The organism is Streptomyces sp. NA02950 (assembly GCF_013364155.1).
Lineage (GTDB): Bacteria > Actinomycetota > Actinomycetes > Streptomycetales > Streptomycetaceae > Streptomyces.
The window spans coordinates 1,425,001-1,482,671 of the sequence record NZ_CP054916.1 but is presented as its reverse complement, the minus strand read 5'-3'; the positions used below and the strand labels follow the sequence as shown (position 1 = coordinate 1,482,671).

38 protein-coding genes (2 of these 38 only partly in view) are annotated in these 57,671 nt (G+C 72.8%); 17 read left to right on the top strand and 21 right to left on the bottom strand.

Annotated features, from left to right (window positions below; translation table 11 throughout):
• The 3 genes in view from HUT19_RS05945 to HUT19_RS05935 are tightly spaced (each overlapping or abutting the next) and all read right to left on the bottom strand, a layout consistent with a single transcriptional unit that may run on beyond the window.
• A protein-coding gene (locus HUT19_RS05945; RefSeq protein WP_176179436.1) for a biotin-dependent carboxyltransferase family protein crosses the window boundary here: on the bottom strand, positions 1–800 show its 5' portion. The gene continues 94 nt to the left of window position 1, outside the view; the window shows 800 of its 894 coding nt (coding positions 1–800); its start codon is at positions 798–800; the stop codon falls past the left edge of the window.
• Positions 797–1,483 carry an allophanate hydrolase subunit 1 gene (locus HUT19_RS05940; RefSeq protein ID WP_176179435.1) on the bottom strand — a complete coding sequence of 229 codons (687 nt, stop codon included), beginning with the start codon at positions 1,481–1,483 and terminating at the stop codon, positions 797–799. Before HUT19_RS05940 ends, HUT19_RS05945 begins: the two co-directional genes overlap by 4 nt.
• Positions 1,480–2,259: a LamB/YcsF family protein gene (locus tag HUT19_RS05935; RefSeq protein WP_176179434.1), complete on the bottom strand. Its 780-nt coding sequence runs from the start codon at positions 2,257–2,259 to the stop codon at positions 1,480–1,482. The genes HUT19_RS05940 and HUT19_RS05935 overlap by 4 nt, the downstream gene beginning before the upstream one ends.
• A 258-nt stretch (positions 2,260–2,517) precedes the next feature.
• Here HUT19_RS05935 and HUT19_RS05930 point away from each other — a divergent pair, with 258 nt between their 5' ends.
• The 8 genes from HUT19_RS05930 (at position 2,518) to HUT19_RS05895 (ending at position 15,437) form a co-directional block, all read left to right on the top strand.
• Positions 2,518–3,195 carry a GntR family transcriptional regulator gene (locus HUT19_RS05930; protein ID WP_254886125.1) on the top strand — a complete coding sequence of 226 codons (678 nt, stop codon included), beginning with the start codon at positions 2,518–2,520 and terminating at the stop codon, positions 3,193–3,195.
• 157 nt (positions 3,196–3,352) lie between these two features.
• Positions 3,353–4,075, top strand: coding sequence for a DUF969 domain-containing protein (locus HUT19_RS05925; RefSeq protein ID WP_176179432.1), 723 nt, complete (start codon positions 3,353–3,355; stop codon positions 4,073–4,075).
• Complete coding sequence (locus tag HUT19_RS05920) at positions 4,072–5,040, top strand: DUF979 domain-containing protein (RefSeq protein ID WP_176179431.1); 969 nt, start codon at positions 4,072–4,074, stop codon at positions 5,038–5,040. Before HUT19_RS05925 ends, HUT19_RS05920 begins: the two co-directional genes overlap by 4 nt.
• A gap of 93 nt (positions 5,041–5,133) precedes the next feature.
• Positions 5,134–5,778 carry a pyroglutamyl-peptidase I gene (pcp, locus tag HUT19_RS05915; RefSeq protein WP_176179430.1) on the top strand — a complete coding sequence of 215 codons (645 nt, stop codon included), beginning with the start codon at positions 5,134–5,136 and terminating at the stop codon, positions 5,776–5,778.
• Between the two features lie 29 nt (positions 5,779–5,807).
• Positions 5,808–6,884, top strand: a complete 1,077-nt coding sequence (locus tag HUT19_RS05910) for a DUF2891 domain-containing protein (RefSeq protein WP_176186528.1) — start codon at positions 5,808–5,810, stop codon at positions 6,882–6,884.
• A 157-nt stretch (positions 6,885–7,041) separates the two neighbouring features.
• Entirely contained in the window at positions 7,042–8,583 is a 1,542-nt protein-coding gene (locus HUT19_RS05905; protein WP_176179429.1) for a hypothetical protein, read from the top strand.
• Between the two features lie 82 nt (positions 8,584–8,665).
• On the top strand, positions 8,666–9,559 hold the full coding sequence (locus tag HUT19_RS05900) for a hypothetical protein (protein ID WP_176179428.1): 894 nt from the start codon (positions 8,666–8,668) through the stop codon (positions 9,557–9,559).
• A gap of 46 nt (positions 9,560–9,605) precedes the next feature.
• The gene (locus HUT19_RS05895; RefSeq protein ID WP_176179427.1) at positions 9,606–15,437 is read left to right on the top strand and encodes a hypothetical protein; all 5,832 of its coding nucleotides are present in this window, start codon (positions 9,606–9,608) and stop codon (positions 15,435–15,437) included.
• Between the two features lie 44 nt (positions 15,438–15,481).
• On the opposite strand, the gene HUT19_RS43915 is transcribed toward HUT19_RS05895, so the two are convergent.
• The 8 genes from HUT19_RS43915 to HUT19_RS05855 form a co-directional block, all read right to left on the bottom strand.
• Positions 15,482–25,123, bottom strand: coding sequence for an Ig-like domain repeat protein (locus tag HUT19_RS43915; RefSeq protein WP_176179426.1), 9,642 nt, complete (start codon positions 25,121–25,123; stop codon positions 15,482–15,484).
• Between the two features lie 341 nt (positions 25,124–25,464).
• Positions 25,465–27,012 carry a GMC family oxidoreductase gene (locus HUT19_RS05885; RefSeq protein WP_176179425.1) on the bottom strand — a complete coding sequence of 516 codons (1,548 nt, stop codon included), beginning with the start codon at positions 27,010–27,012 and terminating at the stop codon, positions 25,465–25,467.
• A gap of 23 nt (positions 27,013–27,035) precedes the next feature.
• Positions 27,036–28,580: an APC family permease gene (locus HUT19_RS05880; protein ID WP_176179424.1), complete on the bottom strand. Its 1,545-nt coding sequence runs from the start codon at positions 28,578–28,580 to the stop codon at positions 27,036–27,038.
• A gap of 15 nt (positions 28,581–28,595) precedes the next feature.
• On the bottom strand, positions 28,596–30,062 hold the full coding sequence (locus tag HUT19_RS05875; protein ID WP_176179423.1) for an aldehyde dehydrogenase family protein: 1,467 nt from the start codon (positions 30,060–30,062) through the stop codon (positions 28,596–28,598).
• Entirely contained in the window at positions 30,059–31,216 is a 1,158-nt protein-coding gene (locus tag HUT19_RS05870; RefSeq protein ID WP_176179422.1) for an aromatic ring-hydroxylating dioxygenase subunit alpha, read from the bottom strand. Before HUT19_RS05870 ends, HUT19_RS05875 begins: the two co-directional genes overlap by 4 nt.
• A gap of 83 nt (positions 31,217–31,299) precedes the next feature.
• Entirely contained in the window at positions 31,300–33,759 is a 2,460-nt protein-coding gene (locus HUT19_RS05865; RefSeq protein ID WP_176179421.1) for an FAD-dependent oxidoreductase, read from the bottom strand.
• On the bottom strand, positions 33,756–34,841 hold the full coding sequence (locus HUT19_RS05860; RefSeq protein ID WP_176179420.1) for an S-(hydroxymethyl)mycothiol dehydrogenase: 1,086 nt from the start codon (positions 34,839–34,841) through the stop codon (positions 33,756–33,758). Before HUT19_RS05860 ends, HUT19_RS05865 begins: the two co-directional genes overlap by 4 nt.
• Before the next feature lie 323 nt (positions 34,842–35,164).
• On the bottom strand, positions 35,165–35,962 hold the full coding sequence (locus tag HUT19_RS05855; protein WP_176179419.1) for an IclR family transcriptional regulator: 798 nt from the start codon (positions 35,960–35,962) through the stop codon (positions 35,165–35,167).
• Between the two features lie 149 nt (positions 35,963–36,111).
• Here HUT19_RS05855 and HUT19_RS05850 point away from each other — a divergent pair, with 149 nt between their 5' ends.
• Positions 36,112–36,474, top strand: coding sequence for a bifunctional 3-phenylpropionate/cinnamic acid dioxygenase ferredoxin subunit (locus HUT19_RS05850; RefSeq protein WP_176179418.1), 363 nt, complete (start codon positions 36,112–36,114; stop codon positions 36,472–36,474).
• The gene (locus tag HUT19_RS05845) at positions 36,471–37,667 is read left to right on the top strand and encodes an NAD(P)/FAD-dependent oxidoreductase (RefSeq protein ID WP_176179417.1); all 1,197 of its coding nucleotides are present in this window, start codon (positions 36,471–36,473) and stop codon (positions 37,665–37,667) included. Before HUT19_RS05850 ends, HUT19_RS05845 begins: the two co-directional genes overlap by 4 nt.
• On the opposite strand, the gene HUT19_RS05840 is transcribed toward HUT19_RS05845, so the two are convergent.
• Positions 37,615–38,046, bottom strand: coding sequence for a hypothetical protein (locus HUT19_RS05840; RefSeq protein WP_254885457.1), 432 nt, complete (start codon positions 38,044–38,046; stop codon positions 37,615–37,617). The genes HUT19_RS05845 and HUT19_RS05840 overlap by 53 nt on opposite strands.
• Before the next feature lie 376 nt (positions 38,047–38,422).
• Between HUT19_RS05840 and HUT19_RS05835 the strand changes: the two genes are divergently transcribed.
• The 4 genes from HUT19_RS05835 to HUT19_RS05820 are packed head-to-tail and all read left to right on the top strand — an operon-like array spanning position 38,423 to position 42,604.
• Complete coding sequence (locus tag HUT19_RS05835; protein ID WP_176179416.1) at positions 38,423–41,194, top strand: nitrate- and nitrite sensing domain-containing protein; 2,772 nt, start codon at positions 38,423–38,425, stop codon at positions 41,192–41,194.
• On the top strand, positions 41,191–41,619 hold the full coding sequence (locus HUT19_RS05830) for a roadblock/LC7 domain-containing protein (RefSeq protein ID WP_176179415.1): 429 nt from the start codon (positions 41,191–41,193) through the stop codon (positions 41,617–41,619). Before HUT19_RS05835 ends, HUT19_RS05830 begins: the two co-directional genes overlap by 4 nt.
• A 15-nt stretch (positions 41,620–41,634) precedes the next feature.
• The gene (locus tag HUT19_RS05825) at positions 41,635–42,030 is read left to right on the top strand and encodes a DUF742 domain-containing protein (RefSeq protein WP_176179414.1); all 396 of its coding nucleotides are present in this window, start codon (positions 41,635–41,637) and stop codon (positions 42,028–42,030) included.
• Positions 42,011–42,604 carry an ATP/GTP-binding protein gene (locus HUT19_RS05820; protein WP_176179413.1) on the top strand — a complete coding sequence of 198 codons (594 nt, stop codon included), beginning with the start codon at positions 42,011–42,013 and terminating at the stop codon, positions 42,602–42,604. Before HUT19_RS05825 ends, HUT19_RS05820 begins: the two co-directional genes overlap by 20 nt.
• A 90-nt stretch (positions 42,605–42,694) precedes the next feature.
• On the opposite strand, the gene glpK is transcribed toward HUT19_RS05820, so the two are convergent.
• The 7 genes from glpK to HUT19_RS05785 all read right to left on the bottom strand — a co-directional run bounded on the left by glpK (position 42,695) and on the right by HUT19_RS05785 (position 50,916).
• Entirely contained in the window at positions 42,695–44,257 is a 1,563-nt protein-coding gene (glpK, locus tag HUT19_RS05815) for a glycerol kinase GlpK (RefSeq protein WP_176179412.1), read from the bottom strand.
• Between the two features lie 14 nt (positions 44,258–44,271).
• Positions 44,272–45,036 carry an MIP/aquaporin family protein gene (locus tag HUT19_RS05810; RefSeq protein ID WP_176179411.1) on the bottom strand — a complete coding sequence of 255 codons (765 nt, stop codon included), beginning with the start codon at positions 45,034–45,036 and terminating at the stop codon, positions 44,272–44,274.
• A 235-nt stretch (positions 45,037–45,271) separates the two neighbouring features.
• Positions 45,272–46,462: a lipid-transfer protein gene (locus HUT19_RS05805; protein ID WP_176179410.1), complete on the bottom strand. Its 1,191-nt coding sequence runs from the start codon at positions 46,460–46,462 to the stop codon at positions 45,272–45,274.
• Complete coding sequence (locus HUT19_RS05800; protein ID WP_176179409.1) at positions 46,459–46,911, bottom strand: Zn-ribbon domain-containing OB-fold protein; 453 nt, start codon at positions 46,909–46,911, stop codon at positions 46,459–46,461. The genes HUT19_RS05805 and HUT19_RS05800 overlap by 4 nt, the downstream gene beginning before the upstream one ends.
• A 134-nt stretch (positions 46,912–47,045) precedes the next feature.
• Positions 47,046–47,849: a M15 family metallopeptidase gene (locus tag HUT19_RS05795; RefSeq protein ID WP_176179408.1), complete on the bottom strand. Its 804-nt coding sequence runs from the start codon at positions 47,847–47,849 to the stop codon at positions 47,046–47,048.
• A 298-nt stretch (positions 47,850–48,147) separates the two neighbouring features.
• The gene (locus HUT19_RS05790; protein WP_176179407.1) at positions 48,148–50,592 is read right to left on the bottom strand and encodes a glycoside hydrolase family 31 protein; all 2,445 of its coding nucleotides are present in this window, start codon (positions 50,590–50,592) and stop codon (positions 48,148–48,150) included.
• A 120-nt stretch (positions 50,593–50,712) separates the two neighbouring features.
• Entirely contained in the window at positions 50,713–50,916 is a 204-nt protein-coding gene (locus HUT19_RS05785) for a hypothetical protein (RefSeq protein ID WP_176179406.1), read from the bottom strand.
• On the opposite strand from HUT19_RS05785, the gene HUT19_RS05780 reads away from it, so the two are divergent.
• Positions 50,915–52,933 (top strand): acetoacetate--CoA ligase, encoded by a 2,019-nt coding sequence (locus HUT19_RS05780; protein ID WP_176179404.1) that lies wholly within the window; start codon positions 50,915–50,917, stop codon positions 52,931–52,933. The two genes, HUT19_RS05785 and HUT19_RS05780, sit on opposite strands and share 2 nt — an antisense overlap.
• Before the next feature lie 62 nt (positions 52,934–52,995).
• On the opposite strand, the gene HUT19_RS05775 is transcribed toward HUT19_RS05780, so the two are convergent.
• Positions 52,996–54,315 (bottom strand): aminotransferase class I/II-fold pyridoxal phosphate-dependent enzyme, encoded by a 1,320-nt coding sequence (locus HUT19_RS05775; protein ID WP_217712242.1) that lies wholly within the window; start codon positions 54,313–54,315, stop codon positions 52,996–52,998.
• Positions 54,316–54,389: 74 nt separating this feature from the next.
• Here HUT19_RS05775 and HUT19_RS05770 point away from each other — a divergent pair, with 74 nt between their 5' ends.
• Together HUT19_RS05770 and HUT19_RS05765 are read left to right on the top strand one after the other, a co-directional pair.
• A complete protein-coding gene (locus tag HUT19_RS05770) occupies positions 54,390–55,751 on the top strand; it encodes an MFS transporter (RefSeq protein WP_303331589.1) in 1,362 nt (453 codons plus the stop codon).
• Positions 55,752–55,774: 23 nt separating this feature from the next.
• Complete coding sequence (locus HUT19_RS05765) at positions 55,775–56,758, top strand: hypothetical protein (RefSeq protein WP_254885456.1); 984 nt, start codon at positions 55,775–55,777, stop codon at positions 56,756–56,758.
• Positions 56,759–56,853: 95 nt separating this feature from the next.
• On the opposite strand, the gene ptsP is transcribed toward HUT19_RS05765, so the two are convergent.
• Positions 56,854–57,671 carry the final stretch of a phosphoenolpyruvate--protein phosphotransferase gene (gene ptsP / locus HUT19_RS05760; RefSeq protein ID WP_176179401.1) on the bottom strand. It continues 853 nt past the right edge of the window, so 818 of the gene's 1,671 nt are visible here — the last part of the coding sequence; its start codon lies beyond the right edge, outside the window; the stop codon is at positions 56,854–56,856.

Here is a 57,671-nt window from a genome sequence, read left to right as displayed (position 1 = left end):
CGCTCCGGGACGACACCCACGACCGGGTAGCCGCCGGTCGTCGGATGGTCGGCGAGGAAGAGCACCGGACGCCCGTCGGGCGGCACCTGGAGGGCGCCGAGCGCCATTCCCTCACTGGGCAGTTCACCGTCCCGCGCCCGCTCCAGGGCGGGGCCCTCGGTCCGCAGCCCGATCCGGTTGCTGGCGCCCGAGACCCGGAAGCCGCCGGTGGTCAGGGTGTGCAGTCCCGCGCGGGTGAACCAGTCGTCGCGCGGACCGAACACCACCGGGAGCACCAGTTCCCGCGGCACGCCCCGTTGGGGCACCGAGTCCACCCCGGGCGGCGCGGCTCCGGCGGGCCCGAGTCCGAACACCGCACCGTCCGCCAGCGGAGCCGGGCCGAGCCCGGAGAGCACATCGGTGGCCCGGCTGCCGAGCACCGGCTCGGCCCGGACCCCGCCGTCGAAGGCCAGATAGCTGCGTACGCCGTAGGTGGCGGCCCCGAGCTCCAGCAGCGCACCGGCCGGTACCCGCACGGGCGCGCCCCATGCGGCGGGGCGGCTGTCGACCGTGACCGGGCAGGGCGCGCCGGTGACGGCCACGGTCGCCGCGCGGCGCAGCCGCACCGCACAGCCGGTCAGGGTGGTCTCCAGGGTGGCGGCCTCGTCGGCGTTCCCCACCAGGCGGTTGGCGAGCCGGTGGGCGGGCTGGTCGAGGGCGCCGGAGCGGGGCACACCGAGATGGGCGTGGCCGATCCGGCCCAGGTCCTGGACGGTGGTCAGGGCGCCCGCCCGCTCGACCGCGAAGGCGCTGTCGGTCATGCGCCGTCCCCTCCCGGTGCCACGTCCGACGCCACCGGCTTCTCTGATGTTTCCGGCACTTCCGGATTTTCCGGAACGAAGCGGACGCGGGTGCCGGGGGTCAGCAGCGCCGCCGGTTCACGTCCGGCGTCCCACAGCACGGTGTCCGTGGTGCCGATGAGCTGCCAGCCGCCGGGGGAGGAGCGCGGATAGACACCGGTGTACGGGCCCGCGAGCGCGACCGAGCCCACCGGGACCTTGGTCCGCGGGCTGGCGCGGCGCGGCACCGCGAACCGCTCGGGCAGCCCGGTGAGATAGCCGAAGCCCGGTGCGAATCCGCAGAAGGCGACGCGGAACTCGGTGCCGCTGTGGACACGCACGGCCTCCTGCGGGGTGACGCCCCAGAGATCGGCCACCTCGGCGAGGTCGGGTCCGTCGTAGCGCACCGGGAGTTCGACGGTGGCGCCGTCGCCGCGGGTGAGGGGCGGTATGTCCCAGCCGGGCAGCTCGGCGGCCAGTCGGCCGGGGTTCTTCAGGCCGTCGAGGAACACGGTGCGGGCGGCGGGCACGATCTCGCGCACCGCGGGCAGCCGTCCGTCGGCCACCCGGCGCAGCAGCTCGGCGTGGAGCGCCTCGGCCGCGTCGCCGCTGCCGAGTTCGACGAGCAGTCCGTGGTCGCCGACGGGCAGGCTCCGGAGGGTCACGTGAACGCCGCCACGCGCACGCCCGCGGCCGTCAGCTCGCTCCGCACCCGGCGGGCGAGGTCGGCGGCGCCGGGGGTGTCGCCGTGCAGGCACAAGGAGCGCACCTCCACCTCGATCCGCTGTCCGTCGCGGGAGGTGACCGCGTTGTCGCGGGCGAAGCCCAGGGCGCGCTTGACCACCGTGTCGGGGTCGGAGACCACGGCGCCGGGTTCGGTCCGCGGCACCAGGGTGCCCGCCGCGGTGTAGGCGCGGTCGGCGAAGGCCTCGGGGACCACCGGCACTCCGGCCGCGCGGGCCGCCGCGTGCAGCCGTGAGCCGGGCAGGCCCAGTACGGGCAGCGGGCCGCCCGCCGCGAGCCGTACGCCCTCGACGACGGCGGCGGCCTGCGCCTCGTCGTGCACGCAGCGGTTGTACAGCGCGCCGTGCGGTTTGACGTAGGACACCCGCGATCCGGCGGCGCGGGCGAAGATCTCCAACGCGCCGATCTGGTAGGCGATCTCATCCGCCAGTTCGCGCGGCGGGACGTCCATGGCGCGCCGTCCGAAGCCCGCCAGGTCCCGGTAGGAGACCTGGGCGCCGACGCGGACACCGCGCTCGGCGGCCAGCTCACACACCCGGCGCATGGTGGACGGATCGCCCGCGTGGAAGCCGCAGGCGACATTGGCGCTGGTGACGATGGACAGCAGGGCGTCGTCGTCGGTGAGCTGCCAGCGGCCGAAGCCCTCGCCGAGGTCGGCGTTGAGATCGATCGACGGGTTCGCCAAGGGTGCGGTCATAACCGTCCGTTCGGGCGTGCGGGGTACGGGACGTACGCGGGCGATGTGACTGAGCGCCAAGGTAGGCGATCGTTGAACGATCCGACAAGAGTGTTGTTGTCCCGTTCTCATTTCTGGGCTTGACTTCTCGCGATACGGAATGCGCTGACGCCGTGAATGGGAGCGAAAGTGTCAAATGGGGACAACGGGTCCAACGGGACAAAGAGCGTGGAGCGTCGGCTCGCGCAGGCGTCGGAGGTCTCGGAGGGTTCCGACGTCCTGGGGTTGGAGGCCGACCGGGCGCTGCTGGGCCGCACCAGCACCGCGGAGCGGGTCGCGGACATCCTCCGCGACCGTATCGCCGAGGGCTTCTTCCCGCCCGGCACCCGGCTGTCCGAGGACAGCGTCAAGGGCGCCCTGGGTGTCTCCCGCAACACCCTGCGCGAGGCGTTCCGCCTGCTCACCCATGAACGGCTGCTGGTCCACGAGCTGAACCGCGGGGTGTTCGTGCGGGTGGTGACCGTGGACGACCTCAACGACCTCTACCGCCTGCGCAGGCTGGTCGAATGCGCCACGCTGCGCGGCCTGGGGGAGCCGCCGTACCCGCTGGAGGCGGTCGAGGCGGCGGTGGCGGCCGGCGAGCGTGCCGTGCACGACCGCTCCTGGCAGGACCTGTCCACCGCCAACATCCGCTTCCACCAGGCGATCGTCGGTCTCGCGGGGAGCCCGCGCACCGACGAGCTGATGCGCGCCGTCCTGGCCGAGCTGCGGCTGGTGTTCCACGTGATGGCCGACCCCCGCCGCTTCCACGCCCCGTACCTGGTCCGCAACCGGCAGATCCTGGAGGTGCTCCAGGCCGGGGACGCGGCGGAGGCCGAGCGGCTGCTCGCCTCCTATCTGGACGACTCCCAGCGGCAGTTGGTCGAGGCGTACGCGCAGAAGGTGGCCCGCGCATAGCGGTTTCGCCGGAGTAAACGATCAGACGGAACGAGAACAAGTCGGTTTCATGCTCTTGTCGGATCGTTGAACGAACATCTAGCCTCCGGTGCGTTCTCCTCATGCCGTCGTGCTCCCCCGCGGCGCCGTGAGGTCCTGCGCGCGGAAGGCGGGACGCATGATCGTTCTCCTTGGCGTTCTTGTGGTGGTCCTCGGATTCGCCACACGACGCAATCCCCTGCTGGTGGTCGGGGTCGCCGGTATCGCCACCGGGCTGCTGGGCAAGCTGTCCCCCCAGGAGGTCCTCGCGGCCTTCGGCAACGGCTTCGCCTCCAGCCGCTCGGTGACGATCTTCGTCATCACCCTCCCGGTCATCGGCCTCCTGGAGCGCCACGGGCTCCAGGAGCAGGCCCGAACCCTCATCGGCAAGCTCGGCAAGCTCACCACCGGCCGGTTCCTCGCGCTCTACCTGGCGCTGCGCCAGCTGACCGCGGCCTTCGGCCTCACCAGCATCGGCGGCCCGGCCCAGAGCGTGCGCCCCATGGTCGCGCCGATGGCCGAAGGGGCCGCCGAGCGGCGCCACGGCCCGCTGCCGGAGAAAGTGCGCGAACGGATCCGCTCCTACTCCGCCAGCTCCGACACCGTCGGGCTGTTCTTCGGTGAGGACTGCTTCCTGGCCATCGGCTCCATCCTGCTCATCACCGGCTTCGTCAACTCCACCTACCACACCCATCTGGAACCGTTGCAGCTCGCGCTGTGGGCCATCCCCACCGCCGTCTGCGCCTTCCTCATCCACGGCTTCCGGCTGCTGCGCCTGGACCGCTCGCTGGAGAGCCAGATCGCCGCCTCGGGCGGACCGTCCGCTGCCGTGGGCAGCCGCACCGCGGAGGAAGCCAAGTGATCAAGGCCGAGTGGTTCTTCTGGCTCGTCGGCGCCGTCTTCCTCGCGATGGCCGCCCAGATGGCCTTCGACCGCAGCAACCCCAGGCGCCACGGCTCCGCCGCCTTCTGGGGACTGCTGGGCGCCTGCTTCTTCTACAGCTCCTGGGTGGTCGAGAAGAAGGCCCCCGCCGAGCCGCTGGGCGTCGCCGTCCTCGTCATGGTCTGCCTGGGCGGCTTCGACCTCACCGGACGCGGGGTCCCGCGGACCACCACGACCGAGCAGCGTGTCGCCTTCGCCGCCCGGCTCGGCAACCGGCTGTTCATCCCCGCGCTCACCATCCCGCTGGTCGCCGTCCTCTGTGCCTCGGCCGTCAAGCACTGGCACATCGGCGGCACCCCGGTGCTCGAGACCGGCAGCGAGACCATCCTCGGCCTCGGCTTCGGCGCGATCGCCGGACTGCTGGTCGCCATGGTCGTGGTCCGCGAGCGCAGTGCGACGGTGCCGCTGCACGCCGGACGGTCGCTGCTGGAGTCCATGGGCTGGGCGCTGCTGCTGCCCCAACTGCTCGCCGTACTCGGCTCCATCTTCCAGGTGGCCGGGGTCGGCACCCAGGTCGGGAAGATCACCGAACAGCTGCTGCCGGACGGCCAGAAGTACGTCGCCGTGGCCGTCTACTGCATCGGTATGGCCCTGTTCACCATCATCATGGGCAACGCCTTCGCCGCCTTCCCGGTGATGACAGCCGCCATCGGGTGGCCCGTGCTCATTCAGCAGATGCACGGGGACGCGCCCGTGGTGCTCGCCGTCGGCATGCTCGCGGGGTTCTGCGGAACGCTGGTGACCCCCATGGCCGCCAACTTCAACCTGGTGCCCGCCGCGCTGCTGGAACTCAAGGACCAATACGGACCCATCAAGGCGCAGATCCCCACCGCGGGGGCGCTGCTGGTCTGCAACATCGCCATCATCTCCCTCTTCGCCTTCTGATCCGTTCACCTTTTGACCAGCTCTAACCAGCTCTAACCAGCTCTGACCAGCTCTGGTCGGTTCTGGTCGGTTCTGGTCAGGGAGGGAGTTCTCATGACCCGGGTGCTGCTGACCGGTTTTGAACCCTTCGGGGGCGAGGAGACCAATCCGTCCTGGGCGGCCGTCTCCCTCGTGGCGGCCGCCCCGCCGCCCGGCCTCGACCTCACCTCCGTCCGGCTGAGCTGTGTCTTCGGCACCGCTCTGGAGGAGTTGGCCGCCGCGGTGGAGGCGGCCGACCCCGATCTGGTGCTGTGTGTCGGACAGGCGGGCGGCCGCCCGCAGATCACCGTCGAACGGGTCGCGGTCAACGTCGACGACGCCCGCATACCCGACAACGCCGGACGGCAGCCGATCGACGAACCGGTCGTGGCGGGCGGCCCCGCCGCCTACTTCGCGCCGCTGCCGGTCAAGGCGTGTGTCGCCGCCGTCCGGGCGGCCGGGATCCCGGCCGCCGTGTCGCAGACCGCGGGCACCTTCGTGTGCAATCACGTCTTCTACGGACTCGCGCATCTGATCGCGACCCGGCGGCCGACGATGCGCGGCGGCTTCGTCCACCTCCCGTACGCGCCCGAACAGGTCGTGGACCGGGGCGAGCCGTCGCTGCCCGTCGCCATGGCCGCCGAGGCGCTGCGCGCCATCCTCGCCACGGCGATGCGGACCCGGACGGATCTGCGCATTGCCGAAGGAGCCACCCATTGAGCACGGAACGCCCGCACCGCGAGGATCCAATATCGGGTGAATTCCGGCAATACGCCGACCGGTTCGCCGCCGTCGCGATGGCCAACGTCACCCGGGCCTATCCCAACGCACCCGCACACCTTCTGCGCGGCCCCGAGGACCTGGTGCCGCCGCACACCCATCACCCCGCCTTCTACGGCTCCTACGACTGGCACTCCGCCGTCCATATGCACTGGCTGCTGGTCCGGCTGCTGCTCCGCTGCCCCGACCGCGTCCCCGCCGCCGCGATCACCGAGGTGCTGGACCGCCATCTCACACCCGGCGCGCTCATCGCCGAGGCCGACTATCTGCGCGCCAACCCGTCCTTCGAACGCCCCTACGGCTGGACCTGGCTGCTCGCGCTGACGGCCGAATGCCGCGCCCTCGGCGGCGTGGCGGGCGAACGCTGGGCGGCCGCCCTGGAACCGGCGGCCGACGCGGTCGAACAGCTGCTGCGCGGCTGGCTGCCGCGGGCCACCTACCCGGTACGCCACGGCACCCACGCCAACAGCGCCTTCGCCCTCGGCCTCGTCCTCGACAGCGCGCCCGCCGCGGGCCGCGGCGCGCTGGCCGAAGCCGCCGCCAAGGCCGTTCTCGGCTGGTTCGCCGACGACCACGACGCCCCCGTCCACTGGGAACCCTCCGGCCAGGACTTCCTGTCCCCGGCGCTCAGCGAGGCGGAGGCGGTCTGCCGGGTGCTTCCGCGGGCGGAGTTCGGCCACTGGCTGACGGGTTTCCTCCCCGGCCTCGAGCCTTCGGACCCCGGTCCCGCATCCGGTACCGAATCCGGTCCCGGGCGCCGCGCGTCCGCCGCCCTCCTCACCCCACCCGTGGTCTCCGACCCCGCCGACCCGCAGATCGGTCATCTCATCGGGCTCTCCCTCAGCAGGGCCGCCGCGCTGCGCAGGCTGTCCGCCGCCCTGCCGCCCGGTGACCCACGGGTGCCGGTGCTGACGGCCGCCGCCCGTGACCACCTCGCCGCCGGACTTCCGCACACCGCCTCCGGCGACTTCACCGGCGACCACTGGCTCGCCACCTTCGCGGCGCTCGCCTTGGACGGACCACCCGGCCACGGAGCCGTAGACTGACGCGCCGGTGAGTCACGGGAGACGGCCCGGTGTACGCGCGCGGACGCGCGCACCAGCGCGCGTGTCCACGGACCCACCTGCGGGGGATCTGGGGCGTCATAGCGGGATCTCCGTGCCGTTTCGTCCGTTGTCGGTGCGACGGCCTACTCTGTGCGACGTGACATCTCCACCCCCCGGGGCCACTGCGCCCCAGCTCAACGGCCATGCCGGGCCCGCCCGCCCGGCACCGGGCCCGGCCGCCGACGAGGGCCTGGCCCGGCGGCTGCGCGCGCTCGCGTGCACCGCGCCGCTGCACGACCTCGACGCGCGCAAGGCCAACCTGGCGGGGGAGTACGGGGTGTACGCGATGGCCGAGGTCGCCCTCGCCGCCATCGATCTCGTCACGCTCCACATGGACTTCGACACCGGAGCCGACCACGACCAGATAGTGGCCAGACTGCTGCCCCGGGTCGCCGCCCAGGCCCCCGCGCGCCCCGCCGCCGAGCACGAGCGCGTCGCCCGCTGGGTGCTGGAGAACCTGGTCAACGTCGGCAGTGTGGACCGCGGCTTCCGCGCGGTCTACGGCACTTTCGGTGCCGACGGCGCATATGTCCGGCGTGACTACGACTTCAAGCTGATCGAGGAGGTGCCCGGCCCCGGCGGCACCGTCTATCTGCGCACCACCGACGAAGCGGTCAACGTCCTGGTCGGCGCCCTCGACACGGACGTCACCAGCGCCCAGATCGCCGCCGAGGTCAAGCTCGAGGTGCTGATCAGCCGCGGCCGTCTCGCCGACGCCCAACTCGCCGCCGAGCAGGCCCGCTACCGCACCGTCCAGTACTCGGAGAGCCTGCGCCGCACCCTCGACGCCACCCGGCGGAACGTCCGCGCGGTCGACTGGCTGACCACCGTCCCCGAGATGATCAACGAGGCGCTCGACCACGTCGCCGACCGCTACCGCCACGAGAACGCGATCCTCACCAACATCCGCAAGGCGCGCGACGAGGCTGCTTCTGGACGGGACTCCGAGCACAAGCGGCGCGCCGCCGAGCTGGTCGACATCGTCAAGGACTGCATCCGCCGTCACACCCAGCTCCAGTCCCGGCTGCTGGAGGCCGGGCCGCTGTTCCGTGCCGAGCAGGACCGCCAGGCGTTCGCCGCGCCCGCCGCCCGCGCCGGACTCGACCTCTACGGACAGCTGCTGGCCCCGCTGCTCCCGCTCCCCGTCGAGCGCGCGGGCCGGGTCACCGACGCCTTCTTCGCCCGCGGTACGGGGCCGCGCACCCCGACCTCGGTCCGGCTGGGCGATCTGGTGGAGATGCTGCTCACCCCGCCCGTGGAGCGGGAGCACCTCGGCGCGGAGATGCCCGAGCCCGATCTGATCGCCACCCCCGACGACAGCCGCTTCAGCGAGGAGCAGCTCGCGATGGCCATGGAACTGCTCGACCTCCCGGCCGACGCCCCCCGCCGTCTCTCGGGCCTGCTGACCGACGCCCGCCGCCGCGACGCCGACCTCCCGTACCTCATCGCCCTCCTGGCCGTGCACGCCGCGAGCCCCCCGGTCGGCACCGCCTACCGCCAGGGCGAACAGCGCCTGCTCTTCGCCGTCGACGACGGCACCGAACTCGACGACCCGGAGTTCGGCGGCGCCGACCTCATCGTCGGCACGGCCCTGCTGGACGCCGCCGGAATGGCCGCGGACCGAGCGGAGGTGGCGTGATGCCGCACGCCCCGCGGACCGCCGTCCCCTTCGTCAGCCGTGAGTACGCCCCGCAGTACGCCCCTCCCAAGGAGCTTCACCCGTGACCGAGTACGACGCCCTCGACGAGGCGGCCCACCCGGAGCCCGCGGCGGCGTCCGGTGCTGCGCCGGGCGGGGTCACCCCGGCCGACGCGGCCGACGCCGCGCGGCTGGTGGCCTTCGGACTCCAGCCCAAGCTGCTGCCCGCGCGTGACGTCGAGTACGCCGAGCTGCTCCGCCGCCACCGCGACGAACCGGCCTTCGCCCGGCTCACCGACGCCGTCGCCGCCGGGCTCGGCCTGATCGTGCTGGAGGTGTCCACCCGCGCCGGGATGGCCGTCACGGCCGCCGAGGACTCCGTCTTCGCCGTCCGCATGGGCGACTACGCCCGCCGTGCCAACACCGACTCCGCCGACCGCTTTCTGCACGGCCTCGCCCATCTCGCCGTCGCCGCCCTTGCCTTCCCCCGCCCCGAGGACCTCGCCGACGACGGCTATATCGGCCGGGTCACCGTCAACGGGATCGACGCCTTCGTCCGCCAGGCGTGCCGCCGTCTCGAGGAACGGGCCGAGGAGCAGGGGGACAACACCGACCCGGCCACCGACGCCCCCGGGCTCGAGGCCGCCTGGCGGGTGTACGCGCGGCGCAGCGCCACCGGCGCCACCAAGGACGCGCGCAGGCTCGCCGGTTCGACCACCGGCATCGTCGGCAAGGCCGTCGCCTTCCTCGTCGACTCCGGCTTCCTCCAGCGCACCGGGGACGACGCCGGGGGCGCGTACCGCACCACCGCCCGCTACCAGCTCCAGGTGCGCGACATGGCGGCCGGGGCCGCCATGACCGAGCTGCTGGAGCTGGGCGTCGTGCCCGTCGGCGACGGCAGCGCCACCCTGCTGCCGCCCGACGAAACCGACGACCTCGACCTCGTCGCCGACGCCGGTCTGCCGTTCCACTCCTGACGACCGGATCCATCCGCCCCCTGCCGACAACGAGAGTTCTGCCGCCATGTACGAGCTGTCCCGGGTCCGCCTCTACTCCATCGGGCCGGCCGGTGCGCGCTACGCCGACACCGTGCTGGACCTGCGCGGAGTCGGCGAGCCGGTGCCCAGCCCCGCGCCCACCCAGGCGGAGTTCTTCGAGGCGGAGCCGGTCGGCCCGCCCCGGCGCCCGGCCCCCGCGGGCGTGCTCTTCCTGGAGAACGGCGGCGGCAAGTCCGTCCTCCTCAAGCTGATCTTCTCCGTGATGCTGCCGGGCCACCGCAACACCCTCGGCGGCGCCAGCTCCGGTGTGCTGCGCAAGTTCCTGCTGGCCGACGACTGCGGACATGTCGCCCTGGAGTGGCAGCACACCGTGACCGGCGAGACCGTCGTCGTCGGCAAGGTCAGCGAGTGGCGCGGCCGTCAGATCTCCAATGACCCGCGCAAGTTCGCCGAGGCGTGGTACTCCTTCCGCCCCGGCCCCGGGCTCAGCCTGGACTCACTGCCGGTCGCCGAGTCCGTGGCGGTGCGGCCGATCGCCGAGGGCGCGTCCATCGCCCGTGGCCGCCGCCGCACCATGAAGGGGTTCCGCGACGCGCTCACCGAGGCGGGCAAGGCGTATCCGCATCTGGACGTCGTCTGGGTGGAGATCCACGAGCGCTGGAACGAACACCTCGGCGACCTCGGCCTGGACCCCGAACTCTTCCGCTACCAGCGGGAGATGAACGCCGACGAGGGCGAGGCGGCCGGGCTCTTCGCCGTCAAGAACGACTCCGACTTCACCGATCTGCTGCTGCGCGCCGTCACGGACACCCGGGACACCGACGGGCTCGCCGACCTCGTCCACGGCTTCGCGCACAAGCTGGGCCGCCGCGCCGAGCTGACGGCCGAACGGGACTTCACCGCCGGTTCGCTGGATCTGCTCTCGCGGATCGCCGAGGCGGCCGACCGTCGCGAGCAGGCGCGCGGGGTGCACGCGGGCGCCGAGCGCCGCACCCGTACGCTCGCCCGGCGCCTCGGTGCGCGGGGCGCGGAGGAGCGCGGCCGCGCCGCCGAACTGGCCCAGCAGGTGGCCTCGGCCGCGCACGCCGTCACCGAGGCGGAGACGGCGCGCGGCCGCAGCGACCTCGTCGCCGCCGAACTCGCCTACCGCCACGCCTCGTTGGCGCTCGCCGCCGCCGAGAAGGGCGCCGCCGCGCAGCGCCGGGAGCTGAACGACGCCCGCACCCTGCACTCCGCCTGGCAGGCCGCCGAGACCGTGCTGCGCCACCGCGCCGCCGCCGACCGCTCCGCGCGCGTCGCCGCCGCCATCCGCGAGGCCGAGCGGGACGCCGCCCCCGCCCTCGCCGCCCGCGCCAAGGCCGCCGGCGACCTCGTACGCGCCCTGCACGCGGCGGCCGAGGACGGCGAACGGGTCGCGAACGAGGAGGAGGAGCGCTCCGCCGCCCTCCAGGAGACCGGCGAGTGCGCCCACCGCGACGCCACCGCCGCCGCCACCGCGGCCCAGCGCGCCCGCAGCGACGCCGAGCATCTGCGGCAGCGGCTCACCGAGGTCGAGCAGGAGACCGCCGAGGCCGTACGCGCCGGATGGCTCGACGACTCGGCCCCGGACGCCGACCCGGCCCGTGCGGCGCTCGCCGCGAGCGACGCGGAGAAGACCGCGACCGCGGCCTGGGACGCCGCCCGCGAGACGGCCCGCCGCACCGCCGACCACGCGAAGACGGCCGCCGCCGAACAGGCCCGCACCGAACTGGCCGCCGCGCGCGCGGCGGACGCGGCGCGGGCCGCGGAGTCCGCGTACGAGGGGGAGCGGCGTACGGCGGAGGCGCTCGGCGCCGAACAGCGCCTGCTCGAACTGCTCGGCCTGCCCCAGCCGTCGGCCCCCGTCCCCGCCCCCCGCGGCACCGACCGCCCGTCGGCGGCGCGGTCGGGCGGGGCGGCGGCCGTGACCGTGCGCATCCCGGCCGCCGGGGCCACCCCGCCGAAGGGGGGCGGCCGACCGCTGCCCGCCGAATCCGGCCGGGCCGGGTGGATCACGGTCCCGGTCGACGACACCGATGACGCGGACGACATGCTGGGCCTGGCCCAACTCCCCGCCGCCTTCCGCGCGGAGAACCGCGACGGCCCATTCGCGCCCGAGCCCGGCCCGTACGCCGAGGACGACGCCGAGGACGACGACGAGGACGAGGCCGATGACGGTGCGCCGGTCCTGGCCGGGCCGACCGCCCGCGGGGCGGCCCAGAACGGCGGGGACACCCGCGGGACGTTCACTGACGCGGCGGAGCACGGGTCCGCGGCGGACGGCAGCCTGCCGACGGCGGAACCCCGCGCCCGGACGGCCACCCACGCCGAGGACGGCCCCGAAGCCCACGGCGATGCGTACCAGGCCAGGACACCTGCCGCGGCCGACGCGGCCGGTGCCGCCCGCACAGCGGAGTCGGGTGAGCGTGGCAACGTCCCGTTGAGCGGCCGTGCGTGGGCCCCCGAGCCTGGGCCCGACATGGACGGCAGGGACGGGAACCCGGCCGTCGACGGCGGGTCGCACCAGGCGGCCGGGGCGCCTGCGCCGGGGGCCGGTGCGGTGGTCCGGGAGGGCGGCGTGGAAGGGGAGGCATGCGCGCCGGATTCCGCGGCCGACGCGGATGGTGCCGCCGGCACACGGTCGGTGGACGGCCGTCCGGCGGCCGCCCAGTCCATGCCCGGGACGGACGGCGGGGGCGGGGCCCCGGCCGTCGACGCGGGCGGTGCCGCCCGCACCGTGGCGGCGGACGCCGTTCCGCCGGGGCGGGTGACCGTCCGGGTCGAGGACGGGGACGTGGGCGAGGAGCGCCGCCGTCGCCGTGCGGTGGCCGCCGAGTCGCGGCCGGCCGGGCGCGTTTCGGCCGATGTCGAGGGCTCGGACGCGCCGGAGGCGTCCGGCTCCGCGCCCCACGCGGACACGGGGAACGCCCCCGCGGACGCGGCCCGTACCCGGCCCGGCGCCCAGCACGACGGCGCGACCGGCGAGTCCATCGACGACCCCGGCTGCTGGGATCCCGAGCTGGGGGAGGACACCGCACAGGCTCCGCGTCCGCCGCGGGACCGGCCCGCCCCCGCACCCCTGCGGCCCGAAGGGCCGTTGACCGCCCAGGAGCTGGACCGGAACGCCGAGGCATTGCGCGAACTGCTCGACGAGAGCGTCGCCTCCGCCGAGCGGCAGCTCTTCGAGCTGCGGACCGCCGCCGCCGATGACTCGCGGATCCTCGCCGCGCTCGGCGACGGCGGGCTGCTGCCGCCCAGCCCGGATGTGCTGGCCGCCGTCGAGTTCCTCGGTGAGCACGGCATTCCGGCGCTCCCCGGGTGGCGTTATCTCGCCCAGGCCGTCGACCCCGCCGACCACGCCGCCGTGCTCGCGGCCCGCCCCGAGCTGGTGGACGGGGTCGTGATCACCGACCCCGACACCCACGCCCGCGCCCGCGGGGTGCTGGCGCAGGCGTCGCTGCTGCCGCGGTCCGCCGTGGCCGTCGGCACCGCAGCCGCGCTGCTCGCGCCGACGCCCGCGCCGGGGGAGCGGGACAGCGGGGTGTTCCTGGTGCCGCCGAACCCGGCGATGCACGACGAGCGCGCCGCCGACGACGAGCGGCGTGAGCTGCGCGCCCGCGCCACCGCCCGCGATGAGGAGATCAGGGCGCTCGCCGCCCGGCTGGAGGCAGACCGGGCGCTGGCCGCGCGGCTCGCGTCCTGGCGCACCGGCTGCCCGCAGGGGCGGCTCACCGAGCTGAGGGCCGCGGCCGAGGAGGCCCGTCAGACGGCGGACGCCGCACAGCGGGAGCTGGTGGAGGTGCGGACGGCCCGCGCCGAGGCCGATGAGGCCGCCACCGAGGCGGCCCGGGTCCGCGACGAGCGGCAGGAGACGGCGCAGCGCGCCCGCCGCGTGGCGGACGCGCTGGCCGGTCTGGCGTACCGGCTGCGCCGGCGCACCGCCTGGCAGGCCCGGCTGCGCGAACTGGCCGACGAGGCCGCGGAGTCGGAGGAGCGGGCCGACGCCTGTGTGGACCGGGCGCGCGCGGCCGACGAGGACCGGCGCGCGGCCCAGCGCGCCGCCGACGACGCGCGCCGTACCGCCCGCGCCCTGCGCGCCGAGCGGGCCGAGATCGCGGGCGCGCCCGACGACCTGGGTGAGGAGACCGAGCCGCCCACCGCCTCGCTGCCCGCGCTCCGCGAGGCGTACCGCGCCGCCTCCCAGGTGTACGAGAAGGTCGGCGTGGGCGCCGACCTCCGTGCCGAACAGGCCCGCGCCGAAAGCGACGAGAGTGCGGCCCTCGCCGCCCTCGACCGGCTCACCAACAAGGTCCGCACCCGCGCCGCCCAGCTCCTCGAGGGCACCGACGGCGCCGACGGCCCCTCCCGCCAGGCAGCGGCGGCCCGCGCCGAATCGCTGGTGCAGATGCTGGAGACGCGGGCGTCGGCGGCGAGCGAACAGCTGGGACGGCTGCGCGGCGAGGCCGAGCGGCTCGCCCCCGCCGGCGACGGCGACGCGCACACCGAGCTGCCCGAGGAGCTGGTCCCGGCCGACGCCGAGCGGGCCAAGGAGCTGCTGCGCACCGCCACCACCGAACTGGCCGCCCGCACCGACGCGCTGGACACCGCCCGCACCGTCCACGCCGAGCTGCTGCGCTCGCACCGCGCCGCCGAGGACGCGGCGGGCGGCTTCGACGAGACCGCCGCGCTGCTGCGGGATCTGCTGCGCGACGGACCGGGTGCCGCGGACGACGAGGGTGAGCGCCCCGAGCCGTACACCGGGGACCTCGCCGAGGCCCGCCAGGCCGCGGCCGAGACCCGCCGTTCGCTGCGCGGCTGCGCCGCCGATCTCTCGGGGGCCGAGTCGGCCGTCCGGGAGGCGAGCGATGTGCTGGTACGGCACGCCAATTCCACCCGCTACGAGCAGGTGCGCACCCCGGCCCGCCAGCAGATCCGCGAACTGCCCGCGGCAGCCCTGCCCGAGCACGCGGCGGCCTGGGCCGAGGCGTTCGCACCCCGGCTGCGCGTACTGACCGACGAACTGGAGCAGTTGGAGCGCAATCGCGACAGCATCGTCGACCGGCTGCGCGGCCTTGTCGAATCCTGCCTGGCCACGCTGCGTTCGGCCCAGCGGCTGTCCCGGCTGCCGGAGGGTCTCGGCGAGTGGTCGGGCCAGGAGTTCCTGCGGATCCGCTTCGACGACCCGGACCAGGCGACGCTGACGGAGCGACTGGGCGAGGTCATCGACGAGGCCACCCGCTCCGCCGTGAAGAAGAACTCCGATCTGCGCCGGGACGGGATGTCCCTGCTGCTGCGCGGAGTTCAGGCCGCGCTCCAGCCGCGCGGCGTGGCGGTCGAGATCCTCAAGCCGGACGCGGTGCTGCGGGCCGAGCGGGTGCCGGTCGGGCAGATGGGCGACGTGTTCTCCGGCGGTCAGCTGCTGACCGCAGCCATCGCCCTGTACTGCACCATGGCCGCGCTGCGCAGCAACGACCGCGGCCGTGACAAGCACCGGCACGCGGGCACGCTCTTCCTCGACAACCCCATCGGCCGGGCCAACGCCACCTATCTGCTGGAGCTCCAGCGGGCGGTCGCCGACGCCCTGGGCGTGCAGCTGCTGTACACCACGGGGCTGTTCGACACCACGGCGCTGGCCGAGTTCCCACTGGTGATCCGGTTGCGCAATGACGCGGACCTGCGGGCGGGGCTGAAGTACATCAGCGTCGAGGAGCATCTGCGGCCGGGTCTGCCCGAGCGTGACCCGGAGGGTGAGCAGGTGCACGGCCAGATCACGGCCACCCGGATGTACAAGCGGCCGGAGACCGCCGAGCCCGCGGACACCGCCCATCCGGAGGAATGAGCCGAAGCGGCGGGCCGGGCCACGGGCCGGTCCCCGGACAGGGCCTAGTTGGTCACCTGCTGCGTGGTGCTCCCCGCGGAGGGTGCGAAGTTGACCGAGCCGTTGTAGTTGGCGGTCACGGTGTGGGTCCCCTTCTGGAGCGGGTTGAACGTCCCGGAGGCCACACCGTTGACCAGGGTCACGGTCTGCGGGGTACGCCCGGGAATGGCGAGTGTGACGGTTCCGGTCGGGGTGCCCGTCGCCGGGGCGACCGCGGAAACGGTCGCGGTGACGGTCACCGGGTCACCCGTCGTCGAGGGGTTCGGCGAGGAGACCACGGCGGTCGTGGTGGTCGCCCGGTTGACCGTCTGGGTGTCGGTGCCACTGGAGGTGTTGTAGCTGTCGCTGCCGTTGTACGTGGCGGTGATGGTGAACGGACTTCCGGTCGTCGTCGTGTAGGTGCGGGTCACGGTGGCGATGCCGACGACGAGCGGAGCGGTGACGGCGGCGCTCCCGTCGCCGAAGGAGAAGGTGACCGTCCCGGTGGGAGCGCCGGTCGCGGCGGCGACCGTCGCCCGGACGGTCACCGACTGACCCACCACCGACGGGTCGGGGTTCGTGGTCACCGTGGTGGTGGTCGCGGTTTTGCCGACTGTCTGGGTGTCGGTGCCGCTGGAGGTGGTGAAGTTGGTGTCGCCGTTGTAGGTGGCGGTGACGGGGAACGGGCTTCCGGTCCTGGTGGCGTAGGTGTGGGTGACGGTGGCGAGGCCGCCGGAGAGCGTGGCCGTGGCGTTGCCGGTGCCGTCGCCGAAGCTGAAGGTGACGGCACCGGTGGGGGTTCCGGCGCCGGGCGGGACGGATGCCACGGTAGCGGTGAGGGTCACCGACTGCCCGGCCGTCGAGGGATCCGGTGTGGACACCACGCTCGTGGTGGTCGATGCCCTGTTGACGGTCTGGGTGTCGGTGCCGTTGGAGGTGTTGTAGCTGTCGCTGCCGTTGTAGGTGGCCGTGACGGCGTACGGACTGCCGAAGGTTCCGCTGAAGGGATGGGTGACCGTCGCGACCCCGCCGGAGAGCGTCGCCGTGGTGCTGCCCGTACCGTCGCCGAAGGTGAAGGTGACCGTGCCGGTCGGGGTGCCGTTCCCGGGCGTCTGCGGCGCCACCGTCGCGGTGAACGTCACCGACTGGCCCGCCACCGAGGGATCCGGCGCGGAGAACACCGTGGTGGTGGTGTTCGCCTTGTTGACGGTCTGGGTGTCGGTGCCGCTGGACGCCGTGAAGTCGGCGTCCGCGTTGTACGTGGCCGTGATGGAGAAGGGGCTTCCGGTCCTGGTGGCGTAGGTGTGGCTGACGGTCGCCACGCCGCCGGAGAGCGTGGCGGTGGCGTTGCCGGTGCCGTCGCCGAAGGTGAAGGTGACGGTGCCGGTGGGGGTTCCGGTGCCGGGGGCGACGGAGGCGACGGTGGCGGTGATGGTGGTGGCTTGTCCGGTGACGGTGGGGTCGGGGGTGGAGACCACGGTCGTGGTGGTGGCGGCCCGGTTGACGGTTTGGGTGTCGGTGCCGCTGGAGGTGGTGAAGTTGGTGTCGCCGTTGTAGGTGGCGGAGAGGGTGTACGGACTGCCGGACGTCCCCGCGTAGGTGTGGGTGAGGGTCGCCACGCCGCCGGAGAGCGTGGCGGTGGCGTTGCCGGTGCCGTCGCCGAAGGTGAAGGTGACGGTGCCGGTGGGGGTTCCGGTGCCGGGGGCGACGGAGGCGACGGTGGCGGTGATGGTGGTGGCTTGTCCGGTGACGGTGGGGTCGGGGGTGGAGACCACGGTCGTGGTGGTGGCGGCCCGGTTGACGGTTTGGGTGTCGGTGCCGCTGGAGGTGGTGAAGTTGGTGTCGCCGTTGTAGGTGGCGGAGAGGGTGTACGGACTGCCGGACGTCCCCGCGTAGGTGTGGGCGACCACCGCCAGGCCATTGCTCACCGGTGCGGTGACGGTGGGCGTGCCGTCGCCGAAGGTGAAGGTGACGGTGCCGGTGGGGGTTCCGGTGCCGGGCGCGGCGGAGGCGACGGTGGCGGTGATGGTGGTGGCTTGTCCGGCCACGGTCGGGTCGGGGGAGGAGACCACCGCGGTGGTCGTGGAGGCCCGGCCGACCGTCTGGGTGTCGGTGCCGCTGGAAGCGGTGAAGCCGGCGTCGCCGTTGTAGTCGGCGGTGACCGTGAAGGGGCCGCCCGCGGCGGTGTACGTATGGGTGATCCGGGCCACGCCACCGGAGACGGGCGCCATCGCGGTGGGGCTGCCGTCGCCGAAGTCGAAGGTGACGATCCCGGTGGGCACACCCGCACCCGGCGCGACCGGCGCCACGGCCGCGGTGAGGGTCACCGGCTGGCCGGTCACCGACGGATCCGGTGCGGAGGTGACCGTGGTGGTCGTCGACGCCGGGCCCACCGTGTGGGTGTCCGAGCCCGCGGAGGAGCTGAAGTCGCCGTCGCCGCTGTAGCTGGCGGTGACCGTGTAAAGGCTGCCCGTCGCTGTATAGGAGTGGGCGACCGTCGCCACCCCGCCGATGGCCGGTGCCGTGATGATCGCCGTGCCGTCGCCGAAGTCGAAGGAGACCGTACCGGTGGGCACTCCGCCGCCGGGCGGGGTCGGGGCCACGGTGGCGGTGAAGATGACCGGCTGCCCGGTCACCGAGGGGTCGGGGGAGGAGACCACCGTCGTCGAGGTGGTGGCGGCTCCGGCCGACACCGTGTGGAGGTCGGTGGTGGTGGCCGGGGCGAAGTCGGCGTCCCCGCTGTAGTTCGCGGTGACCGTGTAGGGGCTCCCGTCGGAGTCCGCGTAGGAGTGGCTGATGGTCGCCGCCCCGGCGGAGACCGTGGCCGTGACCGGTGTGCTGCCGTCGCCGAAGTCGAAGGTGACGGTGCCGGTGGGGGCGCCCGCGCCCGGGGCGGCGGCCGCCACCCTGGCGGTGAAGGTGACCTCCTGCCCGGCCACGGACGGGTCGGGGGAGGACACCAGCGTCATATCGGTGGCGGCCTGGTCGACCGACTGGCTGTCGGTGCCGGTCGAGGCGTTGAAGTCGGCGTCCCCGTGGTAGTCGGCGGTGACGGTGTACGGACTCCCCGCGGTGCCCGCCCAGGTGTGGGCGACGGTCGCCTGCCCCGCGGCGAGCGGCGCGGCAACGGAAGGCGTGCCGTCGCCGAAGGTGAAGGTGACGGTACCGGTGGGGGTTCCGGCCCCCGGCGCCACCGCCGAGACCGTGGCGGTGACGGTCACCGGCTGGCCCGCCACCGAGGGGTCGGGCGAGGTGGTCACGGCGGTGGTGGTCGCGGCCGGGGTCACGGTCTGGGTGTCGCTGCCGGTGGAGCCGGTGAACCCGGTGTCACCGCTGTAGGCGGCCGTGATGGCGTACGGACTCCCGGAGGTGGTGGTCCAGGTATGGGTGATGGTGGCGGTGCCCCCGGTCACCGCCGTGATGACCGCGGGGCTGCCGTCGCCCAGGTCGAAGGTGACGGTGCCGGTGGGGGTTCCGGCCCCCGGCGTCACCGCCGAGACCGTGGCGGTGACGGTCACCGGCTCGCCCGCCGCCGACGGATCGGGGGCGGAGCTGACCACCGTCGTGGACAGCGCCTGGGACACGGTGTGCGTGAGGGTGCTCACCGAGCCGGTGAAGCGGGCGTCGCCGTCGTAGGTCACGGTGGCGGTGTAGGGGCTGCCCGTCGGGTTGGTGTAGACGTGCTCGGTGGTCGCCTCACCGCCCGTGGCGGGGACGGCGTCCGGTGCGCTGCCGTCGCCGAAGTCGAAGGTCACCGTCCCGGTCGGGGTTCCCTCGCCCGGGGCGTCCGGTGCCACCCGCGCGATGAACGTCACCGGCTGGCCCGTCACCGAAGGATTCGGCAGGGTGATCACGGAGGTGCTGGTCGTGGCCGGTGCGACGGTCTGGGTGTCGGTGCCGCTGGAGGTGGTGAAGTCGGCGTCGCCGTTGTAGGTGGCGGTGACGGTGTACGGGCTGCCGACCGTGTCCACCCAGGCGTGGCTGACGGTGGCGCTGCCGTCCGCCACCACCGCGGTGACCTCCGGGGTGCCGTCGCCGAAGTCGAAGGTGACGGTGCCGGTGGGGGTCCCGGCCCCGGGTGCCACCACCCCGACCGTCGCGGTGACGGCCACCGGCTCACCCGACACCGAGGGGTCGGGCGAGGTGTCCACGGCGGTGGTGGTCGTCGCCGGGGCCACGCTCTGGACGGCGGAGCCGGTGGAGGGCGCGACGTCGGCGTCCCCGCTGTAGTCGGCCGTGACGGCGTAGGGACTTCCGGAGGAACTGGTCCAGGTGTGGGTGACCGCCGCCAGTCCGGCGGTGAGCGGTGCGGTGACGGGTGCGCTGCCGTCGCCGAAGTCGAAGGTGACGGTGCCGGTCGGTGTTCCGGCCCCCGGCGCGGCCACCGACACGTCCGCGGTCACGGTCACTTGTTGCCCGGCCACCGACGGCACGGGAGACAGGGCCACCGCCGTGGTGGACATGGCCTGGCCGACGGTCTGGGTGAAGGTGTCGCTGGAGCCCGTGTAGTCGATGTCGCCGCTGTAGGTGACGGCCACGGTGTACGGGCTGCCGGAGGTGGCGGTGAAGATGTGGTCGGCGGTGGCCACCCCGGCGACGACGGGGACGGCGGCCGTTGTGCCGTCGCCGAAGTCGAAGGTGACCGTCCCCGTCGGCGAGCCGCCGCCCGGCCCCACCGGGGCCACCGTCGCGGTGTAGCCGACCGGTTGGCCCACCACGGAGGGATGGGGCGCGGCGGTCACCGAGGTGGTGGTGGCGTCCTGGGTCACCGTATGGGTGGCCGTTGCCACCGAGGCGCCGAAGTCGGCGGTGCCGTTGTAGGTGGCGGTGATGGTGTACGGGCTGCCGAGGGCGGTGGTGTAGGCGTGGGTGAGGGTGACGGCCCCGCCGACCAGGGGAGCCGTGACGGGTGCCGTGGCGTCACCGAAGTTGATGGTGACCGTGCCGGTCGGGGTCCCGGCGCCCGGCGGCACGGTGGCGACCGTCGCGGTGACGGTCACCGGCTCGCCCACCACCGTGGGGCCCTGACCGACGGTCACCGTGGTGGCGGTCGAGGCCGGGTGCACGGTGTGGGTGTCGGTGGTGGTGGAGGCTGCGAAGCCGGTGTCGCCGTTGTAGGTGGCGGTGATGGTGTACGGGCTGCCGGAGGCGGTGGCGTACGGGTGGGTGACCGTCGCCAGACCGCCCACGGTGTTGACGGTGACGGTCGCCGTCCCGTCGCCGAGGTCGAAGGTGACCGTGCCGGACGGGGTCCCCGCCCCCGGGGCCACCGGCATGACGGCCGCGGTGACCGTCACCGGCTCGCCGACCACGGTCGGGTCGGGCGAGGAGAAGAGGGCGGTGGAGGTGGCCGCCTGGTTCACCGTCTGGGTCTCGGTGTCCGTGGAGGCGCTGAAGCTCGCGTCGCCGTTGTAGGTGGCGGTGATGGTGTACGGGCTGCCGGACGGACCGGCGTACGGATGGACGGCGGTCGCGGTCCCGTCGGCCACCGGCGCCAGGATGGGGTCCGAACCGTCGCCGAAGTCGAAGGTGACGGTCCCGGTCGGAGTCCCGGCGCCCACCGTCACCGGTGCCACGGCCGCGGTGAAGGTGACCGGTTCGCCGGTCACCGACGGATCCGGGGCGGAGGTCAGCGTTGTGGTGGTGGCCGCCAGGTTCACCGTCTGGGAGTCGACCCCGGCCGACCCGGCGAAGTCGGCGTCACCGCCGTACACGGCGGTGACCGTGTAGGGGCTTCCCACGGCCGCGGTGTAGACATGGGTGGCCGTCGCGGTGCCGGCGCCGCTGACCGGGCTGGTCACCGGTGCGGTGCCGTCGCCGAACTCGAAGGTCACCGTGCCGGTCGCGGTGCCCGAGGCGGGCGGCAGGACCGCCACGGTCGCGGTGAAGGTGACCGTCTGGCCGACGACGGACGGGTCCGGGGAGGAGGTCACCGTTGTCGAGGTGCTGGACACGTCCGCTTCCACCCGCTGGGCGGCGGTCCCGGTGGACGTGTCGAAGTCCTCGTCCCCGCTGTAGGACGCGGTGACGGTGTAGGGGCTGCCGGCGGTGCTGCCGTAGGAGTGCGTCGTCGTGGCGATACCGCCCGAGACCGGCACGGTGACGGGGGACGAGCCGTCGCCGAAGTCGAAGACCACCGTCCCGGTGGGCGCACCGGCGCCCGGCGGCACCGGAGTCACCCGCGCGATCAGCGTCACGGTCTGGCCCACCGCCGCGGGGTCCGCCGACGAGGTCACCGTGGTGGTGGTGTCTGCCGGGTCGACGATATGGGAGATGGTGTCCTCGGACGGGGCGAAGTCTTCGTCCCCGGCGTAGGCACCCGTGACGGTGTACGGGCTGCCGCTCGCGCTGGTGTAGGCGTGGTGGACCGTCACCGTGCCGTTCACGAGCTCGGCCGTGAGGATCGGGGTGCCGTCGCCGAAGTCGAGGGTGACCTGGCCCGTGGGGATCCCGGCCCCGGGCCCGTCGGGGGTCACCGTGACGGTGACCGCCTCACCGGTCACGGAGGGGTCGGGGGCGGCGGTGACCGTGGTGGTGGTCGCGGCCGGATCGACGCTGTGGAGCGCGGTGCCGGTGGACGGCACGAAGTTGACGTCACCGTCGTAGGTGACGGTGACCTGGTACGGGGTCTGCGAGGCGTTGGCGTAGGCGTGGCTCACCTCGGCGCCGCCGCCCGACAGCGGCACGGTGACGGTCGCCGTCCCGTCGCCGTAGTCGAAGGTGACGGTGCCGGTCGGGGTGCCCGAGGCGGGCGGGCCGGCTGCCACGGTCGCGCTGAGGGTGACCACCTGGCCGGTCACCGAGGGGTTGGGCGCGGTGGTCACCACCGTCTTCGACACCCCTTGGGTCACCACATGGGTGTCCGAGCCCGCGGAGGGGTTGAAGTTGTTGTCGCCGCCGTAGGTGACGTCGGCCGTGTACGGGCTGTCCGTCACGTCCGGGTTGGGGCGGGTGACCGTGGCGACGCCGCCGGTGACGGGCACGGTGACCGGCGCGGCGCCGTCGCTGAACTCGAAGGTCACCTCTCCCGTGGGTGAACCGGCCGCCGGGGCCACGGGGGTGATCTCTGCCACGAACGTCGTCGCCTCCCCCACCGCGGAGGGATCGGGGGTCGAGGTGACGGCGGTGGTGGTGTCGGCGGTCTGGACCGTCTGGAGGTCGGTGCCCGCGGAGGTGGCGAAGTCGGCGTCTCCGTTGTAGGTGGCCGTGACGGTGTAGGGGGTCCCGGCGGCGGCGGAGAAGGAGTGCGTGGCCTCGGCGACACCCCCCACGACAACGGTGACGATCGGGGTGCCGTCGCCGAAGTCGAAGGTGACGGTGCCGGTGGGGATGCCCGCCCCGGGCGGCAGGGCCGCGACGGTCGCGGTGAAGTCCACCGGTTCACCCACGGCGGAGGGGTCGGGGGTGGAGGTCAGGGTGGTGACGGTGCCGGAGAGCTGCACGGTGTGGGAGTCGTTGCCGAGGGACCCGGTGAAGTCGGTGTCGCCGTTGTACGTGGCCGTGAGGGAGAACGGACTGCCACTGGTGCCGGAATAGGTGTGGGTGGTCTCCGCGCTGCCGCCCGACAGCGGTACGGTGACGGGCGCCGTCCCGTCGTCGAAGTCGAAGGTGACGGTGCCGGTGGGGACACCCGCCCCGGGCGGGACGGCGGCGATCGTCGCGGTGATGGTCACCGGCTCGCCCGCCACCGACGGATCGGGGCCGGAGCTCACGGTTGTTGTCGTGGAGGACGGTCCCACCGTCGCGGCGGACGTCCCCGCGGCGGCGGAGAAGTCGGGGTCACCGCTGTAGCTGGCGGTGATGGTGTACGGGCTGCCAGCGGTGCCGGTGAAGGTGTGGGTGGTCTCGGCGGTGCCGCCGGTCAGGGTGACGACGGCGGGCGGTGAGCCGTCGCCGAAGTCGAAGGTGACGCTGCCGGTCGGGGTTCCCGCCCCGGGTGCCACGGCGGTGACGGTGGCGGTCACGGTCACCGGCTGTCCGGCCACCGAAGGGAGGGGCGAGATGCCGACCGCGACACTGGTGGACGCCTGCCCGACGGTCTGGGTGTCGGAGCCCGCCGAGGGGTTGAAGTTGGCGTCGCCGCTGTAGTCGGCGGTGACCGTGTACGGGCTGCCGCCGGTGTCGGCGTAGGCGTGGTCCACCGTCGCGGCGCCGCCCGACAGCGGCAGGGTGGCGGTCGGGGCGCCGTCGCCGAAGTCGAGGGTCACCGTGCCGGTCGGGGTTCCGGCGCCCGGTGCCACCGGAGCCACCCGCGCGACGAAGGTGACCGGCTGTCCGGTCTGGGACGGGTCGGGGGCACCGGTCAGTGCGGTGGTGGTCGAGGCCGCCGTCACCACCTGGGTGTCCGTGCCGGTGGACGGGAAGAACAGCACCTCGCCGTTGTAGGTGGCGGTGATGGCGTAGGGGGCCTGGGACGGTGCGGTGTAGGCGTGGCCGACCGTGGCCGTGCCGTCGGTCAGCGCCACCGTGACGGGATCCGTGCCGTCGCCGAAGGCCAAGGTGACGGTGCCGGTCGGGGTGCCCGTGGTGGGCGGGACACCCGTGACCGTCGCGGTGAACGTCACCGGTTCGCCGACGACGGAGGGGTCGGGCGCGGAGCTGACAGCCGTCTCCGTCGGCGCCAGGTAGCCGAATGCGCCGGGCAGGGTCACGGTGCCGCCGGGAGTGGTCACGGTGATGTCGGCGGAGCCCGGCGTCCCCGGCGGTGTCACCACCACGACCAGGGTGTCGGAGGAGGCGCGGAAGGACACCGCGGGGACACCGCCGATGCTGACGCCCGTGACGCGGGAGAGCCCGGTGCCGGTGAGCACGATGATGCTGCCGCCCGCGATCGGCCCGGTGGACGGGGTGACGTCGGTGACGCTGGGGACCGGCTCGTAGGTGTAGGCCAGCCGGTTGCTCACCCCGCCGGCGGTGGCGACGTAGACCGGGACGGTGCCCGCCGCGGTCGCGGGCGGAGCGGTCACCAGCAGCTGCTGATCGGAGACTGCGGTGGGGAACGCGAAGGAGTCACCGAAGTACACCAGCTGCGCGGTGCTCAGATTGATGCCGGTCAGCTCGACGACATTGCCGCCGCCGATCGGTCCGGCATCGGGCACCACGGTCTTCAGACGGGGCCAGGGGATGTAGTAGAAGGTGCCGATGGGGGCGGTACCACCGGGGGTGGTCACCGTGACCGGCACCGCTCCGGTGCCCCAGGGGCTCACCGCCACGATCGTCTGGTCGTCCAGGACGGAGAAGCTGGCCGCGGGATGGGGGCCGAAGGACACGTCGGTGGCGAGGGTGAAGTGGTGTCCGATGATGGTCACCAGCGTTCCGCCGCTGTACGGGCCCTGGTCGGGGAAGACACCGGACATCGCCTCGAGGAGGATGCCGGGCGGATCGTCGGCCGCCCCGAACCGCGCGGGGGCGAGCAGCGGTCCGGCGCCCGGGCGGGGACGGGGGAGGGAGCCGAACAGGGCGGCGGTGTCCAGTGTCGCGGGTACCCCGGTGACATCGGCCGCGGTGCAGACCACCAGCCGGTCGGGGGCGGCCGACCGCGCCACGAGCGGGATCGGGGTGCGGAGGGTGCGGACGAGCCTGTGGGAATCGGGGTCGACGACGGCGAGGCAATCCCCGCCACGGTCGGTGACGATGACCAGCCCGCACGGGCGATACGGCGTCAGCATGACGGCTCCAGACCAGCTCGCGGGGCCCGCCGCGCCGAAGCGGCGCCCGCACGCGCACACCGCCTTGGCCGGTCCCTGCACGTCCTGTTTCGGAGGAGCGCGGGGCGCGGAGGCATCGCACGGATGCTTCCGTATTCGGGCAGGCGCCTCCACTCCTCCGGAAAGGATGGGCGGCCCACCGGAATCGGACGGATTCAGTAACCCATTCCGGTGATAAGGAAGGCAACGCTCCGGACAGCGGGTCACCCGAACGGACGAGTCGGACATCACGGGCGCCCCCTTCCGGACCGTCCGGAAGGGGGGTAAGGAGTCGCCCACGAGGGCCCGTTGAAGCCTGGGCCCTAGCTTCCCTGCTTGATCATGTCGGCACACTTCTCACCGATCATCATCGTGGTGATGCACGGGTTGACGGCGACCAGATGAGGCATCACCGAGCCGTCGCACACCCGCAGTCCGGTCACCCCCTTCACCCGCAGCTGGGGATCGAGCGGCGCCGACGGGTCGTCCCGCGCTCCCATCTTCACCGTGCACGCCGGGTGGTAGACGGTGTTGTGGGTGTCACGGATGTAGCCGAACAGCTCCTCGTCGGTGTGCACATCGGGGCCCGGGGCGAGTTCGGCGCCCGCCCACTCGGCCAGTGCCGGCCGGGCCGCGATCTCCCGCGCCAGCCGCAGCCCGTACGTCATCACCCGGATGTCGTGCTCATGGGTGAAGTAGCGCGGATCCACCCGGGGTTTGTCGCGGAAGTCGCGGGTGCGCAGCCGGACCGTGCCGGTGGAGCGGGCACGCGTCACATTGGGGGTGAGGCAGAAGGCGTTCTCGGAGGTCGGATAGCCGCGCCGGTAGGTGTTCATGTCGAACGGCACCGAGCCGTAGTGGAACATCAGGTCCGGGCGGTCCAGGCCCGGTTCGGTGCCCGCGAAGATACCGATCTCCCACCACTGCGTGGAGCTGGTGACCATGGGCTGCTTCGCCTCCCACATGATCACGCCCTCCGGGTGGTCCTGGAGGTTCTCACCGACGCCCGGCGCGTCCACGGCCACCTCGACGCCGGTCTCGCGCAGATGGTCCGCCGGGCCGATCCCGGAGAGCATCAGCAGCTTCGGGGAGTCGATCGCACCGCAGGAGACGATCACCTCCCGCCGTGCCCGCACCCGGAGGGTGTGGATCAGATCGGGGGAGAGGTAGTCGACCCCGCGACAGCGCCGGTCGCCCTCCAGCACCAGCCGTTTCGCCTGCACCCCGGTGCGTATCTCCAGATTGGGCCGCTTTCCCATCAGGGGATGGAGATAGGCGACCGAGGACGACTGACGGGTGTTGTTCTCATCGGAGTTGATCTGGAACCAGTGGGCGCCGCGGACCACCGTGGTGCCGGTGTTGAACGGGGTGGTGGGGATGCCCGCCTCCGCACACGCCTCCAGCAGCGCGGCCCCGCACGGATCCTTCGGCGGCACGGTGCGGATGGTGACCGGGCCGCCGCGCCCGTGGTGGTCGCCGGGCGCGTCGTTGGTCTCCAGACGGCGGTACAGCGGAAAGGTTTCGTCGGACTGCCAGCCCGTACAGCCGCCCGCCGCCCACTCGTCCAGGTCCTCCGCCGGGGCCCAGAAGGCGATGCAGGAGTTGTGCGAGGAACAGCCGCCGAGCACCTTGGCGCGGGCGTGCCGCATAAAGCTGTTGCCGGACTCCTGCGGCTCCACCGGGTAGTCCCAGTCGTAGCCGGACTCCAGCAGCCCCATCCAGCGGTCCAGCCGCAGTACGTTGTCGTCGCCGACGTCGGAGGGGCCCGCCTCCAGGACGCACACCGTGACCGAAGGGTCCTCGCTCAGCCGCGCCGCGACCACATTGCCGGCCGTACCGCCGCCGACCACCACATAGTCGAACTCGTCCATGTCTTCTCCTCCTTCAGTTCCTGCTAGTCGCTGACGGCGGGGACCGGGGTGCCGGACGGCTCGGGGTCGCCGGCGGCCGCGTGCTCGGCCAGTACACCGGTGCGTTGGCGCTGGACGAACCAGTAGTAGGCGAAGCCGCCGAGCGCGACGGTCCCCACGAAGAGGAACGCGCCCCAGCGCAGATACCAGTGGTGCGGGGGCGCCGGGTTGTAGACCGCGTCCCGCGGCCAGGCGAGGTTGATCATCATGCCCGCGCCCCACAGCACCGCGATCAGATTGACCGGCAGTCCGAACCGGCCGAGGGAGAACCGCCCCTCGCCCGCCGGGGTCCACCGGCCGCGCAGCCGCGCCACCAGCATCGGCAGGGTGACCAGCAGATAGGCGAGATAGATCATGATGATGCCGATGCTGGTCACCACGGAGAAGATCTGCGGCTGCCGGATGTTGACGGCCAGGACGGCCAGCGCGAGCACACCCACGATCACCGCGGGCAGCACCGGGGTCTTGAACCGCGGACTGACCCGGGCCATCAGCGAGGCGGCGGGCAGATTGTTGTCCCGCGCCATGGCGAACGCGAGCCGGACGGCGGCGGTGTGCACCGCCAGCGCGCACACGGTCACCGCGATCAGCACACACCACAGCATCGCCTTGCCGACCGTCGGGCCCAGTACGTCGAGCACGATGTACTGGAGTCCGTCGGTGGACAGCCCTTCGCCGGTCAGACTGCCCACGCTCATCAGCGCCAGCAGCAGGATCAGCCCTCCCAGGACGAAGGAGGCGATGAGCGCGCGCAGGATCGCGCGGGGCGCGTTGCGCGAGGGGTCCAGGGACTCCTCACCGAGCGAGGCCGCGGTGTCGAAGCCGTACATCACATACGCGGAGGCGAGCGAGGCGGTGAGGAAGGCGCCCAGATAGCCGAGGTTCTGGCCGGAGCCGGTGTGCGCGGTCTCGGTGACCACCTCCGGCCCGCGCACCACATGGACGGCGAAGAGGGCGATCAGCACCACGGTGGCGATGAGTTCGAGGAAAACACCCGCGGTGTTGATCCGGGCCATCAGCTTGACCCCGAAGGCGTTGACCACGGTGGTGAAGAGGATGAGCACCGCGGCCAGCAGCACCGCGTTGGTCGCCGTGTCGTACTGCCCGGTGCCGTCCCCGATGAACTGGAACGACGAGGAAATCTGCGGCAGCGTCAGCTGGTAGGCCAGGGCCACCGCGGCCAGCGAGACGATCGAGGCGACCAGCATCATCCATCCGGCCAGCCAGCCCACATGGGCGTTGCCCAGCCGTTTGGACCAGTTGTAGACCGAGCCCGCGACCGGATAGCGGGCGGCCAGCTCGGCGAAGCACAGCGCCACCATGAGCTGTCCTGCGAAGACCATCGGCCAGGACCACCAGTAGGCGGGCCCGCCCTGGCCGTAGCCGAAGTAGAAGAGCTGGAAGGTGCCGGTGAGGATGGAGATGTAGCTGATTCCGGCGGCGAAGGTGTGGAAGTTGCCCAGCGTTCTTTTCAGTTCGGGGCGGTAGCCGAACTCCGCGAGTTCGGCGTCGTCCTGGGAAGGGGGCATGCGCGGACTCCAAATTCAGGCGAACCAGCCCTGGGGACGCGGACGGGTGTTGCGCCAGATGTGCTTGGCCTCGCGGTACTCCGCGAGGCCGCTGGGCCCCAGCTCCCGCCCGGTCCCGGACTGTTTGAACCCGCCCCACTCCGCCTGCGGCAGATAGGGGTGGTAGTCGTTGATCCATACGGTGCCCAGCCGCAGCCGGGACGCGACCCGCTGGGCCCGCCCCTCGTCACCGGACCACACCGCCCCCGCGAGTCCGTAGATGGTGTCGTTGGCCAGCCGGACCGCCTCGTCCTCGGAGGCGAAACGTTCCACCGTGAGCACCGGCCCGAAGGACTCGTCGGCCAGCACCGACATCCCGCTGTGGCACTCGTCCAGCACGGTCGGCAGGTAGTAGAAGCCGTCCCGGAGGGCCGGGTCGTCCGGCCGGGTCCCGCCGCAGCGCAGCCGCGCCCCCTCCGCGATCCCCGCCGCCACGTACGCCTCGACCTTGGACCGGTGCGCGGCCGAGATCAGCGGACCGGTCCGGGCCCGTTCGTCGAACGGCCCGCCCAGCCGGATCCCGCGGGCGCGGCGCACCACCTCGTCGACGAACGCGTCGTGCAGCGAGTCCTCCACCAGCAGCCGGGCACCGGCCGAGCACACCTGTCCGGAGTGCAGGAAGACCGCGGTGAGCGCGTAGTCCACGGCCGTCTCGAAGTCCGCGTCGGCGAAGACGACATTGGGGTTCTTGCCGCCCAGCTCCAGCGAGGTCCGCTTCACCGTGCCCGAGGCCGCGGCCATGATCCGCCGCCCGGTCCGCAGCCCCCCGGTGAAGGACACCATGTCCACATCGGGGTTGTCGGTCAGCGGCGCCCCGGCCTCGGCCCCCGGGCCCAGCACCAGATTGGCGACCCCGCCCGGCAGCCCCGCCTCCGCCAGCAGCCGCATCAGGGCAATGGCCGTACTCGGCGTCAGCTCACTGGGTTTGAGGACGAAGGTATTGCCCGCGGCGAGCGCGGGCGCCACCTTCCACGAGGTCTGCAACAGCGGATAGTTCCACGGGGTGATCAGCGCACACACCCCGACCGGTTCATGGACCACCCGGCTGACGGCGTGCTCAAGACCGGTGTCCACCTCCCGGTCCACCTCGGTGCGCACCAGTCTGCCGTAGTAGCGGAAGCACGCCGCGACATCGTCGATGTCGAGTTCGCTCTCCGCCAGCCGTTTGCCGGTGTCCAGGGACTCGGCACGGGCGAGCTCGGCCCGGTCCCGCTCCAGCAGATCCGCCACGCGCAGCAGCAGATCGCCGCGGGTGGCCGCCGGGGTACGGGGCCACGGCCCCTGGTCGAACGCCTGCCGGGCGGCGGCCACGGCCTCGGCCGCGTCCTTGGCGCCGCCCTCGTCGACGACCGCCACCAGCGTGCCGTCGGCCGGGCAGCGGATCTCCCGGGTGCGCTGGTCGATCGCTTCGGTCCACTGGCCACCGATGAAGAGATCAGTCACGGGCATTCCTCCGCTGTCGGGGTCGGGACATGGTCGGTCACCCATTGGTGGAAGGCGCCGATGTGGTGTTCGCTGGGGACGAGCACTCCACCGCGCCGGTACGCCCGCGAGTCCATGGCGGGCTGGGTGCGCTCACAGGCGTCGAAGTCCTGCGTGTTCACGCGGTGGAACAGCTCGACCGACTTCGACAGATCCCGGTCGGAGGCCACGACTTCCGGTGCGTACAGCCAGTCGCACTCCACCAGGGTGCGGTCGGCGGCGAGCGGGAACATCCGGTGGACGATCACATGGTCGGGCACCAGGTTGATGAACACCTGCGGCCGCACCGTGATCGCGTAGTAGCGGCGGTCCTGTTCCTCGGCGATCCCGGTGATCCGGTCGAATCCCGCGCTGCCGTCCACCGTGAAGCCCTCGGCCTCCTCGGCGAACTCCGCGCCGTGGCCGACGAAGTACTGCGCGGCCAGACCGTCCGCGAACTCCGGGAGCACCTCGGTCAGCTCCGGGTGGATCGTCGCGCAGTGGTAGCACTCCATGAAGTTCTCGACGATGAGCTTCCAGTTGGCCCGGATGTCGTAGGAGATCCGGCGGCCCAGGGCCAGCTCCGCCACGTCGTAGCGCTCCACCGCCTCGGCGTCGCCCAGCCGTTCGGCGACCGAGCCGATCACCGTCTCCTCGAAGGACGGCGGCTGGTCGGCCAGGCACACCCAGGCGTAGCCGAGCCACTCCCGCAGGGTCACCGGGATCAGCCCGCGCTCGACCCGGTCGATATCGGGCATCCTCTGGAGGTTGGGGGCGGCGGTGAGCCTGCCGTCCAGGTCGTAGGTCCAGGCGTGGTACGGGCACTGGAGCGAGCGCCGGACCGTACCGGACTCCTCGGTGCACAGCCGGGCGCCGCGATGGCGGCAGATGTTGAGGAACGCGCGCAGTTCGCCGCGGCGGTTCCGGGTGATCAGTACACTCTCCCGGCCGACCTGCACGGTGCGGAACGCTCCGGGGCGGTCCAGGTCGGCGCTGCGCACGGCGCAGTACCACAGGGCCTCGAACAGGTGCTCCTGCTCCTGGCGGAAGATCCCGGGAGAGGTGTACCAGTGGCCGGGGAGAGTGCTGATCAGACTGGGTGATGTGGCGGCAGTGGATGCGGGAGCCACAGTCATGGGGTTCTCCTCAGACGGGCGCGGCGATCAGCCGGCGGGGTCGAAGAACTCGAAGGGACGGGGAGACGGGGACGCCGGGGAGATCAGCGGCGGATCCGCGCCATCTTCGGATCGAAGAGGGGCTCGGCGGCGACGGTCGCGGGGACCTTCTCGCCGAAGTACTCGAGGTGCACGGCGGTGCCGGGGGCGGCGGCCGCGGCGGGCAGCCAGGCGTAGGCGACCGTGCGGCCGACGGTGTAGCCGTAGGCGGCGCTGGTCACATAGCCCGCGGGGACGCCGTCGACGAACACCGGCTCGCCGCCCATGACCAGTGCGGCCGGATCGTCCAGGGTGAGACAGGTCAGCCTGCGCCGCGCGGTCTCCTCCGAACGGCCCTCGAGCGCTGCCCGCCCGATGAAGTCGCCCTTGTCCTTCCGGACGGCGAAGCCGACCCCGGCCTCGTACGGGTCGTGCTCGGTAGTCATGTCATGGCCCCAGGCGCGGTACCCCTTCTCCAGCCGCAGGCTGTTGAAGGCCGAGCGCCCGGCGGCGATCACACCGTGCCGCTGTCCCGCCTCCCACAGGGTGTCCCACAGCCGCAGGCCCATATCGGCGGTGGTGTACAGCTCCCAGCCCAGTTCGCCGACATAGCTCAGCCGCATCGCGGTGACCGGCACATGGCCGAGGAAGGTCTGCCGGGCCTTGAAGTAGCCGAACGCGCCGTGGGAGAAGTCGTCACGGGTGAGCGGCTGCACCAGGTCCCGGGCGAGCGGGCCCCACACCCCGATGCAGCAGGTGCCGGGGGTGATGTCGGCGATGTGCACGTCGTCCGGTGCGTGCCGCAGCAGCCAGTCCAGGTCCAGACCGCCGTTGGCGCCCACCTGGAAGCGGTTCTCCGCCAGCCGCGCGACGGTCAGATCGCTGCGCACACCCCCGGCCTCGTCCAGCAGCAGGGTGTAGGTGACCGAACCGGGCTTCTTCGCCAGCTGGTTGGTGGTCATCCGCTGGAGGAAGGCGAGCGCGCCGCGCCCGCTGACCTCCAGCCGCTTGAGCGGGGTCATGTCGTACAGCGCGACCCGCTCCCGGGTGATCCGGGCCTCGGCAGCGGCGATCGGCGACCAGTAGCGGGCCGACCAGGCGTCGCGCTCGGGCAGTTCGAGTCCCTCGGCGAGCGGGGCGTTGGCCTCGTACCAGTGCGGCCGCTCCCAGCCCCCGCCCTCCAGGAAGAAGGCGCCCAGCTCCCGCTGGCGGACATGGAACGGGCTGATCCGCAACGGCCGGGGCCGCTCCATGGGTTGCAGCGGGTGGATGACGTCGTAGACCTCGACAAAGTTCTGGGCGCCGCGCTCGGCCACATAGGCGGGGGAGCGCTGGACGTCCTCGAAGCGGTAGAGATCGCATCCGTGGACATCGGTGGTGGGCCGTCCGTCGGTCATCCACTCGGCGACGGCCCTGGCGACGCCCGCGGAGTGGGTGACCCACACCGCCTCGGCCAGCCAGAAGCCGCGCACCTCACGGGACTCGCCGATGACCGGCATCCCGTCGGGAGTGAAGGAGAAGACGCCGTTGAAACCCTCCTCGACGCGGCTCGCGCCGAGCGCCGGAAGCAGCCCGACGCTGTCCTCCCAGCTGGGCGCGAAGTCCTCCGCGGTGAACGGCAGCGAGGACGGCATCACGGGGGCGTCGTCGTAGGCGGGCACCGCGGCCGCGTCGACCGGCATCGGCCGGTGTGCGTAGGAGCCGATGCCGATGCGGTCGGTGTGCTCGCGGTAGTACAGATCGCGGTCCTGGAAGCGCAGGATCGGCCGGTTCGCCTCGGTGCGCGGGTCGCCCCGTCCCGCCAGCTCCGGCAGCGGCGCGGTCTTGGCGTACTGGTGGGCCAGCGGCAGCAGCGGCACCGGCACCCCGGCCATCGCGCCGATCAGCGGGCCCCAGAAACCGGCGGCGGAGACCACGATGTCGGCGTCGAAGCGGCCCCGGTCGGTGACCACCCCGGTGACCCGTCCGTCCTCCTGCTCGATCCCGGTCACGGTGTGCCGGCCCAGGAAGCGGGCGCCGCGCTCGGTGGCCCGCTCCATCTGGGCACGGGAGGCGAGCAGGGCGCGGGCGAGTCCGTCGTCCGGGGTGTGCAGCCCGCCGAGGATCTTCTCCTGGTCCAGCAGGGGCCAGAGCTGGGCGCAGCGCTCGGGGCCGAGCAGTTCGGCCCGTACGCCCCAGGAGGCGGCGAGCCCGGCCTTGCGGTGCAGATCGGCCCAGCGCTCCTCGCTGGTGGCGATCTCCAGTCCGCCCACCGGGTTGAAGCAGGACAGCCCGTCCACCTCGAGGGCGGAGAACTTGGCGACGGTGTAGGCGGCGAAGTCGGTGAGGGTCTTGGAGGGGCTGGTCTGGAAGACCAGTCCGGGCGCGTGCGAGGTCGAGCCGCCGGGGGCCGGCAGCGGCCCCTGTTCCAGGACGACGACCTCACTCCAGCCGCGGGCGGTCAGTTCGTCGGCCAGTGAGCAGCCGACGATACCGGCGCCGACGATGACGACGCGCTGCTGCCTGCTGATGGCGTCGGCGCTCACAGGACCACCACCGACCGCAGCACCTCACCGCGCTGCATCTTGGCGAACGCCGGCTCCACCTCGTCCAGCGTGATCGTCTCGCTGATGAAGGCCTCCAGGTCCAGCTTGCGGCTGAGGTGGAGGTCGACCAGGACGGGGAAGTCCCGGCTGGGCAGACAGTCGCCGTACCAGGACGACTTGAGGGCGCCGCCGCGCGAGAACAGGTCGATCAGCGGCAGGTCGATCCGCATCTCCGGGTCCGGCACGCCGACCTGCACCAGCACCCCGGCGTGGTCGCGCATGTAGAAGCCCTGCCGGTAGGTCTCGGGGCGGCCCACCGCGTCGATGACCACATCGGCGCCGAAGCCGCCGGTCAGTTCGCGCACCGCCTCGACCGGATCGGTACCACGGGAGTTGACGGTGTCGGTGGCGCCGAAGCGGGTGGCCGCGTCCAGCTTCGTGTCGTCGATATCGACCGCGATCACCCGGCGCGCCCCGGCCAGCGAGGCCCCGGTGATGGCCGCGTTGCCGACCCCGCCGCACCCGATGACGGCCACCGTGTCGCCGTTGGAGACCTGCCCGGTGTGCACGGCCGCGCCGTAACCGGCCATCACCCCGCAGCCGATCAGGCCCGCCGCTTCGGGGCGCGCGGACGGGTCGATCTTCACCGCCTGGCCCGCCGCGACCAGTGTCTTCTCGGCGAACGCCCCGATGCCCAGGGCCGGGCTGAGCGGGGTGCCGTCCGCGAGGGTCATCGGCTGGACGGCGTTGCGGCTGTCGAAGCAGTACCAGGGGCGGCCCCGGCGGCAGGAGCGGCAGCCGCCGCAGGGGGCGCGCCAGGCCAGGACGACGTAGTCGCCGGGGGCGAGTCCGGTGACGCCCGGGCCGACGGTCTCGATGGTCCCCGCCGCCTCGTGCCCGAGCAGATACGGGAACTCGTCACTGATCGCGCCCTCCCGGTAGTGCAGATCGGTGTGGCACACCCCGCACGCCTGGACGGCCACCAGCACCTCGCCGGGGCCGGGGTCGGGCACGATGATCGGCACCACCTCCACGGGGGCACCTTTTTTGACCGCGACGACGGCGCGGGCTTCTTGCGGCATGGCTCACTCCTCTGTTCTCCTGCGCTCGCAGGGACCGGTGCGTGGGGAGCTGGCATGGCGGACTCGAGATGCGGGGAATCCGACCGGTTCAACGGTCATGGGTTACCCTCGAGTTGCGTATAGCGCGGCGTGTTGCGCGATGGGAGACATCCTGAAAGTCGCTCCCCCATGCGGTCAAGAGGTGCGCGTAAACCACCTGTAACGAAGCGTTGACCCGGTATTTCGTGGCTGCGCACAGCGCTTCCGGCGGTTTCCCCGCAGACACGACGAGGGGGCCGGACGGATCCGGCCCCCTCGTGCGGGTGGTGGTGCGGTCGCGGCGGTCAGCCGGGGAAGCCCATCCGCCGGGACAGCTCCTCGGCCGTCTTCACGGCGTATTCGGCCAGGTCCGGCAGCCGGCTCTGGGCCATCCGGTAGGCCGGGCCCGAGACGCCGATCGCCCCGATGACCACGCCGTCGTGGCCGCGCACCGGGGCGGCCACCGCGTTCAGCCCGATCTCCAGCTCCTCACAGGAGTAGGCGAAGCCGCGCTCGGCGGCCGTCTCCAGCTGCTGCCGCAGCTCGGCGGAGGTGGTGAGGGTGTGCTCGGTGAACCGCGGCAGCTTCCGCGTCACCAGCCGCTCCCGCCGCTCGCCGGTCAGATGCGCGAGCAGCACCTTGCCGCTCGCGGTCGCGTGCAGCGCGGTCCGGCGGCCCAGCCAGTTGAAGGCGGTGACCGCCGCGGCGCCGCGCGCCTGCATGATGTTGACCGCCGCGTCCCCGTCCAGCACGGCGATATTGGCCGTCTCGCCGGTCTCGTCGGCCAGCGCCCGGCACACCGGGGCGCCCTCCTGTGAGATGTCCAGGCGGATGGCGGCGGCGCCCGCGAGTCTGAGCACGCCCGCGCCCAGGTAGTACTTCCCCCGTTCTCGTTCCTGGCCGACCAGGCCGCGGTTCTCGAGCACACCGAGCAGCCGGAAGGCGGTCGACTTGTGCACCCCCAGCTCGTCGGCGATCTCGGTCACTCCGGCCTCGCCCAGCTTGGCGAGGATCTCCAGGACGCTCACCGCCCTGTCCACCGATTGCACTGCCCCGGCGGCCCCCCGCTTCTCCTCGGCCCGGTCATCCGTCGTGTTCGTCATGGGTCTGATCTCACCATCCGGCGGCTTCGCGTGGGGTCCCTCGACGGGGAACTCTTGACGGCTGCCTTCCCGATCTGGATTCTGTTGCGCATCGCGCTTTGCGATGCGCCATTCAGAACGCATGATACCGATCAACGTGAGGGGGGCCAATGATTCCCGTCTGCCGTATCGAGGACCTGCCGGAGGGCGAGTCGGTGCGTGTCGAGGCCGGCGACACCGGCGGGCCGATCGCCGTGTTCCACTCCGAGGGCGCGTTCTACGCCATCGACGACACGTGCAGCCACCAGGACGCCTCCCTCTCGGAAGGCTGGCTGGAGGGCTGCTACGTCGAATGCCCGCTGCACGCCGCGCTGTTCGATCTGCGCTCCGGCATGCCCACCTGCCTGCCCGCCCGCAAGCCCGTACGGACCCACGCTGTCACGGTCGTGGACGGAATGCTCTATGTCCACCCCACGGTGCACACCGTTCCCGGCGAGCCCGTGCGCGCGGTCCAGGAAGAAGCCGTCGCATGAGGACGGTCACCGTCGTCGGGGCCTCGCTCGCCGGACTGCACGCGGCGCGGGGCCTGCGCTCCCACGGTTTCGACGGGCGGCTGGTCATCGTCGGCGAGGAGCGCCACCGCCCCTACGACCGGCCGCCCCTGTCGAAGGAATTCCTCACCCGCCCCGGAGACCCGGACGGCGACCCCGGCCCGCTCGCCCTCACCGACCCCGAGGACGAGGCCGAGCTGGACGCCGAGTGGCTGCTCGGCGTCCGGGCCGAGGGCCTTGACCCCGCCGCGGGCGAGGTCCGCCTCGCGGACGGCCGTACGGTCCGCACCGACGGCGTGGTCATCGCCACCGGTGCCGCCCCCCGCACCCTGCGCGCCACCGCCCTCCCCGGCGTGCACACCCTGCGCACCCTCGACGACGCCGCCCGACTCCGCGCCGAGCTGCGCGCGGGCGCCGCCCGCGCGGTGGTGATCGGCGCCGGGTTCATCGGCGCCGAGGTCGCCTCCTCCTGCGCCGCCCTCGGACTGGACGTCACCGTGGTCGAGGCCGCCCCGCTGCCGCTGGTGCCCCAGCTCGGCGAGGAGCTGGCCGGGGCCTGCGCCGCACTGCACAGGAACAGTGGGGTGACCCTGCTGTGCGGCACCCAGGTCGCCACCCTGCGCGGCTCCGACCGGGTCACCGGAGTCGAGCTCGCCGACGGCCGGGTGCTCCCCGCCGATGTGGTGATCGTGGGCATAGGAGTACGCCCCACCACCGGCTGGCTGGAGGGGTCCGGTCTGAAGGTCGACGACGGGGTGCTGTGCGACGAGGGCTGTGTCACCGCACTGCCCCATGTGGTGGCCGTCGGGGACGTGGCCCGGCTCACCCGGCCCGGCACCGGACGCACCGTCCGCGCCGAGCACTGGACCAGCGGTATGGAACAGGGCGCGGTCGCCGCCCGCAATCTGCTCGCCGGATCCACCGTCGAGCCGTTCACCGCACTGCCCTACTTCTGGTCCGACCAGTACGGCGCACGGATCCAGTACGCCGGGCGGCGCGAGCCCGGGGACACCGTCCGGATCGACGAGGGAGACCCCGCCGACCCCGGCGCCGGACTCCTGGCCGTCTACGAACGGAACGGCAGCCCCACCGCCGTACTCGGGGTCAACCGGCCCCGGCCCTTCATGCGGCTGCGCCGCGAGCTCGCCCGCGCTCCGCAGCCGGCCGGGAGGTGAGCCGCTCCGCCCTGCGGGCCTCCCGGCGCTGACGGCGCAGCTCCCGCGCCGTGCTGCTGGGCCGGGACACCACCCCGTAGCGCTGGTTCCAGACCTGGCGGGTCACCCACACGTCGAGCACGCCCCACGTGGCCACTACCGTGCTCGCCACCGTGGCGAGCACGGCGGGGAAGGCGAACCACGACCCCGCGAATGTGCACAGCACCGCCACCATCGCCTGCACCAGCGCCACCGCCACGATGATCAGCGCGCGCACCGCCGCCGTACGGACGGGGTCGGGCAGCCGCCTCCGGCGGGCCGGTTCCTCGGTCCACAGCGGCCGGGCGGCCCGCACCGGGATGTCGCGATCCTTGTCCATCGCGTCGTGCATGGCATCCATGACGCTCCCACCCCTTCCTGCGGCTGTCCCGGCCCGCCCGTCCAGATAGCGGTACTTGGGACGTATGCCCCCCTGGTGTCTCCCGTAACGTCACGAATGACGGACACCGGAAGTTCCCCCGCGCAGGCCTTGGGGAGAGGAAAACCGGCCAAGCCTTGCCGCCCGGAGCCCCGTGATGATCGGCAGGTCGGTGCCAAGCCCCGGGGGGGTAAGTCGGACAATGGCCCGACAACTCCTGATCAAGAGGGGTGGGTTCACCACTGCATCATCCGGACAGCCCTTCGAGATGGCCAACTCGCAGTAGTAGGCTCGCGCCCGCTCGTTGTCGGAACATCGAACACCGCCCCCGCGCAAGGGGGTTGACGTTGGGGAGGCCATGCGCTTTCGCGGGAAGTCCATCCGCCGGAAGATCGTGGCGCTGTTGCTGGTGCCGCTTGTCTCACTGACGGCAATCTGGGCCTTCGCTACAGTGATCACCGGTCGTGAGGCGATGCAGCTGCTGGACGCGTCCGACATCATCGACAAGGCGGGCCAGCCCGCGGAAGACGCGGTGCACGCCGTCCAGAAGGAACGGCGGCAGACCCTCGTCCTGCTCGCGGACCCCCGCCAGTCGGACGCGCTCCCCGTGCTCCACACCCAGCAGCGCAAGACCGACGAGGTCATCGGCACCCTGCGGGAAGCCGCTTCGGACGGCGACGTACGCGACCTGATGAACGACGACTCCCGTGACCAGCTCGGCGCGATCCTCAAAGCGGCCGACGGCCTCGACAGTCTGCGCCGGAAGGTCGAGGACAACGGCATCACCCGCACCGCAGCATATGAGTACTACAACAAACTCGTCGACCTCTGCTACACCTTCCGCAGTTCGCTGCATGCCGTGCCCGACACCGACCTGGACAAACAGGGCCGGGCACTGGTCGCGATGATCCGCGCCCGGGAGGCCCTCTCCCGGGAGGACGCCCTGTACGTCTCCGGCCTCACGGCGCGCAAGATGAGCCTGGCCGACCTCCAGGCCATCTCCGACCTCATCGCCGAGCGCACCCTGCTCTACGAGACCAACCTCCCGATCCTGCCCGCCTCGGAGCAGAAGATCTTCGCCGACTACCGGCGCACCAACTCCGCGCCCGCCGCGCTGCGGATCGCCGAGGGCAAGATCCTGTCCTCGATGGATCCGAAGACGGCCATCAAGGCCCTGGACCAGGAACACTGGGAGGCCGCCGCGGGGCCGGTGCTCAACGACTACGACCGGCTCGGCAACGAGGCCACCGACCGGCTCCAGGACCGCATCGACCCGGTCGCCGACAGCGTGCTGCTCAAGGCGGGCGCGGCAGGCATCCTCGGTCTGCTGGCCCTGGTCGTCTCGGTGTTCGTCTCCTTCCGGATCGGCCGCGCCCTGGTCCGCGACCTGTCCGGGCTCCGCAAGGACGCCCAGGAGGTCGCCAGCGTCCGGCTGCCCAGCGTGATGCGCCGCCTCGGTGCGGGGGAGAAGGTCGACATCGAGGCCGAGGCGCCCCGGCTCGACTACGGCCCCGACGAGATGGGCCAGGTCGGCCAGGCTGTCAACACCCTCCAGCGGGCCGCCGTCGAAGCCGCCGTCAAGCAGGCCGAGCTCCGGCAGGGCGTCTCCGAGGTCTTCGTCAACCTCGCCCGCCGCAGCCAGGTGCTGCTGCACCGCCAGCTCACCCTGCTCGACACCATGGAGCGGCGCACCGAGGACACCGACGAACTCGCCGACCTGTTCCGGCTGGACCACATGACCACTCGTATGCGGCGGCACGCCGAGGGTCTGGTCATCCTCTCCGGCGCCGCGCCCTCCCGGCAGTGGCGCAAGCCGATCCAGCTGATGGACGTGGTGCGCGCCGCCGTCGCCGAGGTCGAGGACTACGAGCGGGTCGAGGTCCGCCGGATGCCGCGGCTCGCGGTCAACGGCCCGGCCGTCGGCGACCTCACCCACCTCGTCGCCGAACTCCTGGAGAACGCCACCGTGTTCTCCCCGCCGCACACCGCCGTCCAGGTGCACGGCGAGCGGGTCGCCAAGGGCTTCACCCTGGAGATCCACGACCGCGGGCTCGGCATGACACCCGAGGCGCTCATGGAGGCCAACCTCCGGCTCGCCGAAACCCCTGAGTTCGAGCTGTCCGACACCGACCGGCTCGGTCTGTTCGTGGTCAGCCGGCTGGCCCAGCGGCAGGGCGTCCGCGTCTCGCTCCAGCCCTCGCCGTACGGCGGCACCACGGCCGTCGTCCTCATCCCCGGCACCCTGCTCAGCGAAGACGACGCCGGTGACGACGGCGACGACCGCGGCCGGAGCCAGAGCTACGACCGACTCGGCCCCGAGAGCAGGCTCCAGGCGGTCCAGGAGCGGACCGCCCCGTTCGAGGACCCCTCCGCGGCCTTCCCGCTCCCCACGGCACGGACCACGCCGCCGATCGACGGCCCCGTCGAACTCGAGGCGCCGGTCTCGCGGTTCCCGGCGGAGGAGACCGAGGAGGACGAGGAACTGGGCGGGATCTTCCGGGCCCGCGGGCTGCCCGGCCAGCGCCCCGCCCCCGAAGCCGAGCGGCACCAGTCCGCTCCCGAACCGCTGCCCAGCCGCGGCGCCGGCCCCGCCCCGCTGCCCCGCCGTGTCCCGCCGGTGCTGGTATCCGACAACGGCCGCCCGGTCGAGGGCGCCGCCGGTGGCCGCCACGCACGCCCGCACAGCGTCGATCAGCCCTCCCGGGCCGAGCGGCCGGGGCCGGGGCCGGACACGGGACCGGCCCCGGTGGTACGGGGTCAAGGGCCGGGCCAGGGACCCGGGCCGGGGCGGACACCGGGCCGGACACCGGGGCAGGGCCAGGACCGCGCCCCGTCCTGGGCGGGCGAGCGGACGTCCGAACGCCCGCCGCCACCACAGCGTTCGGCATCCGGACTGCCCAAGCGGGTCCGGCAGGCCAGCCTGGCTCCGCAGCTGAGGAACGACCCCACGCCGCGCAACGAGGCGGAAAGGTACCCTGCGGACACCGATCCCGAACGGGAGGCCGAGCAGGCCCGGGCCACCATGGCCTCCCTCCAGCGGGGTTGGCAGCGCGGTCGGCGGCAGTCGGGCACCGGTCCCGGCGCGCCGGACAGAGCACCAGGAACGACATATGAGGGGGACGGTCGATGACCGCATCGAACGCCGCAGCACGGAACGCCTCGGCACGGACGTCGGGCGAACTCAACTGGCTGCTTGACGAACTGGTCGGACGGGTGGGCAGTATCCGCAAGGCGCTGGTCCTCTCCGGGGACGGTCTGCCCACCGGTGGCTCCCGCGATCTGTCCCGTGAGGACGGCGAGCACATGGCCGCCGTGGCCTCCGGATTCCACAGCCTCGCCAAGGGCGTCGGCCGCCACTTCGACGTCGGCCGGGTGCGGCAGACCATCGTCGAGCTCGACGACGCCTTCCTGTTCGTCACCGCCGCGGGCGACGGCAGCTGCCTGGCGGTGCTCGCCGACGCCGACTCCGATGTCGGGCAGGTGGCCTACGAGATGACGCTGCTGGTGAAGCGGGTGGGGGCACATCTGGGCTCCGCTCCGCGATCCGGCGGGTGACGGAGGCCGGGGGACATGACCCGAGGCGGGGAACAGACCGGCCGCTGGTTCGACGACGCGGCGGGGCCGGTGGTCCGGCCCTATGCGATGACACGGGGACGGACCCGCAGCGCCGCGGAGGGAAAACTCGATCTGATCGCGGTCGTCGTCGCCGACGCTGTGAGCCATCGGACCGTCGCTGACCAGACGTTGTCCCCGGAGCACATCGACATCGTCGAAATGAGTCGCGACACCCCACAGTCCGTCGCCGAGCTGGCGGCCGAACTCGACCTTCCGGTCGGGGTGGTCCGTGTACTCATCGGTGACCTGCTCCACGCGGCACTCGTCCGAGTGTCCCGGCCAGTACCTCCGGCGGAACTGCCGGACGAGAGGATTCTGCGCGAGGTGATCAATGGTCTACGGGCACTCTGACCTAGGCCGCTCTCCCATCGTCGAACCGGTCACGCTCAAGATACTTGTGGCGGGCGGGTTCGGTGCGGGCAAGACGACCCTGGTGGGCGCGGTCAGCGAGATCAAACCGCTGCGCACCGAGGAGCTCCTCACCGAGGCCGGCCGTCCGGTCGACGACATCGCGGGGGTGGAGGGCAAGAAGACCACCACCGTCGCCATGGACTTCGGGCGCATCACGCTCCGCGAGGACCTTGTCCTCTATCTCTTCGGCACCCCCGGACAGGACCGCTTCTGGTTCCTGTGGGACGAACTGGCGACCGGCGCGCTGGGCGCGGTAGTGCTGGCCGACACCCGGCGGCTGGAGGACTGCTTCGCCGCCGTCGACTACTTCGAGCGCCGCGGTATCGCCTTCACGGTGGCCGTCAACTGCTTCGAGGGCGCCGAACGTTACCCGGAGGAGGCGGTGCGCGACGCGCTCGACCTCGACCGCGGCACCCCGGTCATCCTGTGCGACGCCCGGGAGCGCGAGTCCGTCAAGCATGTGCTGATCTCGGTGGTCGAGCACGCGATGCTGGCCTCGGCCTCCCGGCGCTGAGCGCTCCGCGGGAAGTGCCGCGGGGCGCAACCGGCCCGTACCCCACCGTCGGGGTACGGGCCGTGGGCTTTCGCCGCGGTCGGGAAGGGGCTAAGCCTCGCTGCCGGCCGCCTGGTCCGCCTGGTCCGCCTGGGCCGCCTGGCCTTCTTTGTGCCACCCGAAGCTGCGCTCCACCGCCATGCGCCAGTTGCCGTACTCGCGCTCGCGCTCCGCCGCGTCCATCCGCGGGGCCCATTCGGTGTCCCGCTGCCAGTGCGTCCGCAGTTCATCGAGGTCCTGCCACACCCCGGTGGCCAGCCCGGCCGCGTACGCCGCGCCCAGACAGGTGGTCTCGGAGACCACCGGACGGATCACCGGGACGCCGAGCACATCGGCCTGATGCTGCATCAGCAGCCCGTTGGCGGTCATCCCGCCGTCGACCTTGAGCGTGGTGATCCGCACCCCGGAGTCCTGGTACATCGCGTCCACCACCTCACGCGTCTGCCAGCTGGTGGCCTCCAGCACGGCGCGCGCCAGATGCGCCTTGGTGACGTACCGGGTGAGGCCGGTGACCACCCCGCGCGCGTCCGAGCGCCAGTACGGGGCGAACAGCCCGGAGAACGCCGGGACGATGTACGCCCCGCCGTTGTCGGACACGCTCGCGGCCAGCGGCTCGATCTCGTCGGCCGAGCGGATGATGCCCAACTGGTCGCGGAACCACTGCACCAGGGCCCCGGTGATGGCGATCGAACCCTCCAGACAGTAGACGGGCCGCTCACCGCCGAGCCGGTAGCCCATCGTCGTCAGCAGTCCGCTCTTGGAGGGCACCGGGCGGTCGCCGGTGTTCAGCAGCAGGAAACTCCCGGTGCCGTAGGTGTTCTTGGCCTCGCCGACGCCGTAGCAGGTCTGGCCGAACACCGCGGCCTGCTGGTCACCGAGGGCGGAGGCCACCGGCACCCCGGCGAGCTGGCCCACCCCCGTGCCGTACACCTCCGCCGAGGACCTGATCTCCGGGAGCATCGCCTCGGGGATGTTCATGGCGGACAGGATCGAGCTGTCCCACTGGAGGGTTTCCAGGTCCATCAGCAGGGTGCGCCCGGCGTTGGTGACATCGGTGACATGCACCCCGCCCTCGGTGCCGCCGGTCAGGTTCCAGATCAGCCAGGAGTCGATGGTGCCGAAGGCGATCTCACCCCGTTCGGCGCGGCGGCGCAGCCCGGGTACGTTCTCCAGCAGCCAGGCCGCCTTGGGCCCGGAGAAGTAGCTGGCCAGCGGTAGCCCGGTGGTGTCCCGGAAGCGGTCCTGGCCGTGTTCGCCGCCGAGTTCGCCGCACAGGGCGGAGGTGCGGGTGTCCTGCCAGACGATCGCGTTGTGCACCGGCTTGCCGGTGGCGCGGTCCCACAGCACGGTCGTCTCACGCTGGTTGGTGATGCCCAGCGCGGTCAGCTGCTCGGCGCGCAGACCGGCCTTGGCGAGCGCTCCCGCCACCACGGCCTGCACCTTGGCCCAGATCTCGGTGGCGTCGTGCTCCACCCAGCCGGGCTTGGGGAAGATCTGGCGGTGTTCGCGCTGGTCGACGGCGACGATCCGGCCGCCCTGGTCGAAGATGATGCAGCGGCTGGAGGTGGTGCCCTGATCGATCGCGGCGACGTAGGTGTCCGTGTGGTTCGGCATGGCGTCTCCTTCGGTCAGAAGGCTGCGTTGCAGACGAGACCCGCGAGCACGGCCCCGATCAGCGGACCCGCCACCGGGATCCAGGCGTAACCCCAGTCCGAGGTCCCCTTGTTGGGGATGGGCAGCAGGGCGTGTGCGAGGCGTGGGCCGAGGTCGCGCGCCGGGTTGATGGCATAGCCGGTCGGCCCGCCCAGGGAGAGGCCGATCCCGACCACCAGGAAGGAGACGAGCAGGATGGAGATGCCCGAGCCGTAGATCACGGTGTCGCCGTCGCCGCCGACGCGGCCGACGCCGATACCGTCGACGTTGCCGAAGGCGAGCAACGGCAGCACCAGGGCGGCGGTGGCGATGATCTCGGTGACCAGGTTGGCCACCGGGTTCCGGATCTCCGGAATGGTGGAGAAGACCCCGAGCGTGGGCTGGGCGGTCTTCTCGTCGGCGTTGGCGGCGAACTGGGCGTAGTACAGCAGCCAGGCGAGTACCGCGCCGACGAGGGCACCGACCATCTGCGCCAGGATGTAGAGCGGCACCTTGTCCCAGTCGCCGGTGTCGACGGCGACGCCCACGGTCACGGCCGGGTTGAGATGGCCGCCGGACAGGGGCGCCGCGGTGTACGCGCCGGCCATGACGCCGAAGCCCCAGCCGAAGGCGATGACGATCCAGCCGGAGGCCTTGGCCTTGGAGTGGTTCAGGCTGACGGCGGCACAGACGCCCGCCCCGAAGAGAATCAGTATCGCGGTGCCGATGACCTCACCGGTGAAGATGTCCCCATTACTCATGGCGGCTCCTAGGACCTCGCCCGGGACGGGGTGCCCCGGTCCTCCGTGCTGGGTCGTTTCGAGCGTGCTGATGCATCGGAATCGCCCATGGGGGGTGAGCGTGGTTGGAGCCTGCGCGCGGCGACGCCGACTGACACCGCAGAAGTGTTACTCCGAGGTCAGGTGGCGTCAAGGTGGTGAACGGCAACGGTGTCCGTCACGGCCGGACGCCGGACGACCGCGGACGACGGCCCCGTCAGCACACCGCGACCACCGACGAACCATGCCCGAACAGCCCCTGGTTCGCGGTGATTCCGGCGCGCGCCCCCGTCACCTGGCGCTCTCCCGCACTGCCGCGCAACTGCCACGTCAGCTCACACACCTGGGCGATGGCCTGGGCGGGAACCGCCTCCCCGAAGGACGCCAGCCCGCCACTGGGATTGACCGGGATCCGCCCGCCCAGCGCCGTGGCCCCCTCGCGCAGCAGCTTCGCCCCCTCCCCGGCGCCGCACAGCCCCAGGTCCTCGTACCACTCCAGCTCCAGCGCCGTGGACAGGTCGTACACCTCGGCCAGCGACAGGTCCTCCGGTCCGAGCCCGGCCTCCTCGTAGGCCGCCCGCGCGATGGACGGACGGAACGGATCGGGCCCCGGACCGGCCGTCGGGGCGGAGTCGGTGGCGATGTCCGGCAGATCGAGTGCGGTCCGCGGATGGCGCGGGGAGACCGACGACACCGCGCGGATCCGCACCGGCCGGCGCACCCCCCGCCGCCGCGCCGCCGCCATGCTGCCGAGCACCAGCGCCGCCGCCCCGTCGGAGGTGGCACAGATGTCCAGCAGCCGCAGCGGATCGGCCACCACGGCGGACGCGGCCACCTCCTCGGCCGTCACCGGGGAGCGGTAACGGGCGTACGGATTGACGGCCCCGGCGGCCGCGTTCTTCACCTTGACCCGGGCGAAGTCCTCGGGCGTATCGCCGTACAAGGCCATCCGGCGGCGCGCCCACAGCGCGAAATAGGCGGGGTTGGTGGCGCCCAGCACCCGGAAGCGCAGCCAGTCCGGGTCATCGGGGCGCTGACCGCCCGCCGGTGCGAAGAACCCCTTGGGCGCCGCGTCCGCGCCCACCACCAGCACGGTGTCCGCCATCCCGGACAGGATCTGGGCACGCGCGGTGTCGATCGCCCGCGCACCGGAGGCACATGCCGCGTACACACTGGTGACCTTGGCCCCCTGCCAGCCCAGCGCCCGGGCGAAGGTGGCGCCCGCCACCTGCCCGGGGTAGCCGCAGCGCACGGTGTTCGCCCCGACCACGGACTGGATCGCGGACCACTCCACACCGGCGTCCGCGAGCGCGGCGCGGGCGGCCGCCGTCCCGTACTCGGTGAACTCACGGCCCCATTTGCCCCAGGGGTGCATACCGGCACCCAGCACCGCCACATCACCGGTCATGACGCCTCCCCGCGGACGGGCCGCCAGTGCCAGGTGGTCAGGGTCCGCCCGTCCTCCTCGGCCAGCACCCCGGGCACCACCTCGACCTCCATGCCCACGGCCAGATCGGCCAGGGTCACCCCGGGCGCGCCCTGACCCAGCACCACCATCCCCTCGGCGGCCAGCTCCACGGCGATCAGGGTGTACGGCCGCCAGGGGCTGCCGGGGTCCGAGGGATACGGGGCGGGCGGCCGGTACCGCCCGTCGGTGTAGGACCAGATCCGGCCCCGCGGGGACAGCGGCACCTCGTCCAGCTCGGTGCCCGCGCAGGCGGGGGCGCGGCAGTAGGCGTCCTCACGCGGGAAGTGCACGGTGCGGCACCGGCGGCAGCGGGTGCCCAGCAGCCGGAATGCGATGGTGTCGTCGGGGGTGAACCACCCAGCGACCACCGGTGTTCGGGTATGGGACACGGCCCCTCCCGGCAGACGGTCCGGACAGACGATGAACTTGAACCGACCTTCATGAACTGACGGTACGTCAGGAGTCTGCCACGGGGACGACGGACACGTCACCGGCCGGGAGGGCCCGGGCCGTCAGTGGCCGGTCAGCGGCCGGTCAGCGACCGGCGCGCCACCGGGAAGTCGAAGTAGGTGTCCGGGAACGGCTCCGGCTTGTAGGTGTAGTGCCACCACTCCTCGGCCAGATTAACGAAGCCCAGCTCCTCCATGGTGTGCTTCAGCAGCAGCCGGTTCGCCCGCTGCACCCCCGTGATCCGCGGATCCAGGGTGTGCGAGAGCGTGTCGAAGCAGTCGTATCCGGTGCCCATGTCCACCGAGTTGTCCGGGAAGCGCTCCTTCTGCGGCGCGTAACAGGGCGTCAGCTTCTCCCCGGGCTCATACGGCCGGGTGGGCTTCGCGGGCAGCTTCACGATCGTCAGATCCATCGTGCTGCCCCGGCTGTGCCCGGACCTCTCGGCGATGTAACCGTCCTCGAACAGCCGGGCCTTGTCGACATGCGGATAGAACTCGCCCTTCATCCGCTGGTCGTCCAGGTCCTTCGCCCATGCCACGAAGGTGTCGACCGCACGCTGCGGCCGGTAGCAGTCGTACACCTTCAGGGTGTAGCCGTGCCGCAGCAGCCGCCGCTGCGCCCGGTGCAGCGCCGTGGCCGCCGGACGGGTCAGGATGCACATCGGGCGCCGGTAGCCGTCGACCGGATCACCGGTGAAGTTGTGCGGAGTCAGGTACCGGATCTCCTGGAGGATCGTCGGGTCCACATCGCTCAGCGCCACGAACTCCTTCGGGGCCTTGGGCTCGGGCTTCGCCTGTGCCGGGCCGGAGGAGGCCACGGCCAGCAGTGCGGCGAGGGGCAGGGCGAGGGCGCGCAGCGCGGCAGCACATTTTGACATGGCCATCCTCTACCAGCCCCCGGTGCCCCGGACAACCCCGGTCGGCTCACGCCCCGTTGCCCCGTTGTCCGCCGGGCCAGCGTGATATGCCGTCAGGCGTACGGCCCGAGGGCCGTCCCCCCGGCCCGGACGCCTAGGCCCTGTCCTGCCGATCTTCGCGGGGCCGCGACGCCTGGCACCGCACCTCGCCGCGTTGTCGGGATCATCCGAGTACGCCCGGTACGAGGACGACCCTCCGCCTTGCGATCCACGGCACCAGACGCCGCGGCCTGATCCACGAAGATCGACAGGACAGGACCTAACCGCGCCCCCGGCCCCCGTTCCGCGGTACGTGCCCGCGCACCCGCACCGCATAGCCCACCTCGTCCCCGTCCTCCCGCTCCACCCGCACCCCACCCTCGCGCAGCCGGGTGGAGAACCGCACCACCTCGGTCTTCTCCCAGCCGTCGCCCCGGTCCTCGACCAGTACCCCGCCACCGCCCTTGCGACCCGGACACGGTGTCCACACCTCCAGCTCCACCCCGCCACCGGCCGCCGCCACCGGCACCACCGACCCCGCCCGCGCCAGCACCGGGATCCGCGACAGCGGCGCGTCCAGCACCACATGGCCAGGCCCCTCGTACGGCACCCCGGTCACCGTGTCGTACCAGCGGCCGCGCGGCAGCCGCACCGTACGCCGCTCGGCACCCTCCTCCAGCACCGGCGCCACCAGCAGCGAGTCCCCCAGCAAGAAGGCGTCGTCGCAGTCGCGCAGCGCCCGGTCCTTGGGCGTGCGCCACCACAGCGGCCGTACATAGGGCGCGCCGGTACGCCCCGCCAGCTGGGCGAGGGTCACGAAGTACGGGTGCAGCCGCTGCCGTTCGCGCAGTGCCGCCGCCGCGAACTCCAGAACCCGGGGCCCGAACTCCCAGGGCTCCCGCCGCCCCGCCGAGAGGGCCGAATGGGTGCGGAACAGCGGCAGATACGCGCCCAGCTGGAACCAGCGCAGATACAGCTCCGGCGACGGGGAGCCGGAGAACCCGCCGATGTCCGGCCCCGAGTACGGCACACCCGACAGTCCGAGCCCCAGCACCAGCGCCAGCGAGGCGCGCAGCCCCGGCCAGCCGGTGGTCACGTCCCCGGACCAGCTGCCGCCGTAGCGCTGCAACCCCGCCCAGCCGGAGCGGGAGAAGAGGAACGGCCGCTCCTCCGGACGCAGTTCGCGCAGGCCCTCGTAACCGGCCCGCGCCATCGTCAGACCGTAGACGTTGTGCGCCTCCCGGTGGTCGCCACCGCGGCCCTCCAGAGCGTGCCGGGCCGAGCGCGGCAGCGTCGTCCCGCCGAAGGCACCGAACGACACCGGCTCGTTCATGTCGTGCCACACCCCCGAGAAGCCCTGCCCCAGCCGCTCCGCGTACAGCGCGCCCCACCACTTGCGCACCCGCGGATCGGTGAAGTCCGGGAACACCGACTCACCCGGCCACACCTCACCGCGCACCTCCAGACCCAGGGCGTCGCGAACGAACACATCGGCCGCCGAGCCGCTGTCGTACACCGGGTCGCCCGGCTCGGCCTTCACCGCCGGATCGACGATCGACACCAGCCGGACGCCCTCGGAGCGCAGCTCGGCGGCGAGATGGGGCAGATCGGGGAAGCGCTCGGAGTCCACCGTGAACACCCGGTTCCCGGCGTAGTGGTCGATGTCCAGATGCAGCGCGGACAGCGGCAGCCCGCGCTCCCGGTAGCCCGCCACCACCCGCCGCACCTCGTCCGCGTCGCCGAAGCCCCAGCGGGCGTGGTGATGGCCGAGCGCCCAGGCGGGCGGGACCGCCGGGGCGCCGGTGAGCGCCGCCCAGCCCTGCATCACCCGCGCCGGGGTGCCCACGATCACCCAGTAGCGCAGCGGGCCGCCCTCCATCCGCAGCCGGCAGCAGCCCGGACGGTCATGGCCGGAACCCTCGCCCTCCTCACCCTCCTTCAGGGTGACCGAGCCGTCCCACGAGTTGTCGTGGAACACCAGATGGGTGCCCGCGTCCGCCACCACCAGCTGCACCGGCACGGTGAGGGAGAGCGGATCGTCACCCGGCCGGAAAGCGCCGCCCGGATCGGTGTTCCACAGCCGGTACCGGCCGTCCCGCAGCCGAGGCCCCGACGACCGCCCGCCGAGCCCGAAGAAGCGCGCGTCCGCCGCCACCTCGGACCGCTGCTGCCAGCGGGCGCCCTCGCCGACGGGCCGCTCCCCGTCCGGCCCCCTCCCCTCCGGTACCGGTCCGGCTCCCGCGGTGGCCGGATCCCACCAGCGCGGTGGCAGATCGCGGCGGAGCACCACCCCGCCCGGCGTCCGCACCTCCACGGCGCCCGTCCGCGAGACCGCCACCGTGACCCGCTCGGAGACCACCCGCCAGCCGCCGACCGTGTCCGGCTCCAGCACCGCCCGGTCGTCCACCTCCGGGCAGCCCCGGGCCAGTGCGTACGACGGCTCCGGCTCCGCCCCGTCCCAGCCGCAGAACACCGCGCCACCCGTCGTCACCCGCACCCGGAGCGACGACCGCGCGAACCGCACCACCCCGCCGCCCGGCTGCGGATCCGCCCCGGTGACCGCACCCGGCACCCGGGCCAGCTGCGGGCCCCGCCGCGGCAGCCCCACCGCGTCCGAACGCCGCCGCTGCCACGCCGCCCGCAGCGACCGCAGCCCCCGCGCCGTACCTACCGCCTTCACCGATCGCATCAGCTTCCCCGACCGCACCAGGTCACGCGCATCCATACTGCTCACCCTGCCATTGACGGAGCCGATGGCGACCACAGTTCAACTGCCGTTCACCCGTGGTCCGGCCACACTCCTTCCCCGCCGGATGTGGAGTGGCGCCCCTGGTGCGGGGATCGATCACATGGCATCGTCCTGCACGGACACCGACGAGCCGACGCAGAGCGCACAGAGCGCACAGAGCAGACAGAGCACACAGACCGCACCCACCAGCCGGACCGCACGGACGAACCAGCCCAGACCAGACGAGACGACACCGACGCAGTTGACGCGGACGACGTGGGCAAGGTGGCCCACGCCGACAGCCCGGGAGCCGACACACATGAACACCTCAGCGCACTCCGACCATCTGCCGCGGCCCCTGTGGCAGCCCGGAGCGGACCGGATCGCCCGGTCCCAGCTGACCCGCTTCCACACCTGGGTCGCCGAGCGGCACGGCGCGCCCGCGGCGACCCCGGACGACCCGGCCGCGAGCTACGCCGCGCTGCACCGCTGGTCGGTGGCGGAGCTGGAGACCTTCTGGTCGGCCGTCGCCGAGTGGTTCGAGGTGCGCTTCACCACCCCGTACGAGAGGGTGCTCGCGGACCCCGCCATGCCCGGCGCGCGCTGGTTCCCCGGCGCCACCCTCAACTACGCCGAGCACGCGCTGCGCGCGGGGGAGGACCCGGCCCGCGCCGACGCCCCCGCCCTCCTCCACGTCGACGAGACACAGGAGGTGTCCCCCACGACCTGGGCCGAGCTGCGCGGCCAGGTCGGCGCGGCCGCCGCCGAGCTGCGCCGCCTCGGCGTACGCCCCGGTGACCGGGTCAGCGGCTACGTCCCCAACATCCCCCAGGCCACGATCGCCCTCCTCGCCACCGCCGCGGTCGGCGCCGTATGGACCTCCTGTGCCCCCGACTTCGGCGCCCGCAGCGTCCTGGACCGCTTCCAGCAGGTCGAGCCGATGGTCCTGTTCACGGTCGACGGCTACCGCTACGGCGGCAAGACACACGACCGTGCCGAGACCGTCGCCGAGCTGCGCCGCGAGCTGCCCACCCTGCGCGCCGTCGTGCACATTCCGCTGCTGGGCACCCCGGCCCCCGAAGGCGCGCTCGACTGGGACGCGGTGGTGAACGAACCGGTCGAGCCGGTCTTCGAACCGCTGCCGTTCGACCATCCGCTGTGGGTGCTCTACTCCTCCGGCACCACCGGACTGCCCAAGGCGATCGTGCAGTCCCAGGGCGGCATCCTGCTGGAGCACCTCAAGCAGCTCGGTCTCCACTGCGACCTCGGGCCCGACGACCGCTTCTTCTGGTACACCTCCACCGGCTGGATGATGTGGAACTTCCTGGTGTCCGGCCTGCTGGCGGGTACCACCGTGGTCCTCTACGACGGCAGCCCCGGCTACCCGGACACCGCCGCCCAGTGGCGCGTGGCCGAGCGCACCGGCACCACGCTCTACGGCACCTCCGCCGCCTATGTGATGGCCTGCCGCAAGGCCGGGGTCCACCCGGGCCGGGACTTCGATCTCTCCCGCGTCCAGTGCGTCGCCACCACCGGATCCCCGCTGCCGCCCGACGGTTTCCGCTGGATCCACGACGAGGTGGCCGAGGACATGTGGATCGCCTCGGTCAGCGGTGGCACCGATGTGTGCAGCTGCTTCGCCGGGGCGGTGCCCACCCTCCCGGTGTACATCGGGGAACTCCAGGCCCCGGGCCTGGGCACCGACCTCCAGGCGTGGGACCCGCAGGGCAAGCCGGTGGTCGACGAGGTCGGCGAGCTGATCGTCGCCCAGCCGATGCCGTCCATGCCGGTGCGCTTCTGGAACGACCCCGACGGCAGCCGCTACCGCGACAGCTACTTCGAGATGTTCCCCGGCGCCTGGCGCCACGGCGACTGGATCACACTCACCGACCGCGGCACCGTCGTCATCCACGGCCGCTCGGACTCCACGCTCAACCGGCAGGGCGTACGGATGGGCTCGGCCGATATCTACGAGGCGGTCGAGCGCCTGCCCGAGATCCGGGAGTCCCTGGTGATCGGCGTCGAGCAGCCCGACGGCGGCTACTGGATGCCGCTGTTCGTCCATCTCGCGCCGGGGGCGGCCCTGGACGACGGGCTGCGCGACCGCATCAAGCAAACGATCCGCGAGAACCTCTCCCCGCGCCATGTGCCCGACGAGATCATCGAGGTGCCGGGCGTACCGCACACCCTCACCGGCAAGCGCATCGAGGTCCCGGTCAAGCGACTCCTCCAGGGCACCTCCCTGGACAAGGCCGTCAACCCCGGCTCGGTGGACAACGTGGAGCTGCTGCACTTCTACGAGCGGCTGGCCCGGGCGAAGAACGCGACGACCGACTGAGTCTGAGGCGTACGGCGGGGGGGCGGGTGACGTACGGCGCGGGCTAGTGACGTACGGCGGGCCTATCCGCCGTACGTCACCTGCGACTCGCCCAGCACCGCCGCCAGATCCGCCGCCAGCGGCCCCGCGTCGCCCGGCGCCAGCCCCGCCGACGTGATCCGCACGCCCGGCGCGGACGCCAGCCGGAACCGGGCCCCGGCGGCCACCCACCAGCCGCGCGTCCGCAGCCCGTTGACCACGGCCGCCTCGTCCCGGACCGGCACCCACACATTCATTCCGCTCGCCCCGTGCGCGGCGATCCCCCGCGCCGACAGCTCGCCGAGCAGCGCCTCGCGCCGCTGCGCGTAGGCGGTGCGCGCCTCGCCGACCAGGGCCTGGGTCCCGGGGTCGGTCATCAGCCGGGCCACCGTCTCCTGGAGGACATGGCTGACCCAGCCCGACGTCAGCAGCAGCCGCCCGTCGTGGCGTGCCAGCGTGGTCCGGTCGCAGGCGAGCGCGCCCCACCGCAGGTCGGTCCCCAGGTGCTTGGAGACCGTACGCACCTGGGCCCACCGCGCCAGGCCCCCCGTCGTCAGGCTGTGCAGCTGCACCCCGGAGATGTCCGCGGCGTGGTCGTCCTCGATGACCAGCACCTCGGGCGCGCCGTCCAGCACCTCCAGCAGCGCCGCGCGCCGCTCCTTCGAGAACCAGCCGCCGTACGGATTCTGCGACCGCGGACTGCATACGACGGCGCGCACGCCCGCCCGCAGTGCCGCCCGCAGCGCGTCGGGGCGGATCCCCTCGTCGTCCACCGCCACCGGCACGGTGCGCAGCCCCAGCGCCGGGACCAGATCGAGCAGATGGTGGTAGCCGGGGGCCTCCATGGCCACCGCGTCACCGGGCTTGAGCTCGACCGACAGCAGCCGCGCGATGCAGTCCAGCGCGCCCTGCGCGAAGGTGATGTGCTCGCTCGGCACGCCGTCGCGCTCGTACCAGGCGCGGGCGAGCTCCTCAAGACCGGCCAGCCGCGGCCGGGCGCGGTGCGACCGGGCGCCGGGGGAGAGCCGGATGGAGGGCAGCGTGGCGGGCAGGAAGGCCGGATCGGGATGACCGCCCGCCAGATCGCACACCCCGTCGGGCACCGGCGGCGGACGGCGTGAGGCGACCGCGGGGGCCTCGGCGACCACCGTGCCGCCCCGCCCGTGCGTCATCACGATGCCGCGGCTGCGCAGCTCCTTGTAGGTCGTCGCGACCGTGCCGGGGCTGACGCCGAGCCGCTCGGCAAGACGGCGCACCGGGGGCAGGGCGGTGCCGGGGATCAACGCCCCGTCCACGACTCCCTGTTCGATCGATGAGGCGATCCCCTTGGCCGTGGTGCCAGTGATCTCATATTGTGTCGCCACAGAAAACATTCTGTATCAATACAAAATCGCGTGTCAACTCTCGTAACAGCCAACTCGCGTCAAGGGGGAACCAGGTGAGCAGGCCATCGAGGCGCACCGCGCCCGGCGAGCGCATCCCGCTCGGCAAGCGTATCCCCGGCGGCCAGGACGGCCGCCGGATGCTGGTCGTCAGCTTCGTCGACCGGGTCGGCTCGGGACTGTGGGGAGCCACCGCCGCCCTCTACTTCACCTTCGCCGCCGGGCTCAGCACAGCCGAAATCGGCCTGCTGCTCGGCGCGTCCGGAGCCATCGGCGTCGCGGGCCCGCCCCTCGGCGGCGCACTCGCCGACCGTGTCCCGCTGCGCCCGCTCCTGATCGCCGTCCAACTGGTGCGCGCCGTCGCCTCGCTGGCCCTCCTCAGCACCACCGACCTGCGGCTGCTGCTCGCCATCGCCTCCCTGGGCAGCCTCGGCGACCGCGCCTCCGCCGTCCTCACCAAGCTCTACGCGAGCCGTGTCGCGGGCCCCGACCGCGCCCGCTACCAGGCCATCAACCGCACTGCCGCCAACAGCGGCTGGGCCATCGGCGGGCTGATCGCGGCCGCGGCGCTCACCGGGGGCTCCGTCGCCGTCTACCGCTGGCTCCTCATCGGCGACGCGTTCTCCTTCGTCGCCTCCGCCCTGATCACCCTCGGCTGTGCCGAACCGCCCTCGGCCACGCGTGTCGTGGCCTCGTCCGACCCGCGCGGCCAGGAGGAGCAGGACGGCAGGCCGGGGAAGACCGCGCCCGGTGCCGTGCGCGGTACCGCGCACGGTCCGGCCCCCGGTGCGGCACCCCCCAACCCCTGGCGCGACCGCGGCTATCTCACCTTCACCGCCACCGAGGCCGTCCTCTTCCTCGACGACTCCGTCTTCAAGATCGGCCTGCCGCTGTGGGCCGCCACCGCCACCAACGCACCGCATGAGCTGGCGCCCCTGCTGCTCGTCCTCAACAACGTGCTCGTGGTGCTCTTCCAGGTCCCGCTGGCGCGGTTCGGCGCCACCCCGCACACCGCGCGCGCCACGCTCCGGCCGCTGGCGGGCGCCTTCCTCCTCGGCGGCGCCGCCCTGGCCGCCTCGACCGCCGGCGCGCCCTGGCTCGCGGTCGGCGCGCTGGTGCTGGCCGCGATCGCCTTCACCGCCGCGGAGATGCTGCACGCCACGATCTCCTGGGAACTGTCCATCGCCCTCGCCCCGCCCAGCGCACAGGGCGCCTACCTGGGAGTGCACGGTCTGGCCCAGGCCGTGCAGCGCAGCGTGGGACCGCTCGCGGTGACCGCCGCGATCGCCGCCGGACCCCTCGGCTGGCTGGGCTTCGGCGCCGGGCTGGCCGCGATGTGCGGCGCCCAGCGACACCTGGTCCGGGACCGCGGCGACGGAGCGTTGTCAGTGGCCCCGGTTACGGTGAGTGAGCATTGACCAACGGGCGCTGAGGGGGAGTCATGGCGCACACCAGGCACGGCGGCAGGAAGCGGAGCGGACGGGGCACCCACCGGACCGGACCCGGCGGCGGGCGGGGGAGGGTGAGGCGGCTCACCGCGCGGCGGGCCCTGCGCAGAGAAGTGCCCAGCACGGTGGCGCTGCTGGCCGATGAGCGGGACTTCACGGCCATGCGGCGCTATGCGTCCTTCACCTTCGACGACCACGCCCGCTATCTGCGGGAGATGGAGGGGCTGCTGCGGGCGCTCGCCGCACAGGGCGTGCACACGGCGGTCGCCCTCTTCGACCCGGACGGCTACGCGGAGTTCTGCGCGGACGCCCGGCTCGACCCCGACACCCCCGCGAGCCGCACGCGGTACACGGCGGAGACGGCGGCCGCGGGCGGCACCGTGACCTACGACGGACAGCCGATCGACCGTCTGGTCCCACGTCTGATCGGCGCGGCCGAGGAGCGGGCCACCCTGGAGTACGCCACGGCCCTGCTCTCCCGGGCGGGCGCCCGCGAGGACACCGCCCGCACAGCGACCGAGCGCGCCGCCGCCGCGCTGCGCGCGGTGCTCGGGGCGGTGGGGCCCGGTGTGCACCATCTGGTGTGCAGCGTCCCGGCGGGCGGCACCTCACTGGTCGCGGTCGTCCACGCCGAGGCACGAGGGGAGCGCCCGGCGCGTGCGGCCGAGCCCGGTGCCCGGATCTTCCGCACCGTGCTGGCCTGCGGCATCGCCACCCGCAGCCCGGGCGGCATCGTGCTGCGCACCTCACTGCCCGGGGCGCGGGACCGGGTCCGCGGCTGGGCGCTGCACGACGGCTGGCTCCGGCCGTTGAGCGAGGCGGAGGTGTTCACCGCGTACTGCACCGACGCGGAGACCGGCGAGCCGATCCCGCCGGAGCACGGCGTCGAGTACCGCGCGGGCATCCCGCTCACCCGGCCCGAGGACTCCCGGCTCGAGGACACCCGGCCCGAGGACTCCCCGCCCGGAGATTCCTGACCCGACGGGGGGTGAGCACGGCACAGGGCCCGTTCCGCCGCGGTCGCCGCGGTGGTACGGACCCTGGTGACACCCGAGTCGCGCAGCCCTCCGGCTCACTCGCCGGACAGCACCGCCTGGGCCGCCCGGCGGGCGTCCTCGGCGGTGTCCGCAGCACGCGCCGCGGCGGCGGCCCGCTCGCACTGCGCGAGCGTGTGCTTGGCCAGCGTGGCTCGCACGTAGGGGATGGCTGGGGCGCCCATGGAGAGGCTGGTGACGCCGAGGCCGGTGAGTACGCAGGCGAGGAGGGGGTCGGAGGCGGCTTCGCCGCAGACGCCGCAGCTTTTGCCTTCGGCCTGGGCGGCTTCGGCGGAGGCGGCGACGAGGTCGAGCAGTGCGGGTTGCCAGGGGTCCTGGAGTCGTGAGACGGCGCCGACCTGGCGGTCGGCGGCGAAGGTGTACTGGGCGAGGTCGTTGGTGCCCAGGGAGAGGAATTCGACTTCCTGGAGGAGGGAGCGTGCCCGCAGTGCGGCGGAGGGGATCTCGACCATCGCGCCGAACTTGGCCTGGAGTCCGGCTTCCCGGCAGGCGTCGGCGAAGGCCCTGGCGTCGAGTCGGTCGGCCACCATGGGGGCCATCACCTCGAGGTAGACGGGGAGGCCTTCGGCTGCCTTGGCCAGGGCGGTGAGCTGGGTGCGCAGGATGTCGGGGTGGTCCAGCAGGGTGCGCAGGCCGCGTACGCCGAGTGCGGGGTTGGGTTCATCGGCGGGGGTGAGGAAGTCCAGCGGTTTGTCGGCGCCGGCGTCCAGGACGCGTACGACCACCCGGCCTTCGGGGAATGCCTCGAGGACCTGGCGGTATGCCTCGGTCTGCTTCTCCTCCGAGGGTGCTTTGGTGCTGTCGTCGAGGAAGAGGAACTCGGTGCGGAACAGGC

What these genes read in the sequence shown, in the direction of transcription:
- HUT19_RS05935 (WP_176179434.1), bottom strand. Translation starts at nt 2,259, where the DNA reads ATGACCGCACCCTTGGCGAACCCGTCGATCGATCTCAACGCCGACCTC.
- HUT19_RS05925 (WP_176179432.1), top strand. Translation starts at nt 3,353, where the DNA reads ATGATCGTTCTCCTTGGCGTTCTTGTGGTGGTCCTCGGATTCGCCACA.
- pcp (WP_176179430.1), top strand. Translation starts at nt 5,134, where the DNA reads ATGACCCGGGTGCTGCTGACCGGTTTTGAACCCTTCGGGGGCGAGGAG.
- HUT19_RS05895 (WP_176179427.1), top strand. Translation starts at nt 9,606, where the DNA reads ATGTACGAGCTGTCCCGGGTCCGCCTCTACTCCATCGGGCCGGCCGGT.
- HUT19_RS43915 (WP_176179426.1), bottom strand. Translation starts at nt 25,123, where the DNA reads ATGCTGACGCCGTATCGCCCGTGCGGGCTGGTCATCGTCACCGACCGT.
- HUT19_RS05885 (WP_176179425.1), bottom strand. Translation starts at nt 27,012, where the DNA reads ATGGACGAGTTCGACTATGTGGTGGTCGGCGGCGGTACGGCCGGCAAT.
- HUT19_RS05880 (WP_176179424.1), bottom strand. Translation starts at nt 28,580, where the DNA reads ATGCCCCCTTCCCAGGACGACGCCGAACTCGCGGAGTTCGGCTACCGC.
- HUT19_RS05870 (WP_176179422.1), bottom strand. Translation starts at nt 31,216, where the DNA reads ATGACTGTGGCTCCCGCATCCACTGCCGCCACATCACCCAGTCTGATC.
- HUT19_RS05860 (WP_176179420.1), bottom strand. Translation starts at nt 34,841, where the DNA reads ATGCCGCAAGAAGCCCGCGCCGTCGTCGCGGTCAAAAAAGGTGCCCCC.
- HUT19_RS05855 (WP_176179419.1), bottom strand. Translation starts at nt 35,962, where the DNA reads ATGACGAACACGACGGATGACCGGGCCGAGGAGAAGCGGGGGGCCGCC.
- HUT19_RS05850 (WP_176179418.1), top strand. Translation starts at nt 36,112, where the DNA reads ATGATTCCCGTCTGCCGTATCGAGGACCTGCCGGAGGGCGAGTCGGTG.
- HUT19_RS05845 (WP_176179417.1), top strand. Translation starts at nt 36,471, where the DNA reads ATGAGGACGGTCACCGTCGTCGGGGCCTCGCTCGCCGGACTGCACGCG.
- HUT19_RS05840 (WP_254885457.1), bottom strand. Translation starts at nt 38,046, where the DNA reads ATGGATGCCATGCACGACGCGATGGACAAGGATCGCGACATCCCGGTG.
- HUT19_RS05835 (WP_176179416.1), top strand. Translation starts at nt 38,423, where the DNA reads ATGCGCTTTCGCGGGAAGTCCATCCGCCGGAAGATCGTGGCGCTGTTG.
- HUT19_RS05830 (WP_176179415.1), top strand. Translation starts at nt 41,191, where the DNA reads ATGACCGCATCGAACGCCGCAGCACGGAACGCCTCGGCACGGACGTCG.
- HUT19_RS05825 (WP_176179414.1), top strand. Translation starts at nt 41,635, where the DNA reads ATGACCCGAGGCGGGGAACAGACCGGCCGCTGGTTCGACGACGCGGCG.
- HUT19_RS05820 (WP_176179413.1), top strand. Translation starts at nt 42,011, where the DNA reads ATGGTCTACGGGCACTCTGACCTAGGCCGCTCTCCCATCGTCGAACCG.
- glpK (WP_176179412.1), bottom strand. Translation starts at nt 44,257, where the DNA reads ATGCCGAACCACACGGACACCTACGTCGCCGCGATCGATCAGGGCACC.
- HUT19_RS05810 (WP_176179411.1), bottom strand. Translation starts at nt 45,036, where the DNA reads ATGAGTAATGGGGACATCTTCACCGGTGAGGTCATCGGCACCGCGATA.
- HUT19_RS05805 (WP_176179410.1), bottom strand. Translation starts at nt 46,462, where the DNA reads ATGACCGGTGATGTGGCGGTGCTGGGTGCCGGTATGCACCCCTGGGGC.
- HUT19_RS05795 (WP_176179408.1), bottom strand. Translation starts at nt 47,849, where the DNA reads ATGTCAAAATGTGCTGCCGCGCTGCGCGCCCTCGCCCTGCCCCTCGCC.
- HUT19_RS05790 (WP_176179407.1), bottom strand. Translation starts at nt 50,592, where the DNA reads ATGGATGCGCGTGACCTGGTGCGGTCGGGGAAGCTGATGCGATCGGTG.
- HUT19_RS05780 (WP_176179404.1), top strand. Translation starts at nt 50,915, where the DNA reads ATGAACACCTCAGCGCACTCCGACCATCTGCCGCGGCCCCTGTGGCAG.
- HUT19_RS05785 (WP_176179406.1), bottom strand. Translation starts at nt 50,916, where the DNA reads ATGTGTGTCGGCTCCCGGGCTGTCGGCGTGGGCCACCTTGCCCACGTC.
- HUT19_RS05765 (WP_254885456.1), top strand. Translation starts at nt 55,775, where the DNA reads ATGGCGCACACCAGGCACGGCGGCAGGAAGCGGAGCGGACGGGGCACC.